This window comes from Ehrlichia minasensis (genome assembly GCF_004181775.1).
GTDB lineage: Bacteria > Pseudomonadota > Alphaproteobacteria > Rickettsiales > Anaplasmataceae > Ehrlichia > Ehrlichia minasensis.
The window spans coordinates 1-51,571 of sequence record NZ_QOHL01000006.1; the positions used below are offsets into that span (position 1 = coordinate 1).

Annotated in this window: 48 protein-coding genes, 2 tRNA genes and 1 other RNA gene; 20 read left to right on the forward strand and 31 right to left on the reverse strand. The window is 28.8% G+C overall.

All coding sequences use genetic code 11. From position 1 onward, the window contains the following. Window positions 1-583: hypothetical protein (locus tag DRF75_RS01770; RefSeq protein ID WP_129992557.1), on the reverse strand; the 583-nt coding region annotated here is incomplete at its 3' end. 263 nt (window positions 584-846) lie between these two features. Here DRF75_RS01770 and DRF75_RS01775 point away from each other — a divergent pair. Then, the gene (locus DRF75_RS01775) at window positions 847-1,224 is read left to right on the forward strand and encodes a ferredoxin family protein (RefSeq protein WP_045171222.1); all 378 of its coding nucleotides are present in this window, start codon (window positions 847-849) and stop codon (window positions 1,222-1,224) included. A gap of 218 nt (window positions 1,225-1,442) precedes the next feature. On the opposite strand, the gene nadA is transcribed toward DRF75_RS01775, so the two are convergent. After that, entirely contained in the window at window positions 1,443-2,384 is a 942-nt protein-coding gene (gene nadA, locus DRF75_RS01780; RefSeq protein WP_045171220.1) for a quinolinate synthase NadA, read from the reverse strand. A gap of 21 nt (window positions 2,385-2,405) precedes the next feature. Then, window positions 2,406-3,167: a methyltransferase domain-containing protein gene (locus DRF75_RS01785; protein WP_045171219.1), complete on the reverse strand. Its 762-nt coding sequence runs from the start codon at window positions 3,165-3,167 to the stop codon at window positions 2,406-2,408. Window positions 3,168-3,421: 254 nt separating this feature from the next. Between DRF75_RS01785 and DRF75_RS01790 the strand changes: the two genes are divergently transcribed. Both DRF75_RS01790 and DRF75_RS01795 read left to right on the forward strand, forming a co-directional pair. Further along, window positions 3,422-4,603, forward strand: coding sequence for a phage portal protein (locus DRF75_RS01790; protein WP_045171218.1), 1,182 nt, complete (start codon window positions 3,422-3,424; stop codon window positions 4,601-4,603). Window positions 4,604-4,712: 109 nt separating this feature from the next. Then, window positions 4,713-5,246, forward strand: coding sequence for an HK97 family phage prohead protease (locus DRF75_RS01795; protein WP_045171217.1), 534 nt, complete (start codon window positions 4,713-4,715; stop codon window positions 5,244-5,246). Here the strand turns inward: DRF75_RS01795 and DRF75_RS01800 are convergent. Further along, the gene (locus DRF75_RS01800; RefSeq protein ID WP_200887587.1) at window positions 5,229-6,116 is read right to left on the reverse strand and encodes a hemolysin family protein; all 888 of its coding nucleotides are present in this window, start codon (window positions 6,114-6,116) and stop codon (window positions 5,229-5,231) included. The genes DRF75_RS01795 and DRF75_RS01800 overlap by 18 nt on opposite strands. A 426-nt stretch (window positions 6,117-6,542) precedes the next feature. Between DRF75_RS01800 and hemE the strand changes: the two genes are divergently transcribed. From hemE to ruvC, 3 genes are all read left to right on the forward strand, one after another. Beyond that, window positions 6,543-7,547, forward strand: a complete 1,005-nt coding sequence (gene hemE / locus DRF75_RS01805) for a uroporphyrinogen decarboxylase (RefSeq protein ID WP_129992558.1) — start codon at window positions 6,543-6,545, stop codon at window positions 7,545-7,547. A 97-nt stretch (window positions 7,548-7,644) separates the two neighbouring features. Further along, window positions 7,645-8,469 (forward strand): cytochrome c oxidase subunit 3, encoded by an 825-nt coding sequence (locus DRF75_RS01810; protein WP_045171215.1) that lies wholly within the window; start codon window positions 7,645-7,647, stop codon window positions 8,467-8,469. 1 nt (window position 8,470) lies between these two features. Then, a complete protein-coding gene (gene ruvC / locus DRF75_RS01815; RefSeq protein WP_045171214.1) occupies window positions 8,471-8,941 on the forward strand; it encodes a crossover junction endodeoxyribonuclease RuvC in 471 nt (156 codons plus the stop codon). A gap of 4 nt (window positions 8,942-8,945) precedes the next feature. On the opposite strand, the gene plsY is transcribed toward ruvC, so the two are convergent. Next, on the reverse strand, window positions 8,946-9,530 hold the full coding sequence (plsY, locus tag DRF75_RS01820) for a glycerol-3-phosphate 1-O-acyltransferase PlsY (RefSeq protein WP_045171213.1): 585 nt from the start codon (window positions 9,528-9,530) through the stop codon (window positions 8,946-8,948). A 91-nt stretch (window positions 9,531-9,621) separates the two neighbouring features. Between plsY and nadC the strand changes: the two genes are divergently transcribed. Continuing rightward, window positions 9,622-10,446, forward strand: coding sequence for a carboxylating nicotinate-nucleotide diphosphorylase (gene nadC / locus DRF75_RS01825; RefSeq protein WP_045171212.1), 825 nt, complete (start codon window positions 9,622-9,624; stop codon window positions 10,444-10,446). A gap of 928 nt (window positions 10,447-11,374) precedes the next feature. Here nadC and dnaJ read toward each other — a convergent pair. From dnaJ to DRF75_RS01840, 3 genes are all read right to left on the reverse strand, one after another. Continuing rightward, on the reverse strand, window positions 11,375-12,520 hold the full coding sequence (gene dnaJ, locus DRF75_RS01830; protein WP_045171211.1) for a molecular chaperone DnaJ: 1,146 nt from the start codon (window positions 12,518-12,520) through the stop codon (window positions 11,375-11,377). A 61-nt stretch (window positions 12,521-12,581) separates the two neighbouring features. Beyond that, on the reverse strand, window positions 12,582-14,693 hold the full coding sequence (glyS, locus tag DRF75_RS01835) for a glycine--tRNA ligase subunit beta (protein ID WP_045171210.1): 2,112 nt from the start codon (window positions 14,691-14,693) through the stop codon (window positions 12,582-12,584). Window positions 14,694-14,708: 15 nt separating this feature from the next. Then, window positions 14,709-15,551 (reverse strand): glycine--tRNA ligase subunit alpha, encoded by an 843-nt coding sequence (locus tag DRF75_RS01840; protein ID WP_082020005.1) that lies wholly within the window; start codon window positions 15,549-15,551, stop codon window positions 14,709-14,711. A 278-nt stretch (window positions 15,552-15,829) separates the two neighbouring features. Between DRF75_RS01840 and DRF75_RS01845 the strand changes: the two genes are divergently transcribed. Further along, window positions 15,830-15,905, forward strand: a tRNA-Gln gene (locus DRF75_RS01845). Between the two features lie 30 nt (window positions 15,906-15,935). Next, window positions 15,936-16,496 (forward strand): hypothetical protein, encoded by a 561-nt coding sequence (locus DRF75_RS01850; protein WP_045171209.1) that lies wholly within the window; start codon window positions 15,936-15,938, stop codon window positions 16,494-16,496. Here DRF75_RS01850 and DRF75_RS01855 read toward each other — a convergent pair. Both DRF75_RS01855 and DRF75_RS01860 read right to left on the reverse strand, forming a co-directional pair. Continuing rightward, window positions 16,493-17,665, reverse strand: coding sequence for an FAD-dependent monooxygenase (locus DRF75_RS01855; RefSeq protein WP_045171208.1), 1,173 nt, complete (start codon window positions 17,663-17,665; stop codon window positions 16,493-16,495). The genes DRF75_RS01850 and DRF75_RS01855 overlap by 4 nt on opposite strands. Window positions 17,666-17,724: 59 nt before the next feature. Then, window positions 17,725-17,802, reverse strand: a tRNA-Arg gene (locus DRF75_RS01860). A 592-nt stretch (window positions 17,803-18,394) separates the two neighbouring features. Here DRF75_RS01860 and metK point away from each other — a divergent pair. Continuing rightward, the gene (gene metK / locus DRF75_RS01865; RefSeq protein WP_129992559.1) at window positions 18,395-19,579 is read left to right on the forward strand and encodes a methionine adenosyltransferase; all 1,185 of its coding nucleotides are present in this window, start codon (window positions 18,395-18,397) and stop codon (window positions 19,577-19,579) included. A 713-nt stretch (window positions 19,580-20,292) separates the two neighbouring features. On the opposite strand, the gene DRF75_RS01870 is transcribed toward metK, so the two are convergent. From DRF75_RS01870 to DRF75_RS01890, 5 genes are all read right to left on the reverse strand, one after another. Beyond that, a complete protein-coding gene (locus DRF75_RS01870) occupies window positions 20,293-21,303 on the reverse strand; it encodes an aspartate-semialdehyde dehydrogenase (RefSeq protein ID WP_045171206.1) in 1,011 nt (336 codons plus the stop codon). A 6-nt stretch (window positions 21,304-21,309) separates the two neighbouring features. Then, window positions 21,310-21,615: a YbaB/EbfC family nucleoid-associated protein gene (locus DRF75_RS01875; protein ID WP_045171205.1), complete on the reverse strand. Its 306-nt coding sequence runs from the start codon at window positions 21,613-21,615 to the stop codon at window positions 21,310-21,312. Between the two features lie 10 nt (window positions 21,616-21,625). Beyond that, complete coding sequence (gene dnaX / locus DRF75_RS01880; RefSeq protein WP_045171204.1) at window positions 21,626-23,104, reverse strand: DNA polymerase III subunit gamma/tau; 1,479 nt, start codon at window positions 23,102-23,104, stop codon at window positions 21,626-21,628. 17 nt (window positions 23,105-23,121) lie between these two features. After that, window positions 23,122-23,214: signal recognition particle sRNA small type (gene ffs, locus DRF75_RS01885), an RNA gene on the reverse strand. 73 nt (window positions 23,215-23,287) lie between these two features. Next, window positions 23,288-24,100: a pyrroline-5-carboxylate reductase family protein gene (locus tag DRF75_RS01890; RefSeq protein ID WP_129992560.1), complete on the reverse strand. Its 813-nt coding sequence runs from the start codon at window positions 24,098-24,100 to the stop codon at window positions 23,288-23,290. Between the two features lie 119 nt (window positions 24,101-24,219). On the opposite strand from DRF75_RS01890, the gene elbB reads away from it, so the two are divergent. Continuing rightward, window positions 24,220-24,879 (forward strand): isoprenoid biosynthesis glyoxalase ElbB, encoded by a 660-nt coding sequence (elbB, locus tag DRF75_RS01895; RefSeq protein ID WP_129992561.1) that lies wholly within the window; start codon window positions 24,220-24,222, stop codon window positions 24,877-24,879. A gap of 191 nt (window positions 24,880-25,070) precedes the next feature. On the opposite strand, the gene gap is transcribed toward elbB, so the two are convergent. Continuing rightward, complete coding sequence (gap, locus tag DRF75_RS01900) at window positions 25,071-26,066, reverse strand: type I glyceraldehyde-3-phosphate dehydrogenase (RefSeq protein WP_045171201.1); 996 nt, start codon at window positions 26,064-26,066, stop codon at window positions 25,071-25,073. Between the two features lie 206 nt (window positions 26,067-26,272). Between gap and DRF75_RS01905 the strand changes: the two genes are divergently transcribed. The 3 genes from DRF75_RS01905 to tsaE all read left to right on the forward strand — a co-directional run bounded on the left by DRF75_RS01905 (window position 26,273) and on the right by tsaE (window position 28,526). Beyond that, window positions 26,273-27,268, forward strand: a complete 996-nt coding sequence (locus tag DRF75_RS01905) for a hypothetical protein (RefSeq protein ID WP_045171200.1) — start codon at window positions 26,273-26,275, stop codon at window positions 27,266-27,268. Between the two features lie 73 nt (window positions 27,269-27,341). Continuing rightward, entirely contained in the window at window positions 27,342-28,046 is a 705-nt protein-coding gene (locus DRF75_RS01910) for a Bax inhibitor-1/YccA family protein (protein ID WP_045171199.1), read from the forward strand. A 24-nt stretch (window positions 28,047-28,070) separates the two neighbouring features. Continuing rightward, a complete protein-coding gene (tsaE, locus tag DRF75_RS01915) occupies window positions 28,071-28,526 on the forward strand; it encodes a tRNA (adenosine(37)-N6)-threonylcarbamoyltransferase complex ATPase subunit type 1 TsaE (RefSeq protein WP_045171198.1) in 456 nt (151 codons plus the stop codon). Window positions 28,527-30,215: 1,689 nt separating this feature from the next. Here the strand turns inward: tsaE and infC are convergent. Then, complete coding sequence (gene infC, locus DRF75_RS01920; RefSeq protein ID WP_082020004.1) at window positions 30,216-30,737, reverse strand: translation initiation factor IF-3; 522 nt, start codon at window positions 30,735-30,737, stop codon at window positions 30,216-30,218. A 25-nt stretch (window positions 30,738-30,762) separates the two neighbouring features. Then, window positions 30,763-32,664 carry a threonine--tRNA ligase gene (thrS, locus tag DRF75_RS01925; protein WP_045171196.1) on the reverse strand — a complete coding sequence of 634 codons (1,902 nt, stop codon included), beginning with the start codon at window positions 32,662-32,664 and terminating at the stop codon, window positions 30,763-30,765. A 351-nt stretch (window positions 32,665-33,015) separates the two neighbouring features. On the opposite strand from thrS, the gene DRF75_RS01930 reads away from it, so the two are divergent. Then, window positions 33,016-33,498 carry a CinA family protein gene (locus DRF75_RS01930; protein WP_129992562.1) on the forward strand — a complete coding sequence of 161 codons (483 nt, stop codon included), beginning with the start codon at window positions 33,016-33,018 and terminating at the stop codon, window positions 33,496-33,498. A gap of 257 nt (window positions 33,499-33,755) precedes the next feature. On the opposite strand, the gene rplS is transcribed toward DRF75_RS01930, so the two are convergent. The 8 genes from rplS to ftsZ all read right to left on the reverse strand — a co-directional run bounded on the left by rplS (window position 33,756) and on the right by ftsZ (window position 39,828). Further along, entirely contained in the window at window positions 33,756-34,127 is a 372-nt protein-coding gene (rplS, locus tag DRF75_RS01935) for a 50S ribosomal protein L19 (RefSeq protein WP_045171194.1), read from the reverse strand. Next, window positions 34,120-34,827 (reverse strand): tRNA (guanosine(37)-N1)-methyltransferase TrmD, encoded by a 708-nt coding sequence (gene trmD, locus DRF75_RS01940; protein WP_082020002.1) that lies wholly within the window; start codon window positions 34,825-34,827, stop codon window positions 34,120-34,122. The genes rplS and trmD overlap by 8 nt, the downstream gene beginning before the upstream one ends. Next, a complete protein-coding gene (gene rimM / locus DRF75_RS01945) occupies window positions 34,817-35,338 on the reverse strand; it encodes a ribosome maturation factor RimM (RefSeq protein WP_045171193.1) in 522 nt (173 codons plus the stop codon). Before rimM ends, trmD begins: the two co-directional genes overlap by 11 nt. A 112-nt stretch (window positions 35,339-35,450) precedes the next feature. Beyond that, complete coding sequence (locus DRF75_RS01950) at window positions 35,451-36,299, reverse strand: ParB/RepB/Spo0J family partition protein (protein ID WP_045171192.1); 849 nt, start codon at window positions 36,297-36,299, stop codon at window positions 35,451-35,453. A 12-nt stretch (window positions 36,300-36,311) separates the two neighbouring features. Continuing rightward, window positions 36,312-37,079 carry a ParA family protein gene (locus tag DRF75_RS01955; RefSeq protein WP_045171191.1) on the reverse strand — a complete coding sequence of 256 codons (768 nt, stop codon included), beginning with the start codon at window positions 37,077-37,079 and terminating at the stop codon, window positions 36,312-36,314. Between the two features lie 611 nt (window positions 37,080-37,690). Then, window positions 37,691-38,155: an rRNA maturation RNase YbeY gene (gene ybeY, locus DRF75_RS01960; protein ID WP_045171190.1), complete on the reverse strand. Its 465-nt coding sequence runs from the start codon at window positions 38,153-38,155 to the stop codon at window positions 37,691-37,693. After that, window positions 38,152-38,559 carry an EVE domain-containing protein gene (locus DRF75_RS01965; protein ID WP_045171189.1) on the reverse strand — a complete coding sequence of 136 codons (408 nt, stop codon included), beginning with the start codon at window positions 38,557-38,559 and terminating at the stop codon, window positions 38,152-38,154. Before DRF75_RS01965 ends, ybeY begins: the two co-directional genes overlap by 4 nt. A 6-nt stretch (window positions 38,560-38,565) precedes the next feature. Next, window positions 38,566-39,828, reverse strand: coding sequence for a cell division protein FtsZ (ftsZ, locus tag DRF75_RS01970; RefSeq protein WP_045171188.1), 1,263 nt, complete (start codon window positions 39,826-39,828; stop codon window positions 38,566-38,568). Between the two features lie 391 nt (window positions 39,829-40,219). On the opposite strand from ftsZ, the gene DRF75_RS01975 reads away from it, so the two are divergent. From DRF75_RS01975 to DRF75_RS01985, 3 genes are all read left to right on the forward strand, one after another. Then, entirely contained in the window at window positions 40,220-40,435 is a 216-nt protein-coding gene (locus DRF75_RS01975; protein ID WP_129992563.1) for a hypothetical protein, read from the forward strand. A 601-nt stretch (window positions 40,436-41,036) separates the two neighbouring features. Continuing rightward, window positions 41,037-41,615 carry a hypothetical protein gene (locus DRF75_RS01980; protein WP_129992564.1) on the forward strand — a complete coding sequence of 193 codons (579 nt, stop codon included), beginning with the start codon at window positions 41,037-41,039 and terminating at the stop codon, window positions 41,613-41,615. A 275-nt stretch (window positions 41,616-41,890) separates the two neighbouring features. Next, entirely contained in the window at window positions 41,891-42,295 is a 405-nt protein-coding gene (locus DRF75_RS01985) for a hypothetical protein (protein ID WP_052453679.1), read from the forward strand. 674 nt (window positions 42,296-42,969) lie between these two features. On the opposite strand, the gene secA is transcribed toward DRF75_RS01985, so the two are convergent. From secA to DRF75_RS02000, 3 genes are all read right to left on the reverse strand, one after another. Continuing rightward, window positions 42,970-45,558 (reverse strand): preprotein translocase subunit SecA, encoded by a 2,589-nt coding sequence (gene secA / locus DRF75_RS01990; RefSeq protein ID WP_045171184.1) that lies wholly within the window; start codon window positions 45,556-45,558, stop codon window positions 42,970-42,972. A 377-nt stretch (window positions 45,559-45,935) separates the two neighbouring features. Beyond that, entirely contained in the window at window positions 45,936-46,535 is a 600-nt protein-coding gene (locus tag DRF75_RS01995; protein ID WP_129992565.1) for a hypothetical protein, read from the reverse strand. A gap of 401 nt (window positions 46,536-46,936) precedes the next feature. Continuing rightward, entirely contained in the window at window positions 46,937-47,296 is a 360-nt protein-coding gene (locus DRF75_RS02000) for a hypothetical protein (RefSeq protein WP_129992566.1), read from the reverse strand. 1,389 nt (window positions 47,297-48,685) lie between these two features. Here DRF75_RS02000 and DRF75_RS02005 point away from each other — a divergent pair. Continuing rightward, window positions 48,686-49,504 (forward strand): P44/Msp2 family outer membrane protein, encoded by an 819-nt coding sequence (locus DRF75_RS02005; protein WP_240729878.1) that lies wholly within the window; start codon window positions 48,686-48,688, stop codon window positions 49,502-49,504. Window positions 49,505-50,132: 628 nt separating this feature from the next. Here DRF75_RS02005 and DRF75_RS02010 read toward each other — a convergent pair. Continuing rightward, window positions 50,133-50,996 carry a P44/Msp2 family outer membrane protein gene (locus DRF75_RS02010; protein ID WP_129992568.1) on the reverse strand — a complete coding sequence of 288 codons (864 nt, stop codon included), beginning with the start codon at window positions 50,994-50,996 and terminating at the stop codon, window positions 50,133-50,135. Window positions 50,997-51,145: 149 nt separating this feature from the next. On the opposite strand from DRF75_RS02010, the gene DRF75_RS05035 reads away from it, so the two are divergent. Then, window positions 51,146-51,325, forward strand: coding sequence for a hypothetical protein (locus DRF75_RS05035; protein WP_165375557.1), 180 nt, complete (start codon window positions 51,146-51,148; stop codon window positions 51,323-51,325). 18 nt (window positions 51,326-51,343) lie between these two features. Here the strand turns inward: DRF75_RS05035 and DRF75_RS02015 are convergent. Then, a partial coding sequence (locus DRF75_RS02015) for a P44/Msp2 family outer membrane protein (RefSeq protein WP_129992569.1) occupies window positions 51,344-51,571 on the reverse strand: 228 nt, incomplete at its 5' end.

Genomic DNA, 51,571 nt, shown 5'->3' on the forward strand with positions numbered 1-51,571 from the left:
GCAAATCTTCTGCTTTAACTTCAGTAGTACTTTCTTCTTTATTAGTTTCAGATAATTTCTCTTCAACTTCACTTGATAAATGTTCTACATTATCACCCATAGCAGGTTGCAAATCTTCTGCTTTAACTTCAGTAGTACTTTCTTCTTTATTAGTTTCAGATAATTTCTCTTCAACTTCACTTGATGATTTTCCTACATTGTCATCTACAGCAGGTTGTAAACTTTCTGCCTTAACTTCAGGAGTACTTTCTTCTTCATTAGTTTCAGACAATTTTTCTTCAACTTCACTTGATGAATGTTCTACATTATCATCCACAGCAGGTTGTAAATCTTCTGCTTCAACTTCAGGAATGCTTTCTTCTTCATTAGTTTCAGACAATTTTTCTTCAACTTCATTTGGTGAATGTTCTACATCATCATCTACATGAGATTGCAAATCTTCCACAAGAGTCTTAGCATCTTCACTGTTTACTTTCCCAGCTGAGTTGTTACCAAAATTTAATATACGCATAATTACTTCCATTAAACTACCATTTTTATCCTGCGTACTTGACGTAGTCACCTTATCGTTATCAATATCCATAAAAATCCCCTTAATTTAATACATTGCACAAATTCATTCTGTCAAAAAAATTAATTATTTATCATAAAATAACATTTATATAGAACCAATATCTCCTATATCTATTAGGATATAACCAACACTTATTAATCCATCTTATACTTACGGCATGCACAATTTAACTATAATCCACACTTATACCTTATGTAAACAATAAATTAATTGAACTCGGCAAGAAAAAACATTACAATAAAAATGGTTACTTTATTATTAATAACTCTGTAATGACACACTTCGTCACTGATAAGTGCATAAGATGTAAATATACTGATTGTGTTGAAGTATGCCCGGTAGACTGCTTCTATGAGGGAGCTAACATGTTAGTCATAGATCCTGACCAGTGTATAGACTGTGGAGTGTGTATTCCTGAGTGTCCTATTGATGCAATCGTACCAGATGATTCTATAAAAGACATATTAGAATGTAGTGACAGTGAATTAAATGAAGATCAGAAAAATATTAAAAAATCTTATGAAATAAACAAAAAATTTTCTAAAGAATGGAAAAATATAACTTCCGCTAAAACTGCTTATCCAGAAGCAGAATCTTATAAATACAAAAAAGATAAGTTTAAATATTTTGATGAAAATCTAAGTAAATAATTGCATTTCTTACATGATATTAAGCTACTATCAAACGGTTAATGTGAATTTTCACAAAGTAAAAAGCTAACGCAAATATGTAAAAAACTGATAAGAATGTTATCACTGACAACAGTACACAATACTACACCAAAATTTTAGTAGTAGACCACTTGCCGTAAACTACATATTTTTCTTTACTCATCCTCACACTACTAACTAAGAAAAATACAAAAAAATCAAGTCATTTTAAACATAGCATCCAAGGATCTTTTGGCCATATCACTAATCTCAGCATCAATAGTAACTTCAGGATAGCCATTTTTCAAACACAAACATAATTTTTCTAAAGTATTCAAACGCATATGTGGACATTTGCTACACGAAACACAACCACCATCTAAAGTATTAACTACATAAAAAGTACTTCCAGGAGATAATTTTTTCATCTGATGAATAATTCCCTCTTCAGTCAAAATGATAAACTCTGAATTAGGGTTCTCAGCAGAAAATTTTAATAACTGAGTTGTTGATCCAACAAAATGAGCATGTCTTAACAAATTACCAGGACACTCAGGATGAGCTAAAACATAGGCTTTATCATGTCTCACCATCATATCAATCAACTCGCGCTCAGAAAAACTTTCATGCACCATACAAGTACCAGGCCATAAAATCATTTTTCTATTTGTTTTCCTTTCTAAAAAATCACCAAGAAATTTATCTGGAGCAAATAGAATTTGTTTATCTTCCGGTATTTGTCTTATTATCCTTTCAGCACTTGAAGATGTACAAATTATATCAGAATAAGCTTTTACTTCTGCTGAAGAATTTATATATGTGATTGATATACAATCTTTATGCAATTCACGAAATTTTTTAAAACTTTTAGCATCACAAGAATCAGCTAAAGAACATCCCGCCTTCAAATCAGGCAACAAAACTTTTTTTGTAGGATTAATGATTTTTGCAACTTCAGCCATAAAGTACACGCCACAAAATACAATAACACTAGCTGTCGTTGTTGCTGCCTTTCGAGAAAGTTCTAATGAGTCACCAATAAAGTCAGCAATATCTTGTATTTCTGAATCTTGATAGTAATGAGCAAGAATTACAGCATTATTTTCCTTAGATAAATGACGTATTTCTTGTGACAGTTTTATAATATCAAGTTCTTTCATCTATTTATTATTACAAAAAAATTACTTTTTAACAATCAAATACATAATGTTCCATGAGCTAAATACACAATTCTGCGAAGAATATAATTTCTTATAAATCCTGCTTATGCTAAATATATCATACTGTTTATCATCAATTTTTTTTGCATATGTACCTGTTAATTTCATACTCAACAATAAAGAGAAAAATGATTTATGGTACTGACGATAGTTACAACAAAATATATACTGTATTTCAACATCTAAGGAATTTAGAATACTGGTCAATTCATCCATTTGATAAAATTTGCTAAAAGATTTTCCTATTTTTTCAATTACACTATTTAATTCAATTAAAGTTCCAAATATTGGAATTGCTATATACAACATACCATTTGGTTTCATTACCCTTAGCAACTCCAATAAAGAAAGATTAATATCGCAAGACCATTGCAAAACCATAGAAGCAATAACTATATCAAACAAATTTTCACAAAATGGCATCATATCCATATTGCAATTTACTGATAGCACATTGTTTTTCTCTTTAGCTACGACACACATTTCTCTAGATAGATCTACTTGAATAAAGTTATGATTTGTGACATCTAAGAATTTACTTATATTACCAGTACCACAACCCACATCCAGTATGTTCTTTTTATCACAATTCTCTAACTGAACAGTACTACACAATTCACGCAAAATTGCATCCTGTATATAAGAGAATTCATCATATGAATTCGCTGCACCACTGAACGCTTTCTGTATTTTTTGAGTATAAGATTCACATTGTATAACCATAACAACAAAAACACCTCTATGCTAGAGAACTACTAACAATGTAAAATGCATCAAAAAGCAAAGGCATATTATAAAAATAGCTTCCATATCTATCAATATATGATGTATTATCTAAATCTAGGTATACAACAACAATGTTGCCATAACACCACACACAAACTGCATTACCAAGTAAATTGGTAAACCACATGTAGCTAGTATATTACCAAATAAATTTAACTCAATTTAAAAATTGTACACAAAGAGTTTCACTTATGCATTTCTTTAAAAAAAAGTCAATACAAGATTGTTCTTATACTTTTTCAATACCTATACAATTATTCACAGAAGCTGTATGGAAAAATAGAAGTTACGCAAATTTTGCAGAAAATGGTTACATAAAAAACGTAATTGCATTTAGATCTATTCACATGATAGCATCAGCAGCAGCATCTGTTCCTTTAATATTAAGCAAAACCGTAAGAAATAACATATTTCAAATAAAAAACCATCCTTTATTAAAATTAATATCTAGACCAAATAATACGACTTCTAAATCAGAATTCATTGAAGGAATTCTTACCTATAAACTGATTAGTGGAAATGCCTATATTTTGATGATAGAAAACCACAATATGATTCCAAAAGAACTACATTTGCTACGTCCAGATAGAGTTGAAATTATTTCAGGTAAAGATAATAGACCTTACTCTTACCGCTATTCAATAAATAACTGCAATTATGACTATAAGATTAGTAAATTAACAAATTACTCACAAATACTACATATAAAAAATTTTCATCCATTAAATGATTATTATGGATTATCTCCCATAGAAGCAGCTTCATACAGCATAGACCAACATAACCAGGCTGGATCTTGGAACCAGGCAATGTTACAAAATGGAGCAAGGCCAAGTGGAGCATTAATTGTGAACACAAAAGGAAATAACAATGGAAGTTTAACACAAGAACAATACAAACGGTTAAAATCACAGATAGATGAATTCTATTCTGGCCCAAGAAATGCTGGAAGACCAATATTACTTGAAGGAGGATTAGAATGGAAGGAAATGAGCCTATCTCCTAAAGATATGGACTTTATTGAATCAAAACATAGCTCAGCACGTGATATTGCATTAGCATTCGGCGTGCCACCTCAATTACTTGGCATTCCAGGAGATAACACATACAGTAACCTCATTGAAGCGAGATTATCACTATGGGAACAAACAATATTACCTCATTTAGATAACATTATTTCACACCTTAACAATTGGCTAACGCCTAAATTTGGGAACAATATATTTCTATCATATGATAAAGATTCCATATCTGTACTCACAGAAAAAAGAAAACAACTATGGCAATACGTAGAGCATGCAACTTTTATGACTATAAATGAAAAAAGGGCAGCTTTTGGATTACCTCCAATAGAGAATGGAAACACTTTATAACACACTTATAAAAACACTAAACAGTACCGGCAGCCTTATCACGGAATATTATGAGATCTGTAAGATCCTGTAATCAAATTAATCAATAACAACTACAAAAGTTCTTTTTATGCAACAAAAAACATGTAATTTATTTTTATCGAAAAAAAATATAAAACAATCTGGCACTTTCTCTGGATATGCAAGTGTATTTAATGTTATAGATAGACAAAAACATGTGATATTACCAGGAGCATTCAGCAATACTATAAAAAATTTTAACAAAGTAAAACTACTATGGCAGCATAACTCAGCAGAACCCATAGGTAATATCACAAACATGACTGAAAATACTATAGGACTTCACATAACAGCAAATTTACTGCTGGACATACAAAAAGGAAAGGAAGCCTACTTGATGCTTAAAAATGACATAATTAACGCGTTGTCAATAGGCTACAGCGTTATAGAGGATTATATGGACGTAAAAACAGGTGTTAGAGTACTCAAGAAAATATCTTTATGGGAAATCAGTTTAGTTACATTCCCTGCGAATATGCATTCAAAAGTTACTGATGTTAAAAGCATAAATGCAGATTTAGCGACATCCTTTATAAGGGCTAAATCCGCACTCGATAAATTGAGTTCAATGGTCAACTTTTAAGTCAATTTTCTTTACATTGCTTAAATCAATAATGATCTTATAAATACATCTGTCATCAACTTCTTTTATAGAAAATATAGCACCACTTTTGTGTTCAAAAACTTCATTTACTACAGGCACTCTACCTATCATAGATAAAATGAGACCGCCTATTGTTACGTAATCATCTTCTTTACAGTCTCTGAGATCAATATTGAAAGTTTCTTCTAAATCCTTGACTAGCACTCTAGCATTTACTTCAACCTTATCGTCGGAAATATTCACAATACTTGGTACAGTAGGCACATCATGCTCATCACCTATATCACCAACTACTTCTTCAATAAGATCAGCCATAGTAACTAATCCCTCTGTACCACCATACTCGTCTATTACTATAGCTACATGTATGTGAGAAGACTGCATTTTTATAAATAGATTGACTGCTTTCATTGATGGAGGAATGTACATAACCTCACGTATGATATTTCTTGCATTAAACTCATTGTAGAAATTTGAGATTATGTCCTTAATGTGAATGAATCCTATTATGTTATCCAAATTATTTTCGTATGCTGGAATCCTTGTATATTGTCCCTTTACTACCTTGTCTATCAAGTTCTTGCTATCAGGTACATCCGTAATGTCTATAGCGTAGATTTCAGTCCTAGGAATCATTACATCTCTTACCAAGCAGTCATTGAATTTTATAAGATTGTAGAACATGCGAGAATTGGTGAAACATTCATTATCACTGATCAAATTGTTTTCAATCATCTTTTTCAGTTTTGGAATTCTTTTTAACATAAAAGAAACCAGCTTCACACTTAGTGATTCGCTCAAGGAAAATCTATCATCACTATCACTATTATCAGAAAGTTTATCACTCATATACAATCTGTAATTCTTTATTATCACTTAAGTATACTATCCAAAACTTTATTTTCTATATAAAGTTTGTGTTAACAAGCCTGTTAATAACCTGACATGAAACATGTAGGTAAAAGTTTTCCATATTTTGTCATGTAGTTATCCACAGAGTTATTAGGAACATGAGGTGCGCAATAATTGTTGTGCAAAACACTGGTTAAAGCCACAGTTATCAACACAATTCACATATTATTTATACACACATATTGTAGTAGAAAATCAGTATGATATGTACTTTATTAACAGAGTTATTCACAAAAAATGCATCGGTGAGTTTTCAACATATATTTTACAAAAACAGGTTTTATTCACATAATTCACAGGGATCAACTATAAGAACTATCTATAAGGATATAATATTTATATAATTTCTGTGGGGTGAAGGACATGTTAAAAACTATAGCAAGTAAGGCCAGGCAGCAGGGAATACCAGTGTGGTTCATGAGGCAGGCTGGAAGGTATCTACCAGAGTACCATGAGGTGGCAAAAAAGGCTGCAGGTTTTCTAGAGCTGTGCTATACGCCAGGTCTAGTAAAGGAAATTACAATGCAGCCGGTAAGGAGGTTCGGCTTGGACGCGGCGATAATATTCTCAGATATACTAGTGATCCCAGACGCACTAGGGTGCAAAGTAGAATTTACTAAGGAAGCCGGCCCAAGCTTGCAACCAATTTCAAGTTATAAAGAAATAGATGTTCCAGAAAAAGCAGTACTAGGTCACCTAAAGAATGTTTTTGAAGGTATAAAAGAAGTTAGAAAATCCCTGCAAAAAAGCAAGCCATTAATAGGATTTGCAGGTGCACCCTGGACTGTAGCTTCTTACATGATAGGACGGGACAAGAATTTTTCAAAAATTAGAGAAATGTCTTACCTACAAGATGCAGAGTTGGAAAAGATCATAAATAAAATCACAAAAGTAACAATCTCATATTTAATAAAACAAATAGAAAGTGGTGTAGACATAATACAAATCTTCGATAGCAACGCAGGAATTGTACCAGCAAACGAATTCAGAAAGTGGATAATAAACCCTGCAAAAGAAATAGTATCATCTATACGTAAATCCTACCCAGAATTCCCAATAATAGGTTTCCCAAAAGGTGCAGGAATAATGTATAAACAGTTTTCAGAGGAAACTGGTGTATCAGTTACAAGCATTGATTACAATGTACCAATATCTTGGGCAAAGGATAATATTTCATCCATACTGCAAGGAAACATAGACCCATACCTAGTAGCGTATGATAAAAACAAAGCTATATCTCAGACAAAAGATTTAATTAACATGATGGAAGATAGACCATTTATATTCAACTTAGGACATGGAATCATTCCAAGCACTCCCATAGCTAACATTGAAGCACTTATAGAAACAGTAAGATCAAATTTTTAACATAATGTTAAGCATTATATACTAAAATATAATCTTGACAACATATTGCTTTAATTATAGAAACTTAATAAATAAACAATCTTTTAGGGATACAGTGATGAAAGGGAAGCTACATGACCATCATTTAGTAAACCCTAGTCCATGGCCATTATTGTTTTCAATTACAGTGTTAATAACAGCACTAGGTGCAGTTGGAACCATACACGGTACACATACTGGTAAAGTCATGCTTGGACTTGGTTTTCCCTCACTCAGTATAGTTCTTTACAAATGGTGGAAAGATATAGTCACAGAAGCAATAAGGGACAATTGTCATACAGAAATTGTTAAAAAAGGACTTAGGCTAGCTATGGCTGGTCTTATTCTTTCAGAAACAATGTTTTTTTTTGGCTTTTTTTGGTCGTTTTTTAAAGCATGGTTATTTCCTGTATACACTTTCGATAATTTAATACCAGGTAAATTTTTAAATTGGCCTCCAAGTGACATTCCTAAACTTAATCCTTGGTCTATACCCTTATTGAATACTGTAATACTGCTGTTATCTGGCTGTACACTAACATGGTCCCACTATTCTCTAATAAACAACGATAATAAAAACACAATAAAAATGTTGTGTGCAACTATAGTACTTGGTATTATATTCTCTACATTTCAAGCAATAGAATATATGCACACAGGTTTCTCTTTCCATGAGACTGGTGAAAAAGCTATTTACTCATCTAACTTCTACATGATAACTGGGTTTCATGGGTTACACGTAATAGTTGGAACTTTGTTTTTAATTATATGTTTAATTAGAGCAAGAAAAAATCAATTATCTCCAGAAAACCATATAGGATTTGAATGTGCTGCATGGTACTGGCATTTTGTTGATGTTATATGGTTATTGCTTTTTGTTTTTCTATACTGGATAAGCTCATAAAATGAATGTAATAGGCCTGGATCCTGGCTTAAATTATACGGGTTGGGGTATATTGTCTATTGAAAAAGATATAAAGTTGATAAATAATGGTGTTATCAAAACTAACAGTAATGAAACTTTCGGTCAAAGGCTGAATAAAATACATAAAGAACTTATAAATATACTCAATTCATACAAAGTAGACAGCGCATCCATGGAGGAAGTATTTATAAATAAGAATCCTAAGTCTTCAATATCTTTATGTTACGCTAGAGGTGTTTTACTATTGACCTTAAATACTATGAATATACAAGCCTTTGAGTATTCATCAAATTATGTAAAGAAATCTATTACAGGAAACGGACATGCAAAAAAAGAGCAAGTCCACTTTATGGTAGAAAAAATTTTAAATGTTGAGTTTAAAGGTACATATGATATATCTGATGCAATAGCTGTTGCACTTTGTCATGCTTACTCAAAAAAGAACTTTTGAATGTTTAAAATATCTTATTTTCTTTTCCTTTTATAATGCGCATTATGTTTTCAATATGTTGTACTACTACTAGTAAGGATATTACTAGAAAAATGATGCTTTCATTTGCTGAGAAATGTGCATAAACTAATAACATAACTGAAATTGTTGATGTAATAGATGATAGCGATGAATATCTGAAAATTATAAAAACTATTATCCAAAGGAGCGTAAAACACATAACAAATTTATACTCAATAAACATAACTGAACCTAAAAAAGTAGCTACTCCTTTACCACCTTTAAATGATAACCACACAGGAAACATATGACCTATTATAGAAAATAACGCAGATATAAAGACAAATGTTTGATCTGGGTTAAAATTTTTAGCTAACATAGCGGATGCAAATCCTTTTGAAGAGTCCAGTATCAGAGTCACAATAGCTAACTTCTTACTTTTTCTGAAAACATTGGTAGCTCCTATATTTCCTGATCCTGTTTTTCTGATATCACCTAGTCCACCTACGTAAGACAGTATTAATCCAAATGGAATTGATCCTATTAAGTAAGACAGTATAAGTACGAAAGTACAAACGTAAATATTCATATTATTTTATGATAAATTGTATTTGAATAATATAAGATTTTTACATTACTTCAATGTTGTTGTAATATAAAACATAAAAAGTGTTAATAATATGAAAGTCTCATTCTCAGAAATTATAAATAATGCACTAAAGGAAGATTTAGGAGAAAATGGTGATATAACTACTAATAGTATATTACTAGATGAGAAAGTAAATTTTTCTATAAATGCAAGGGAAGATTTGGTAGTTTGTGGAATTCCTATACTAGAAGAAATCTTCAATAAAAAAAAAGAATATATAAAGTACAAAGTTCATAAAAATGATGGAAGTATTGCAGGAAAAAATAATACTTTGGTAAGTGGAGAAGCGTTGGCAATACACTTAATGCCTATTGAGAGGGTGATTTTAAACTTTATACAACATGCTTCTGGTATAGCGTCAATCACTAGGCAATTTGTTAATGAAGTTTCTGGAACGAGGGCTAAAATTCGTAGTACAAGGAAAACTACTCCTGGACTGAGAATGTTAGACAAATATTCCGTATGTATTGGAGGTGGAGAAAGTTACAGAAATAGTTTGTATGATGGTGTACTCATAAAGGATAATCATATATCTAGTTGTGGAAGTGTCACTTTGGCTATACAAAGGCTTAGAATGAATTTGAAAGACGTATATGTTGCAATTGAATGCGATAACATATCTCAAGTTGAAGAGTCGTTATTTAACAATGTAGATATGATTTTATTAGACAACATGAGTATTGGTGAAATAAAGCAGGCAGTGGAAATAGTCAATGGAAAATCAGTTCTAGAAGTTTCTGGATGTGTTAATATAAGAAATGTAAGGAACATAGCACTAACAGGAGTAGATTACATATCTATTGGATGTATAACTAATTCTTTCAAAAATAAAGATATAGGACTTGATATAGAATGATAAAAAAACAAAAACATGTTGAAATGTTTTTTTACAATTTCAGCAATAATGTAGAATACTTATATAGAATGTGAAATTGTTTTATAATGATTTCAATATAAGAGATATAGAAACATTGCATTGAAATGAGTACATGAATGCCTACATTAACATTAAAATTTATATATGATAAGTTGATGTACTAAAAATATAATGTGGAATTTATATTCCACAGCATTTTAATGATTTTATAGATAATGTTAGCATTAATGAGTGACTTAGAAATTAAATTTTTTACATAATGTCTGTAAATTTATAATGTAATGGATTTCAAAAAAACTGTATTGAAGTAAGTTTATACATATATATGTTTTTAATTTCTGTTGAATGTAGGATTTAATTCAATGTGCTAGATACAAGAAAAATCTTTTCTTCTATAGCATTTTCTATCTACAATTTTTACACTAATTAATCAAATTAGATATAGAGTTTTTCAGGTTTGTAATGTGAGAAATACTGTACTAAATTAATTTTCAAATAGTTGTACAGATATATTCTTTTAGAAAAGAAATTATAAATACAGTATACTAATAAATAAATGATGATATATAAAATCTTTTTGCTAATTTTAGCACTAAAGTTTACTAAACTTCCAGTAAAAAATCAGTTATATACATTTGGTTAATATGTCAATATTAGAGACGCCACTAAAATGTTGCTAATTTTTTTAAGTAAAGGTATATGGACTTCTATAGTATCCTAAAAACAATTCTAAATAGTAAATATTTTATTGATACTTTAGTACTATTGAATTGTTTAGTATTCATTAAATGAAAAGTCTCCGTATTTATAACGTTAAGAATATATTGTAGAAATTATATTTGTGTTGTATGGTTGAGCAATTGATGTACATATTAAAATACTAAAGTAAAAAAGTGTTTGATGTATTTTAATTTGATCTAATATCTTTCCAGAAACTTTTCACTTTTTGGAAAAAACCTGTAGATTGAGGGTTACAGTCCACATTAGGTTCATCATCAAACTTTTGTAACAGCTCTTTTTGTTTTTTTGTTAATTTTACCGGAGTTTCTACAGTTATTTGTATATACATATCTCCCCTTTTCGATGAATTTATAACTGGCATTCCTTTTTCTTTTAACCTCAATTTATCTCCACTTTGTGACCCCTCTGGAACTTTTACTTTTGTCCACGTACCATCTATCGATGGCATTTCTATATGCCCACCTAATGCAGCAAGTGTCATTTTTATAGGTACAGTACAGTATAGATCAGATCCGCTACGTGTGAAAAATTTATGTTTTTGTATATTTGAGTAAACATACAAGTCTCCACTCCTTGCTCCTCTATATCCTGCTTCTCCTTTCCCATTTAATCTAATTTTATTACCACTTTCTATTCCCTTTGGAATTGTAACAAGTAAATTTACTTCATCTCTGACGCGACCACTTCCTGAGCATTTTTTGCATTTGTTTTGGATGATTTCACCTTCTCCATTACACACATGGCAAGTTCTTTCTATTGTAAAAAATCCTTGTTGTGTTCTAACACTACCTGCACCGTGACACGTATTACATTGTACAGACTTTGCTGATCCCTCACTCCCTGAACCGCTACAACTAGAGCACTTTACATAAGTTACGTAACTTATAGGTACTTTTTTACCATTAAAAGAGTCTTCTAAAGTTATTTCTATATCAAATCTTAAGTCTGAACCTACTGCACCTTCGCTTCTTCTTGATGAACTTCTTCCTCCTTTACTAAAACCTCCACCAAAAAGATCATTGAATATATCAGAAAAATCACCAGAAAAACCACTATTAAAATCAAAACCACCCCTTCCAGCACCACCATCAAAAGCACTATGTCCATATTTATCGTAAGCTGCTCTTTTATCTTGATCTATAAGAACGTCATATGCTTCTGACAACTCTTTAAACTTTTCTTCTGCTTCTTTATTACCAGGGTTTGTATCAGGGTGGTACTTTAGTGCCATTTTTCTATAAGCTTTTTTTATTTCTTCTGGTGTTGCATTTTTGCTTACACCTAACAGTTCATAATAGTCGCTTTTGCTCATAACAATTCTTCTTTACAAGTATGGTAAAATATTTATATACGGTTTACAAAAAATTCAAGGTTTACTTGTGTGTATTTTTAATCTTACTGAAATCTGTAACTAAGTCAAAAACATAAAATGCACTTTTGACAAGAGAAATTCTATTTTTATATAACTCTTTATTCATCTTATCATTTACTCTTACATTATCCATGAATTTGTTTACACAGCGACTAAAGCTGTAAAGATTGTCCAATGAATCTTTAAATTTGTTTTCCTTTATCAACTTTTTTATATTATTTTTTTGGTAACTTATCTCTTTGTATAAATCACATTCATCATTTGTTTTAAATAACTTCTTGTTAGGTTTTTGTTTTGTTATGACGTTAATATTATCATCTGTTTCACTGATATTGCTTAATCTTTTGTATGCTTTTATTATTTCTATTCCATTATAAGTAAAAACATATTCATTAAGTAAATTAGCCTCTTTCTTTATTAACAATAAATTATTGAATTTTCTACTTTCAATAACAGCATTTATTATATCTTCTTTAATTCCTTCTTCTTTTAGCATTATTTTAAATCTGTTTGAACAAAACTCTAATACATAAGAAACAATATCTTTTCTTCTGTTTTTTCTTGATATTACATCTTTGATTTTGTTGATGGCGTTTTTTTCTGTTATTGCATATGAATATAGTGATACAGATTTTTCTAATAAAAGTTTTATTGGTATATTAAGATTATTTTCAATAATTATTCTGATAACTGATATAGCCATTCTTCTTATTGAAAAAGGATCACGAGAACCTGTAACTTGTTCTCCTGCAACTATCATTCCAACTAAGCTATCTATTTTATCAGCTATTGATACAGCTATTGTTATAGGTGAAGAAGGACATTCTTTTTTTGAGCTTGTTGGTTCATAATGATTGACTATGGATTCTGATATTTCTAATTCTTCATTAAAATATGAAGCGTAATATCCTCCAATGATTCCCTGTAGTTCAGGGAATTCTTTTACAGCTAATGTTGATAAATCAAATTTAGATAACTGTGATGCCCTTTCTACCTTTATTAGTGAAGAATGCGGTATCCACATAGAAATATATTTTGATAAAGCTACGATCCGATTTACTTTTTCAAAAACAGATCCAAGTTTTGCATGGAATACTATATTTTTTAGCTTTTCTACATAATAATCTATACTGTATTCTTTATCTTTATTTATTAAAAAACTTGCGTCTACTAACCTTGCATTTAGTACATTATTGTGACCGCTTATTATAGTGTCACTTGATATTGTTGATACTGTAATAAAGTTAGTAATTTTATCACCTGTGAAAACAGCTAAATATTTTTGGTGATTATGCATTACACTTAATATTAATTCTTTTGGTAAATCATGAAATTTTTTATCTACTGATCCCATTATAACAATTGGGTATTCCAAGATACCGTTTAACTCATTGATTAAATTCTGATTATTTTCACAGACTAAATTGTTTTTTTCAGTGATACTTTGTATTTGTTGAAGTATTGAATTCATTCTTTCTTCTTTGCATAAAATTACATTATTCTTTTTTAGCTGCGAAATGTAAGAATTGAAGTCTTTTACCTCAAAGAATTCCCTATTTGTAAATCTGTTTCCACATGATTTGTTATTTGTTTCTATATCAGCAAACTTTATTGGTAATACTTTTCTGTCAAGTATACACATTATGTTTAGTATAGGTCTGATCCAATATGTATTTCCAGATCCCCATCTCATTTTTTTATCCCATGGAAAATTGGTTAACATATTTTCTATAATTGAAGAAATTATATTTTCTGTGTTTGTTTCTATGTTGTTACTGATTTCAGCATAATAAAATTCATCATTGCCAACTCTACAGATTGTTAAGTCGCTTATCTTCTTATTAACTTTCTTTAGAAAACCCTCTATTGCGATTTTATCTGCTGATACTTTTGGACCTTTTCTTTTTAATGTATTGTTTGATGAACTGTTTACTATGTTATTTACATATAAAGTTAATCTATTTGGAGTTACGAATACCTTTATTGTTTCAAAATTTATGTTGTAACGATCTAGTTCTTTTTTTATATAGGAATTTGTATATAAGCATGCACTACTCTGCATCTCAGGTGGTATTTCTTCTGATAAGCATTCAAATAACAGTTCTAAAGGCATGTCGTTTTACTTATTTTAATGACATTGAGTATATAAGCTACAACATAAGTTTGCAAGTTTACGTACGCGTAATATGTAAGATGCACGTTCATTTACTCCTATTACTCCGCGTGATTCAAGTAAATTAAGAATATGACTTGCTTTTGTACAAATGTCATATGCTGCTAATGGGAGTTTTTTTTCTATTAAAGAAACACACACTTGTTCTGCTTCATTAAACTGCTTAAAAAGTATATCTACATCATAATAGTCTAAAGCTAATTTAGAAAACTCATATTCACGCTGTTTAAATACATCACCATAAGTTGTTCCGTTGTCGTCCCATAGTATTTTGTATACGTTATCAACTTTTTGAATTATCATTGCTATTCTTTCTAGCCCATAAGCAATTTCTCCAGGTACTAAAGAGCATTCTACACCTCCTACTTGTTGCATATAAGTAAATTGTGTTATCTCCATGCCGTTACAGGTTACTTCCCATCCAAGGCCCCAAGCACCAATGCTTGGATTTTCCCAATCATCTTCTATAAATTTTATATCATGAGTTTCAATGGATATTCCTATTTTTTCTAGGCTTTTTAAGTAATTTGATTGTAAATCTGTACTGGATGGTTTTATTAATACTTGATACTGATGATGTTGATATAAACGGTTTGGATTATCACCGTATCTTCCATCACAAGGTCTAATAACAGGTTGTACATAAGCTAGCTTTGACGGTTTTTTTGATATGGCTATCATTGAAGTTGCTGGATGAAGGGTTGCTGCACCTAACTCAGAAGTATATGGCTGGAATATCGTGCACCCATAATCTTCCCAGTAATTCTGTAAGTTCTTTATTATACTTTGAAAATTCACAAAAAATATAACCAATTCTAACTTCTGTTATTATATAGATAATAATATGAAATTATACAAGGTTTATTTTTTCATATGTTATTAATTCTTTTTATTAGATACATGATTTATTAAAAAAAAGTGATATCAAAATTTGTTTGTTAGGTATGTGAAACTACATATAATATATTTGTATTTAATACTTTGATTTTTTCTTGCATTTTTTTTTGATCTATATAATCTTTGTTAATCATGAAGTAAGGTTTGCTAATTACTATATTAGTTTGCTGTTTTGTAGATGGGATGTAGCCAAGTGGTAAGGCAGCGGTTTTTGATACCGTCATTTCGGAGGTTCGAACCCTTCCATCCCAGCCATGTTTTTGTTAGCTTTAATGTAGTAACCCTATGCTTTTTTACAGGTACATGTTATTCTTCTTTTTATTAAAGAATATAAAGAATCTTATTATTAGAGTATTTTTTATTTTAGTGTTTCTTTATTTTTCTTCCTTTATTTTTATTGCTATGAAAGAAGGAATTAAATTTGCATTTGCATATAAGGATCCTAAAAATGTTGCTATTTACATTTATAAGTACTCAAAATGGTGTTATTACAACTATGATTCACTAACTTATTCTATATTTTTTAAAGCCGGAGTATCATTAATTATACCTTTTTGGTTTTACTTAAAAGTTTCTAAAATTAACTGGAATGAATTCTTCAGATGTTTATTTGAATATGTATGTTCTATTTTTAAAAAAGATAGTCATAGTAAGGAAAACTTAGAATTTAACAATTATAATGACTTTAACTTTATAGATACTAATCATATTGAAGAAATTGATAAAATAAAAAAGAATGCAATTGCAGAAATAGAAGAATCAATAAATAAGATGGTTTCAAATATTTTATGTGTGAAAAATAAAAAGAATAATCAAAATTATGATAATGTAATTGATAGAGATTAATTAAGTTTTCCTATCCCCATAGCATGTTTTATCATATAGTTTTTTATACTTTTTGAATTTTGAATTATATATAATCCAGCTCTTCTTGCAGCTTTTACAATACAAGATTTTCTAGAAAATACATCATCTATAAGTGTAGTAAAGACTGCCATAGAAAAATTATCGAAATATCTATCATAAGAAAAGTTTTTTAAAACGTAGTTACTGCCTATATCTATACCATACTGTTTTGCTGATTTTATATTATCTACTAGTTTATCTATGTCTCTTATACCTAAATTTAATCCTTGGCCTGCTATTGGATGTATAGAATGTGCTGCATCACCTATTAATGCCAATCTGTTTTTATGCATATGTTTAGCAAATGTTAAATGCAAAGGAAAACACTTGATTTCACTGTCTAACTTTATATCATTTAAATATGGAGAACATTTTTTTTCTAATTCAGTAATAAAATCTTGTTTGCTTAATTTCATTAGTGTCTCACTAATATGTTTTTTGTTTGTCCAAACTACGGAAGACCTATATCCATTATACATTGGTAATATTGCAAGTGGTCCTACTGAAGAAAAATGCTCAACCGCTAAGTTTTTATGATGATTCGTATGTTTTACATTGCAAATAATACTGCTTTGAAAATAATCATAATTAATGTATTTTATATCAAATATTTGTCTTAGTCTTGAGTTTTTACCTTCAGCGGATATTAGTAGTGATGTTAGTAGTGTTGTATTGTCTGTTAATTCTATTTTTACTATGTCATTTGAGATGCTTACTGATTTATATGTGCATTCTGAGTAAAGGTTTAGTTTTTTTATGTGTTTTTTAAAAGCATCACATAGAAATTTACTTTCTACAATATATCCCATTGGTTTATCACTTATGGATTTATGATCATAATGTGCAAATATTGTACTGTCTTCATCTTTTATTAAAATGTCTAACATAGGGCAATGTTCTTTAATGTTGTTCCATATGTTGAACTTATCTAATATTTCATGAGACCTCCTTGATAAAGCAAATACTCTATCTTTTGGCATTGATGATAGGATTTTGTTTTTATCTATTAGTGCTGTAGAAATAGAAAGCTGATTTAAGGCTATTGCTGTAATTATTCCATTCACTCCTGCGCCTGAAATAACTACATCATAGTATTTGCTATTGTTCATGCGGAAAATTACAAAATGATATACAAAAATTTACTAACAATTAAAGTTAGTTAATGTTATGGTGTGCCCGAAGGGATTTGAACCCCTGACCAACAGCTTAGAAGGCTGATGCTCTATCCAGGCTGAGCTACAGGCACATTTTAACTATAAAATGGTACTTTAATTAATATATTTGTCAAGTTTATCGATTTTTTTGAATATGGACTTGTATATGTTTTTATATTTAGAAATAGTTTTTGACTGATATTGAATTACAGATATATAAGTGAGAAATTCAAAGTGGATTTATGTTCAGCATTTTGTTTTGCATTGTAAAGATTAAAATTATGCAGTACTGAATACATTACAAATATCAGTAATACAAATGATTACATAATAGTAAAATTTTCTAATAGTTTAAAAAGTTAATTATCAAGTGCAATACAAACAATGAAAATTACAATAAACTGTTATTTAATAGAAAAATACAGAGAAACATATATTCTTAACAGTAAGTGATAGTTTAAACTATTGTCATTACTAAAATCTATGATATTTTGTATTCTTAATGCTTTGATATGCTTATTACTTTTTACTTGGTAATTGAAATGATAACTCAAAGTGTTGGTAAGTTGTATTGTTTGTATATAATTTTATAAAAATGTTAATTTTTTAAAAGTCTGGATATTATATATTGTTTAGTTATTTCATATTTGATACTATAAAAATCTTTGTGTTTACGTTTTTAACATGTTTCATTATCAAAATTGTTCATCTGAGTACATTATAACTAGTGAGTCTGTTTCTAGTGGACATCCTGATAAAATTGCTGATCAAATATCTGATGCTATACTTGACTATTATATATCATTGAATCCTATTGTTCATGCTGCTATAGAAACTTTAGTAACTAAAAATAAGGTAATAGTTAGTGGTGAAATTTGTGGTGTTAATGTTAATAACTCTGATATAGAATATATAACTCGTCAAGTTATAAAAGATATAGGTTATGAACAGGATGGATTTCATTGGGAGCATGTTGTTATTGAAATTTTAATACATGAGCAGTCGCAAGATATTTTTGTTGGAGTTAATTTTGGTAAGAATCAAGGTGCTGGTGATCAAGGTATAGTGTATGGGTATGCAATAAATGAAACTGAAGCTTTTATGCCTGCATCAATTTTTTATTCTCATTTGATTTTGAAAAATGTTATTTCTGCAGTAAAAAACTTTAAGATACCAAATCTTGGGCCGGATGCAAAAACTCAAGTTACATTATTATATGAAAATAATGTACCTGTTAAAGCATATAATATTGTACTTTCAATACAACATTCTGAAGATCTGTCACAAAGTCAAATAAGAGATATTGTATATCCATATGTTAAGAACTCTTTGCCAGATGGGTGGATGTGTTCTGATAGTGATTTTTTAGTTAATCCAGCAGGTAGGTTTGTTATAGGTGGCCCAGTTGGTGATTGTGGTTTGACTGGTCGTAAGATTATGATAGATACATATGGGGGACACATACCTCATGGTGGTGGAGCTTTTTCTGGAAAAGATCCAAGTAAAGTAGATAGATCTGCTGCTTATATGGCTCGTTACTTAGCAAAAAATGTTGTTTCTGCTAAATTAGCAAGTCAATGTTTAGTTCAATTATCTTATGCTATTGGAATTTCTCGTCCTATTTCATTTTATGTGAATACTTTTGGTACTGGAGTTGTAAGTGATAATGTTATAAAAAGTTTTATACAAAATAATATAGATTTGTCTCCTTATGGAATTTGTAAACATTTAATGTTACTTAATCCTATTTATAAAATTACATCTTGTTATGGTCATTTTGGAAGAATTCCTGATGAAAATGGCAGTTTCTCTTGGGAAAAGGAAGATTTTGCTTTAAAATTAAGAAATGAATTTTATTTAAACTCATAACTTGTATTCTATTTTGTAAAGATATATACGACATTTGTGTATCATTGTTGTGATGATTTATTTAATTTTACATAGTGCTTTTGTTTTATAATTTATTGATAATTATTTGTTACTGTGGAATTACATACCTGTTATGTTTTATTATTTTGTATATTTTTAGTATTTGTGTTGTGTGTTAATATAAGTACTATCCCATTTTTTTTAATTACAACTTACTAATAAGAATTTATTTATTGGATTTGTTTTTTTTAATAGTAATTTATATAAGTTTGTATTGTACTACATTGATGGAATATCGTGCTTTTTTACTTATATTAACTGAGAATATTTTAGTGAGGATTGTTAGTATTTTATAAGTAATGTACTAGTTTAATAATACTTTTGTTGTTTGTATTTTTAATTTTGAACTATTTATGAATTGCTGTACTTGATAAATTTCGTATTTCAATATGTGTAATTGTTGGTATTATTTTTACTTGACCTATTACTACACAATTTTTTAATTATAGCTTACTGCTTGAATTACTACATTGAATTTATTTTATAGATAATAATTTCTATTATTTGTACTGCATTTAATGTTTTATTTTTTCTTCATATGTTACTAAATAATTTACATTTTTTACTACAATATAATTATTTTATTTTGAATATATGACAATTTTTTACTATTTGTACTGTCATTGATTTTAATTGTAGTGATTGTTGATTTTCTATAAATAGTCTTTAATGAGTATTTCTGCTATTTGTACTGCATTTAACGCTGCACCTTTTCTTAAATTGTCACTTACTAACCACATATTAAGACCATGTTTTACTGTGTTGTCTTTTCTTAGCCTTGATACGTAAACTTCATCTTCATGTACACAATCTAATGGTGTTGCATATCCTCCGTCTTCTCTTCTGTCAAGTATTAAAATTCCTGGAGCATTTTCTAATGCTTCATAAGCTTCTTTTTCTGAAATCTCAGAGAAAAATTCAACATTTACTGATTCAGAATGTGATACAAATACTGGTACTCTGACACATGTTGCGCTTACTTCTATATTGCTGTCTAATATTTTTTTCGTTTCTACAGCCATTTTCCATTCTTCTTTTGTTGATCCATCTTTCATAAAAATATCTATGTGTGGAATACAATTGAAAGCAATTCTTTTTGTAAATTGTTTTGGTGCAATACTTTGATTCATAAATGTACCTTTAGTTTGTGAATAAAGCTCATCCATTGAAGACTTTCCTGCACCAGAAACTGATTGGTATGTTGATACAACAATTCTTTTTATTTTTGATATTTTATGTAGTGGGTTTAAAGCTAAAAGCATTTGTATAGTAGAACAATTTGGATTAGCAATTATATTATGTTTATCATATTCAGATATGTCCTCTGGATTTATTTCTGGTATTACTAACGGTATCTCATCTTCCATACGAAATAAAGAAGTGTTATCTATAACTATACATCCTCTGTTTGCTGCTGTTCGCGCATATTTCTGTGATATTGAAGATCCAGCTGAAAAAATTGCTATATCTGTATCAGAAAAATCGTAACTATCTAAATCTTGAGATTCTAGTATTTTATCTCCGTAACTTAACTTTTTTCCTACAGATTTTTTTGATGCTAATGCTATAACTTCTTTTGCTGGGAATGATCTACTTGATAAAACGTTTAAAATAACTCTACCTACGTTTCCTGTAGCTCCTACTACTGCTATCTTATAATTCATAGTTTTTTATATTCCAAACGGTAGTAAAGAACTTATAAGATTTTTGTTATAGTCAGATGACTTTTTTAGTGCATCGTTAAATGCAGCTCTAATTAAATCTTCTATTAGAATTGCTTTTTCTTGTAGTAATGATGGATCTAATTTTACTTCAGTTACCTGATAACTTACCATATTAGATACATTGATTTTTACAGATACTTTTCCTCCAAGTGATGAACCTTCAAAAACTTGAGGTTTTTGTTGTTCTTGAAATTCAGAGAATTTCTTTTTTAAAAGTTCTTGTAAGCTGGATAGTTGATCACTAGAATACATACATTACTCCTTAGTTATTGTTCTTTTTTATATTTTCTATGTTTACAACTTTTGCACCATCAAATTCTTGTAATATGTTGCAAATAGTTGAGTTAAAGCTTTTATTGTAGCATGTATTGCTATTTTTACTTATATTAAAATTTTGTTCAATTGATATATTCCATTTTTTATTTGTTGAGCTATTAAGAAAATTTAATAGATCGTCATGTAAGTCTTTAGATAATGTATTATTGCATTTTATATTTAGTATTCCGTCATTGTAATTTGTTATTTCTAAGTCGGATTCATATATTTGATTATATAAGTCTTGCATGTTATTGATTTTTAATAATTCAAGTAATTCTTTTTTATAATTATCAGGTTTATTATTTGTTTTTATATTGTCCTGGATTTTATCTATTATTTGTTTTGGAGATGGCAGTGGTGATAGGTAACATAATCTGATGATTAGCATATTAGCAGCATGCTTTGTACAATTAGATGATTTTACTTCTTGTATTCCTTTAAAAAGCATCTGCCATAATCTTGATAAAAATGTTGTGGATAAAATCTTATCATTTTTTATGTGTGTTATAATGTTATTGTCAGATAAAGATTCATTGTTTTTTGTTATAGAAAAATAGCATATTTCATAAATAATCTGCAACATGTTATCTAATATTATAACAGGACTATATGAGTTGCATGATTCTTCAAATTTCTTTAGTGCTTCTAAAGTATTTCCTGTGACTAATGGTTCTATTATTTCTAGTAGTGTATGTCTACTAACATACCCTAGCATTTCTTTTGTGCTTTTTTCAGATAGAACTTTATTACTATATATAGCAGCTTGTTCTAATATGGATAGTGCATTACGTATTGATCCATCAGCATTATCTGCTATTAGTTTAATACTTTCTTCATCAGATGTTATATTTTCTTTTTCTGATATTGCTTTTAAATGTTTTATAAGTTTGTCTGTAGATATTTTTTGAAAATCAAATCTTTGGCATCTAGATATGATTGTTACAGGTATTTTCTTTACTTCAGTTGTTGCTAAAATAAATTTTACATAAGGTGCAGGTTCTTCTAACACTTTTAGTAGTGCATTAAATGCACTGTTAGATAACATATGAACTTCATCTATTATGTATACTTTAAATTTTGAACTAATTGGCATGTAGCGTGAGTTTTCTAAAATCACTTTTACATCCTCTATACTTGTGTTGCTTGCTGCATCTATTTCTATTACATCTGGATGATTGAAATTTTTGATGGATATACAATTTTGACATGTATTGCATGGATCAGATGTTGGTCCAAAAGCACAATTTAAGCACATTGATATTATTCTTGCAGCGGTTGTTTTCCCGACACCACTAGTACCTGTTAAAAGTATTGACTCTGGTATCTTATCTAAGTGAAATGCATTATGTAAAACGCGAACTAAAACTTCCTGTCCTATAAGATCCTTAAAATTGCTAGGCCTATATTTTAATGCGAAACTCATTTTAAAGTGATAAAATAAAAAATGGGCAATACAACCCAAAGAAGCAATGCTACGGCTGCTTTATTCCTAACCTGACCGACTTCACAAAGCCTTTGCTCATATTACCCTTTGCATTATAATTTAACTGAAAGAAATATCAAATAAAAATTTGTTTTTCTATATGTTTATTATATACAATATGCATTATTGATTATTTCTATGCATATCTTTTAAGTACAATAACCTTTCCATTGCTGCTTTTAAACATGAACTGATTGTTTTAGGTAAATCTGAGTTTAGTACTTGCAGTGCAGCTTGTGTTATTCCACCACGACTTGTTATTGATGATATAAGATTGCTAATAGTAGTTTTTCTTGTTTCTAGTAGTTTAGCACTTCCTGTAAATGTTTGAGATACTAATTTGATAGCATCTTCTTCATTGATTCCTGCTTCTACAGTGTGCCTTACTAATTCTTCTGCAAGAGAAAAAAAGAATGCAGGACCAGAACCAGTAATAGGAGATAATTTATCAAAAATATCTTCTTTTTGTATCCAATATATAAGTCCTGTGTCGTTAAAAACAGTTGATACTTTTTGTTTTTCATTAGGTAATCCTTCTGCCATATAAGAAAGATTTACACTTTCACTCAGTGACATTGCAATATTAGGCATCACTCTTATTATTATTGCTGTATTTCCTAAACATTCTTTTAAGAAATTAACATCAATCCCAGCGCATAAAGAAATGAAAGATGCAGATTTACTATAAATTCTATAATTTGGCATTACATAAAAAATTTGTTGAGGTTTTATTGCTATCACAACAACTTGTGGAACAAAATCTCTGCTTATTTCTTCGTGACACTTTACAAATGTGACTTTAGTGATACTGTTAAATGCATCTTTTTTTGATAAGCTTGGTTGAACTACAATAATTTTTGATATTTGGTCATTATATGACCATTTGTTTAGTAATATGCTTCCTAAATTACCACATCCTATTAATAATATATTCATTGTTTATTATGTAAGTGATCATTATGATATAAATTTATAGCACATATAGTACTCAAATAAATTTGTAAATTACAAATTGTTTTTATAAAATTAGCATTTAGTTTAATAAAGGGTATTTTATGACGTTGAATTCTGCTGTTATTTTATCTGGTTGTGGTCATATGGATGGATCGGAAATCAGAGAAGCTGTTTTAGTTATGCTTGAGCTTGATAGAAATAATGTGAGTTTTAAGTGTTTTGCACCAAATAAAAATCAGAAACAAGTTATAGATCATAAAAAGAAAGAATCTGTAGAGGAAGTTAGAAACATTTTGGTTGAATCTGCAAGAATAGCAAGAGGGTCCATATATGATATAGAGCAAATAAATGTTGAAGAATTTGATATGTTAGTAATTCCTGGTGGATATGGTGTGGCAAAAAATTTTTCTAATTTGTTTGATGAGGATAAACAAGGTGAGAGTATATTGCCTGAATTCAAGAATGCTGTATATAAATTTTATAATGCTAAAAAACCTATAGGAGCAGTTTGTATATCACCTGCAGTACTAGTTGAAATATTAAAAGATGTTGCGAAAATTAAAGTAACAATAGGGGAAGATTCTAATAATTTAATAGATAAATTAGGAGGAATTCATGTTGATTGTCCTACTATTAAATCTGTTAAAGATGATGTGAATAAAATATTTTCTTGTTCTGCATACATGAGGAATGATAGCCTTTATAATATATACCTTGGAATACAAGATATGATATCATCTATGGTAAATTCTCTAAAGTAGTTGGTTTGAGTATTACATGTTGATATGTGAGTATTAAATATTACTATGTGGAAAATATGTTTTAGTTGTATGTTTGTATATTAATGGTAAGCATTTTATTATAATATATTTAATTTTTAATTTATTTTGTAAATAAAAACGCCTTGCTTACATTAAAAGTTAGTACGGTCATATAAATTTGCTAATCTATTTTATATTAATTCTGATAATAATGATACTATATCTAACATTCTCATAGCAAAAGCCCATTCATTGTCATACCAAGCTGCTATACGGCATAAGTTGTTATCAGTAACACATGTTTCATTTGCGTCTACTATTGAGCTATATGTACTGTGGCAAAAGTCTATAGATACTAATTTTTTGTCTGTTATGCTTATGACTTTAGAGTTTTGTGACGAATTTTTTATTATATCATTTATTTCATTAGCGTTGGTTGATTTAACAGAGTTAAATACTAAATCTATCATAGATACATTTGGTGTTGGTACGCGTATAGCTGTTCCATTAAGTTTTCCTTTTAGTTCTGGTATTATTAAATCAATAGTTTTTGTTGCTCCTGTTGTTGTGGGAATAATAGACATCATGCATGCTCTTGCTCTTCTTAAGTCTTTATGGTTATTATCAACTAAATTTTGATCGTTTGTGTATGAGTGTACTGTTGTCATGAACCCGTTTTTTATTCCTATTGTATCATTCATTATCTTTAGAATAGGTGCTATACAGTTTGTAGTACATGATCCAGCTGAAATTACATTGTGTTCTTTTTTTAACATTTCATTATTTACACCATATACGATTGTTATGTCAGAATCTTGTACTGGTGCTGATACTATAACTTTTTTTACTGTTGAGTTAATATGTTGTGTTGCTAAAGATTTTTTATTAAACTTCCCTGTACTTTCTAATACAATATCTACATTGTGTTTTTCCCAGAAGATGTTTTTTGGTTCTTTTTCAGTTGATAGTGGAATTTTTTTATCGTTTATTATTATATAACCTTCTTCTGATTCTACATTATATGGAAATTTTCCATGTACAGAATCGTATTGAATAAGATGTGCATGTGTTTCTGGTGATGTAGATCCATTTAATGCAGATAATTCTATTGATGATTGTGCATTTTCATATATTGCCCTTATTAAACATCTTCCTATACGTCCTAGCCCGTTTATTCCTATTTTCATAAATTTAACCTTTATTTTTTATATAATTATAGACATATTTTTACATACTGTTACTTTTTTAGTATACAATTATATAATTAATGAAGCTAAAAAAGTTAATAGCTTTTTGTTTTTTCTGATTTATAATATAACCTGTATTGCCATATCTTAATGTTAAGATTTAAGTGTGTATTTTTTAATAATTAGTGAGGTGAAATTGATATATTATGTTAGGTGATAATGGTGAAAAAGCTAAAAAAGCTAGTGGCCTAAGTAAAGAACAAAGAAAGGCACAGCTTGAGTTTAGTTTATACAAATTGAATAGTCAAGACTTGGCTAGAAAAAAAATAGTCATGGCTGTATGTGTTCTTTATGCGTTAGTTTTTGCTTCAGGTGCTATTTTGCAGTCAGGGGTTATGGGATTAAGTAAGGATAAAACATTATTCTTAGGTTGTCTTGCTGAATTTGTGGCTTTACTTTTATGTATATCTTTTCTTGTTACAGGTTTATATAATGTTTTATATATAGAAAAAGAGAGAGCAAGATTACAAGCACAGTTAAAAAAGTGTGAAGAAAAAGAAGATGAAATAGTATCTTTTAGCGATGATGTTGCCGGATTTTGTGAAACTCATGCAAATAAATTTGATTTAACTGGTGGGTTCCTTACTACTATTATGCAAGCAATTGCTGTATTTAGTTTAATGGTTCCATCAATTTTTAATGTAAGTAATATTCCTGTTAATACTGCATTTAATTTGCAGGGGATTGTGGATACTGTAGGAAATATATTTTTCTTAATAGCAGCAAGTATGTTTTTACTTTCTTATATAATTAGATGTAAGAATAGTAAAGATAGGGATGGTAAATCTTCAGGTAGTCCTGCTCAATCATTTATTTTTGGTAGTATATTTTTTGGTACTTTTTTAATTTTGGCTGGTAAGGTACTACTTTCTTTTGAATGTAGATCCGGTGCAATGTATACAGGTAATCTTGGTCCTTTTGGTATGGATTCATTACCGTTAGGATTTATTACACGTGCTATTGGTATGGCGATATTTTGTATAGGATATGCATTAATGTTGTATTATAGTGTTAAAGCTAATGAAGAATTAGAAAAAAAAGTACAAGGAAATGATTTACAACAAGTTTCTACTGGTATGCAGGAAATATATTTTGTTGAAAGTATGCATAAAGATACAGATCCAATCTTACATGGTTCATGATAAATTGGTATTGATATTTTTATATTTTTTGTTATAATTAAGTGGCTTAAATTTTTTCTAAAGTGGAGTATTTATGGATAATTACAGTAATGTACGTTTTGAGAGTGCTTACTATAGTGTTGGTCTAAGGAATTATCTAGTAAAAGTATATAACTATATGGCTATGGCTTTAGGGTTAACTGGTATAGTGGCATTTTTTGTGTCTTCATCTTCTGCTCTTATGTCTGTGATATATAATACTCCTTTACATTGGGTAATTATGTTTGCTCCTGTAGGGTTGGTTTTTTTAATGTCTTATAAATTGAATGTTTTCAGCTTTCAAGCTGTACTGACGGTATTTTTTAGCTTTGCAGCCTTGATGGGTGTTTCCATTTCTTATATATTTCTAGTGTATACTTCAGCAAGTATTGCAAAGGTGTTTTTTATATCATCTTCTATGTTTGGTATCATGGCCTGGTATGGTAATGTTACCAAGAAGGATTTATCTCAATTTGGAACGTTTTTGTTTATGGGTCTTGTCGGAATAGTTCTTGCCTCTTTAGTTAATTTATTTTTGCATAGTAGCCCATTACATTTTGCTATATCAATTGTTGCAGTAGTTTTATTTACTGGTATGACTGCATATGATGCTCAAAGAATTAAAGATGTATACTATAAATTTAATGATGGAACTGATGTTTCTGTCAATAAAATGGCTATATTAGGTGCAACTACTTTGTACTTTAATTATGTTAATATATTTTTAAGCTTGTTGAATCTACAAGGTGAACGCAGATAATTTATTTCAGTTGTGAGTGTATAGTTGCAATTTAAGTATAGTTTTGTTGATTTGTTTTTTTTAGAAAAGCTAGCGTGTTTTGTTGCTTTAAATTTAAAAAAGTGTGATTCTATATCTTTAGTTGGTGATTTGGGTGTTGGTAAAACTACTTTTGTTAGGTTTTTAGTTAATGCATTGATTCCATCTGAAGATGTAAGTAGTCCTACTTTCAGTATTATTAATGAATATCATTCTAGTGAATTTATAATATATCATGTTGACCTTTATAGGGTTAGTTGTTTACGTGAAGTATATGACTTAGGCTTAGATTGTATTTGTGATAACGGCGTTTGTATTGTAGAGTGGCCTAACTTATTAGATGGTATATTAAATTTTAATTTAAAGGTAAATATAAACTCTTCTATAAGAGAAAATCTTAGGGATATTGAGATTATTGCTAATGATGGTGATTGGTGTAATGCTTTAAAAAAATTTAAATAATTGGAAATAGCAATGTATTGGTACTCTTTTATTCAGTTAAAAACAGTAATCAATTAATATAAATTGAATGATTATATATAAGTTGTTTCAAGGAAATTAGTATAAAATTCTAACTGAGTGTATATAATGTCATTATAATGTTGAGGATATGAGATTATAAAATGCAAGTAGGTGATGTATAAAATTTTATGCATTATTTTATATATAACCGATGTTAATATGGTGAATGATTTTGTTACTGCATTTGTGAACTATATAACTTCTAGCTTTACGTTTTAGTAAATAGTAATTGTTTAGAGATGATTAAGAGATACTATATATTGTTGCACTTCGTGGTACTCAAAGCTACAAATAATGTATAATGGGAAAATTTTTATATTTTCAAACTAGTATATTATTTATTGTGAAAAAAATCAAATGATATTGAAAAAATAAGTATAATGAATGTCATGATTGTTGTTATCAAATTCAAGTGTTAAGAACATGCTTAGGTATATTAAAAAGTGTATACTATTAATAATTCTTTAGAAATTGAATATTGTGCTATACTAGTAATAAAATTTTTTGGATAAAAATGTGCTTATAGAGTTAAGAATGTAAAATGCTTACATATAAGTGATAATGTAAGAATATTGTGTTTTATTAACATTTCAAAAAATATTCCATGTTATGGATTTTTGACTTTAGAAATTACTGTGAAATATAAGATTTATTGAAAATGTATTACATTAGCTAAAATATTTTACAGAAATGATGTGTTGTTTATAAATGCTAAATACTGATATTTCAGTTATGTAGTAACTAATATAGATTATTAAACTTATTTATTGGCAATATTATTTGGTGTAATTTATAACTGTTTGTTGTGAAGTGCATGGTGTTAACTCAAGATGTATTGTTTGTAAATACTAATTTAGTGACATAATAACTAAGTTGATTTTAAAATTACTGAGGATGTTTGCTTTATATGCTGTGTAATTTACTATGAAGATACATAATATTAATCAAATGTTCGCAATGATTATAAATGCTGAAATTTATTGATATTTGAAGTTATATGTTTTTAACACTGTAACTTACTGTTAGTTAGTGGAATTTGTGACAGATTGTCATATGCATGTGTAGTGTTAAACTCTATGTTTACAAAAAAGTGTGTTTTATAAAGTTGATTTGTATTTTAAACATTGCTAAATTATTGTTTTTAACTTTTTTTTGTGAATAAAACAATATTTATATAAGAGTAATGTTGTATGATAACATGGTTATACATTATTTTACTTTTTATGTATCTTGAGAATGTAAAGCAGGTTATGTGTACTAAATAACGGTAAGTACAGTTATCATTACTTCAATATTTCATTAAGATATTCATGCAGTATTTGTAGCAGTAAATCTTTTACTCAGATAATGAACAGTTTTTTTAGTATTTTTCTTTCAATGACAAACTATATATAGATAATACTGACTATCAAGTAAGAATTTTTATCATGTTCTACTGTATAACCAACACAAAAAACACAGTGTACTGTATAATGAATGAAATTTTTATAAAAATGCTACCATCTAAATTGAAGAATTTGAGATTATTAAACAGTATAACAAATGTGTTTGTCATTTCTATTTTAACTGTGGGTTTATAGAATGGAATTAGAATACTATAACTTATGTTATAGTATTCTTGTACAGTATTTATTTGGCAGTTAATACCATATTAATCAAATTCCCTTCCTTTTTTGGTAAATTTTCTGGCTTTGCGATGTCAGAGGTGTCTTTGATTAGTCTTTCTATAATCTCCATTCCAACTTCTGGATGGAGTATTTCTCTTCCTATAAATCTGAGTGATATTTTTACTTTATCTCCTCTTTCTATAAAACTACGTAACATGTTTAGCTTTACATTATAGTCATTATCCCCAATATTAAGTTTGAACTTAAGTTCCTTTACTATGATGGTTTTTTGCTTCTTTTTTGAATCGCTTATCTTCTTTTTATGGCTATATCTGTATTTACTATAGTCGAATATTTTACATAGAGGATATTCATCATCATGTACTATTTCAACTAAATCTAAATTAACAGCTTTAGCTCTAGATAAAGCGTCTTCAATATCTACAACTCCAATCATAACACTATTTTGATCAACGAGTTTTACTTTTTTTTCTGTAATCATTTCGTTGATCCTGTTTTTATTAGAGAATTTGTTTTTTTTCAAATCTTACACTCCTGACTAAAAATTATTAGATGCTAGCACAAGTTAATAATGTTTTCAACGCTTTATCAACAGACATAGTATGCTGTGTATTTGATTCTAAATAGCGTATAGATACAGAATTTTCATTTACTTCTTTTTTACCTACTACCCAAAATACAGGTGTTTTCTTGTGAATGTGATTCCGTATCTTGTAATTTATTTTTTCACTTGTGACATCAAGCTCAACCCTTATATTATGTTCTTCAGCTTTTGTTTTTAGAGAATTAGCATACTCAATTGAGTCTTCACTTATAGTTAATATTGATAATTGTGTAGGAGCTAGCCATATTGGAAATTTACCTGAGTGATGTTCAATTAGTATTCCTATAAACCTTTCAAACGTACCTAAAATTGCACGATGTAGCATTACTGGATGATGTTTTTTTCCATCATTGCCTATATAGTAGGCGCCTAATCTTTCTGGTAGTACAAAATCCATTTGTAAAGTTCCACATTGCCATTCTCTACCAATAGCATCTTTGAGTACAAATTCTAATTTTGGTCCATAAAATGCTCCATCTCCAGGATTTAGAATATAATTTAAATTGGCAGATTCAACTGATTTTTTTAATGCTAGTTCAGCTTTATCCCATGTTTCATCGCTACCAGCTCTATTTTCTGGACGATCTGAAAATTTTACTAATATGTCAGTGAATCCAAAATCTTTATATATTTCCATTAATAGTTTACAAAATTTTAATGCTTCAGAGGTAACTTGACTTTCTGTACAAAAGATATGTGCATCATCTTGAGTAAAGCCACGTACTCTCATTAATCCATGTAGTGCTCCTGATGCTTCATATCTATGACATGTTCCGAATTCTGCCATGCGTATTGGTAAATCACGGTAACTTCTAATTTTTGAGTTAAAAATTTGTATATGACATGGACAATTCATTGGTTTTATTGCTAAAACTTTATCTTCTGCCTCACTTAAAAACATATTTCCACGAAACTTATCCCAATGTCCTGACTTTTCCCAGAGCTCTTTGTTTAGAAGCATAGGAGTTTTTACTTCTATATAGCCATTGGTTTCTAGTTTCTTTCTTATGTAGTTTTCTATTATTCGGTAAATAGTCCAGCCTTTTTTGTGCCAAAATACTTGACCACATGCTTCATTTTGAATATGGAATAATTCTAGTTCTTTTCCAATTTTCCTATGGTCTCTCTTTTCTATTTCTATTAAGTTATTCAAATATGATTTTAATTCTTCTTCATTTCGCCATGCTGTACCATAAATTCTTTGCAACTTTTCATTATTTGAATTACCTTGCCAATAAGATCCGGATACTTTTGTTAATTTAAAAGATCTTGATGTTTTTGTTGAAGGTGCATGTGGACCACGACATAAGTCAATAAAATTTCCTTGTTTGTAAACAGTGATATTTTCATTGTTTGGAATGTTGGATATTATTTTAACTTTGTAATTCTCTCCTATACTAGAAAAAAATTTTATAGCTTCTTCTCTAGTCCATACTTCACGTATAAAGATTTCGTTTTTGTTTATAATTTCTATCATTTTTTTTTCTATTATCTCTAGGTCATTACTAGAAAAGTTATGTTCTGTTGCGAAATCATAATAAAAACCATCTTTAATGGTTGGACCAATTGTTATTTGAGTATCTGGAAAGATTTCTTTTACTGCTTGTGCCATGATATGTGCGGTATCATGACGTATAATTTCAAGACCTTCTTCGCTATTTGTTGTTATGACTTCAAAAGTACAGTTTTCTGTAATTTCTCTTGATAAATCGTAAGATTCCCCATTTACTTTTACAGCTATTGCTTTATTTTTTAATTCTGGAAATAAATCAGCTACTACATCGTATCCTTTGATTCCACGATGAAATTGCTTACATAGATTGTTATTAAAATAAATATTTATCATCTTACATTAACCATAATTAAACATATAATTTTAAAGTACATAACCGATGTTTTGTTATTATATCTTATTTGTTTATGTATTACATTATAAACTTGTATAATAATTTAAGAATTTTTTTATTCTACTAAATGTCTTTTTAATATTATATCTTCGCAATTTTATATAGTTATTGTATAAGTTAAAAGATTTTTATAGTTTTATAAAATATAAGTATAATTTCTAATACTAGTAGTATATTTATGTATATTTAGTTAGCAGTTGTATAACACAATTTGTTGATTTTGCTTTTAATTGTTTCACTTATTTGTTAAGTGAATATAAGTTTGTTTGTGATTTATATAATGTTGTTACGTGATAATAAAACAAGAAATATTAGAAAAAGCTAAAGTATGTGTTTTAAAGCTAGTAGAAAATAATTCTAAAATAGTAATAGCTGAGTCATGTACAGCAGGATTGATGTCTTTTTTGTTATCTTGTATTCCAGGAGCATCAAAAGTATTAGATTGTAGTTTTGTTGTATATTCGAATGAAACTAAAGCTAGGCTTTTAAATATTGATAAAGGACTTATTGATAAGCATGGAGCTGTGAGTCCAGAAGTATCTATTTTAATGTCAGTTGGTGCTTTAAAAAATTCAAAAGCTAATATATCTATTTCAATTACTGGATTTGCTGGTCCTGATGGTGAGCAAGTGGGGTTAGTTTATATAGGTTATGCTTCAAATATTGATAGTGATTATAAAAAGTGCTATTTTAGTGATAATATGAGTAGAAATGAAATACAAATGCTATCTGTAAATGCAGCTATGGACTTTCTATTGTACAAAATAAGGTAGAAGTTTTTTTATTGAAAACTTAGTGTATGTGGATAATGTACCATAGGAAATATGTTCTCTTTACTATAAAGAAGATATATAATGGTTAAAAATACTTCTTGATAAAAACATAAATCTTTAATTTATTACAATGCAAAATTACAGGTAAAATACTGTGAAGAATGAAATTTATAGAAATAACACACTACTATAAGGCTTTTTTACTGCAATAAAAAGACATCATGGAATAAAATGCTATAAGATTTGCAAAATTAAGATTAATGTTTTGCAACATTACTGCGTTCTTTTATTCTTGCAGATTTACCAAATAAGCTCAGCATATAATAAAGTTTTGCTCTGCGGACTTTACCAAATTTTACTACTTCTATGGACTCTACTGTAGGAGAGTATAAAAATACTTGCAATTGTATACTTTCATTGTAGCTTATTTTTCTTAAAGTGAAAGAAGAGTGTAGACCATTGTTTCTTCTTTTTATGCATACGCCTTCGAATACTTGTATACGTTCACTTACTCCATCAAAGATTTTCATACTTACTCTTACTGTATCACCTGAGCTAAACTTTGGTATTTTTTTATTGGACAACAATTTTATCTGTTGTTCATTGAACTCCTTAAGCAAATTACTCATATGTATCTCCATTTATTGTACCAGTTAATTCAGGACGCCTTTGTTTGGTTATACAATAAGATTGATTAGCTTTCCAAAGATTAATCTTTTTGTGATTTCCAGAGAGTAAGATATCAGGAACAGCTAATCCTCTCCATTTTGCTGGACGTGTGTACTGAGGGTACTCTAATTGATTATTTAAAGCAAAGCTCTCATCACATATACTTTGTGTATTATTGACTACTCCAGGTATAAGCCTAACGCAAGTTTCTATGAGAACCATACAAGCAATTTCTCCACCTGATAATATATAGTCTCCAATACTTATTTCGTGAAAATCATAAAAATCTAAAATTCTCTTATCTATTCCTTCAAAGCGACCACATAGTACAGTTATATTAGAAAAATGTGTTAATTGTCCAGAAATATCTTGATTTAATTTTACTCCACTAGGAGACATGTATATTAGTTTTGTATTTTTGTTTTTACTCAATACTTCGTCTATTGCTGAACCTATAACATCTGCTTTCATTATCATACCAGGTCCTCCGCCATAAGGTTTATCATCTACTGTTTTATGTTTATCTTTTGCGAATAACCTTATATCAATAACATTTAGATTCCAGATACCTTTATTTAAAGCCCTTCCTATTACTGAATAACTTAATGGACCTGGAAACATTTCTGGAAATATAGTTAGAACGTTAACATTAAGTGTCACTGCTATTTCCTATAATTTCTGGTAAATTTACTATTATATATTTTTCTTTAATGTTTATATGAGGGAATATGTTTTTTGTAAAAGGTAACATAGTACTTTGTTTAGAATAGGAAAGACATATTTCTATAATGTCACAAGATCCAAAATTATGAATTTTCTTTACATTTCCATAGACTTTATTGTCTTCCAATATAACATTCAACCCTATTAAATCATTGTGGTAGAATTCATCATTATTTGTAAGGTTTGGTAATTTGTCTTTTTCTATGAAAAGCTTTTTATTTCTTAGTAAGTCTGCATCATTTCTTGACACTATATTTTTGATTTTTGCAATTATTGTATTTTGTGATGTGACAGATACTATACTTATTTTATATGTATTTGTTCCATCAGTTAACATTCCATAAGATGTAAAATCTTCTGGATTTTCTGTGAAAGTTCTTATCTTTACATTTCCACTAATTCCATGAGATGATGTGATCACACCAAGGCATATCAATTCGTTTCTCATTTATATATATGTAGTATAATTCAATATTATAATATAGTATATGAAATTATTTCAGTTGTAAATTTTTAGAGTCATTTTTGATTTTAGTGAATGTGTCTTAAATTAAAAAACTTTATATTGATTTTTTTAATTTATCTAGTATTGAATTAAATTGTTGTTGGTTATTGTATTTTATAACTATATTTCCCTTGTGATTTAATCCTTTTATTTTAATTTTTAGCTTTAATATTTCAGATAATGAATTCTCTAATTCTGTAAAGTTTTCTGAGGTTTTATTTCTGTTTGGTTTTTGTAAATTTTTGATTAATAGTTCAGTTTGTCTTACATTTAAGTTTAAAGAAATAATTTTTTGTGCTATTTCTTCCGGGTTTTCTATATTTATTAAAGCTCTAGCATGTCCAAATGATATAAGTTTATCATTTACCATTGATTTTATAGAAGGTGGTAAAGATAGTATTCTTATCATATTTGTAATATGACTTCTACTTTTACCTAAAATAGAAGCTAAATCTTCATGTGTATAAGAAAAAGTATTTATTAAATTAGAATATGCTTCTGCTTCTTCTATAGGTGTTAAATCTTGTCTTTGTATGTTTTCTATAATTGATAGTTCTAAACACTGATTATCACTTATTTCTCTTACAATTACAGGTACTGATTTTAATTTTGCTAGAATGCTAGCTCTCCATCTTCTTTCTCCTGCTATTATTTCATAACCTTTTTTATGTGGATTTTTCCTGATAATTATTGGTTGTATTATGCCATGTTTAGAAATGGATTCTGCTAATTCTTTAAGTGATGCTTGATCGAAAGTTTTTCTTGGTTGTGATGTACTAGGGTTTAATAAGTTTATTGGCATTGTTAAGTGATTGGTAGTATTGATGTTATTACTGTTGTTGTTGATTTCTAAATTGTTATTTCCTATTAACTCAAAAATGCCTTTTCCTAGTCTTTTTGTCATTTTGAATACCTATTATTTTTTTTGTTTTTTTAGGATTTCTTTTGCTAGATATATATATGCTTGTGAACCTGCACATTTAAAATCATATATAATGGCAGGTTTTCCATGAGATGGAGCTTCAGATAATCTAACATTTCTAGGGATGACTGTTTTATATACAGATTCTTTTAAATATTTTCTAATATCTTCTTCTACTTGTTCACTTAGCTTATTTCTTTTATCATACATAGTTAAAATAATTCCTTCTATTGATAAGAGTGGGTTGAGATGTTTCTTGATTATTTCTATGGTTTTTATTAAATGGCTAAGTCCTTCCAGAGCGAAAAATTCGCATTGTAATGGAATCATAATAGAGTCTGCAGCTATTAATGCATTTACTGTTAGTAATCCCAAAGAAGGTGGACAATCGATAAAGATATAGTCATATGAGTTTCTTACTTCAGACAAAGATTTTTTTAAAATAAATTCTCTTTGTTGTACTTGTGTTAATTCAACTTCTGCTGCAGATAGATCTACTGTTGATGGTAATAAATGTAAGTTTGGTATTTCAGTTGTGACAACAGCTGATGATATAGATAGGTTATTGATTAATACTTCATATACTGTATTTATCCTTTGTTCATATGTTATTCCGAAACCAGTACTGCTATTACCTTGAGGATCTAAATCTATAAGTAAGGTCTTTTTATTTACTATAGAAAAAGCTGTTGATAAGTTTATACTAGTTGTTGTTTTTCCAACACCGCCTTTTTGATTTACTATTGCAAAAACTTTGCTCATACAGATAATTTACATTTTTTTTAATTATATATTAGATGAGACTACTGTCACTGAATTTTTTATTATTAAGTATTGTATATTACAATATGATACAAAATTTATATGATAGATAGTTTTTATTGAATATTTTATGTGCAGCATAAGATTTTTTTGTTACTAATTTATATAATCATCTATTAATGTATTGACCTAATGATTCTTTGTGTTTGCAAATGAAGTATGTTATGAAACGGTGAATTAGTAGTATCGTTTTTTATCGATTGTAAATCTTTTGTTTGAATGTTTATGTTTCACGTGGAACATGAATTTTTTTTATTACTAATTTATTTAGTAACTCAATTTAGTATATTTCTTATATGTTGATATAATGATTTTTTATGCTTGTGAATGAAATGTTTAATAATCTATGAAATGGTAAGTTAATAGTATAAATTTTATTGTGATTAAAATTTCACTATTTTGTTTAGGTATTTATATTTTACATAAAACATAATGTTTTTTTTATGCCTAGTTTGTATAGTAATTTAATTTAACGTATTTTGTTATATTTATATATTGAACTAATGATGCTTAGTGATAATAATTGAGAGTGCATTATTTTGTTTAAACGTTTATGTTTCACGTGAAACATAAGGGTTTTTTATTCCTAGTTTGTCTAATAACTTAATTTCAATAGACTCCATTATATATTGATCTAGTGGTTCTTCATGATCGTAGTCTAAAATGTGTAATAGTCCGTGAATCAACATATGAGAAGTATGGTGTTCTATTGGTATATTAAGATCAATCGATTCGTTCATAAGGACATCTAATGAAATAAAAATTTCTCCTAAGTAGCAGTTTTTTTCTAATTTATTGTATGGAAATGATAAAACATTTGTTGGTTTGTTTTTTTTTCTGTATTCATAGTTTAATTGCTGTAATAATTTGTCGTTTGCTAATACTATAGAAATGATAGGTTTGTACTCATGAATGTTTAGATCTGTTAGAGAAGTATTGATGATATTTTTAACAAAACTTTTTGGTTTACTTATTACATTATACCACTTTTTATAGTAAACATTAATTTCAATCACAGTGTAGTTTCTCCTAGCTGTAAAATACAATGCCACTCTTGTTCTGTTATTGGAGAAACTGATAGTCGTGGTTGTTTTAAAATAAGCATATTTTTTAGTGTAGAAATTGATTTAATGTCTTTCAAAAATACTGTTTTATTTAATTTTTTATTTATCTTTACTTCAACTACACCAAACCTATTGTTCATGTTAGGGAGATAGAATTCTTTATATATATCTACTATTCCTATTATTCCTTTGTCTTTCCCAGAATGATAAAAAAATGCAAAGTCACCACACTTCATTACTTTTAAATAATTTTGTGCTTGATAGTTTAATACATTATCCCATACAGTAACTTTATCATACAGCATATTATCCCAAGAAAAATCTTGAGGTTCTGTTTTTAAAAGCCAATAAGACACTGCACCTTATTTTTTTCTTAAAAAAGTTGGAATATTAAGTGATTCTTCGTCCCAATACTCATTTTTATTGAATTGTGCTTTATAAGCTGATTCATGTATTTTGTTGTTAGATGATTGATTGTCTATGTTGTCTTGTTTCCTAGTGTGATTTATTGAATTAATCATATCTTGCCCTGGATCGCTAGGTTTATAATAAGCAATTTCATTATCTGATGGGTTAAAATGTTTATTTGATATTTCAGATAACTTGTTATCATAAGTTTCTTTGTTTTTAATTGTGCTTTTGTTTTGTATTACTACTTCTTCATTATCTATTCCAGTTGCTAAAACAGATACTCTAATCTTTCCTTCGCTTTCTTTGTTAAATGTTGATCCAAATATTATATTAGCATGGCTATCTACTTCTTCTCTAATACGATTTGCAGCAGCATCAACTTCAAATAGTGTCATATCCAATCCACCAGTTATGTTGATTAATATTCCTTTTGCTCCTTTCATTGAAATATTGTCTAATAGGGGATTAGATATAGCTGCTTCAGCTGCTAATATAGCTCTATTTTCTCCTTCTGCTTCTCCTGTACCCATCATTGCTTTACCCATTTCGCTCATTATTGCTCGAATATCAGCAAAATCTAGGTTGATAAGCCCTGGCATTACCATTAAATCAGTTATACCACGAACACCTGTATGCAGCACAGTGTCTGCAAGCTTAAATGCATCTGCAAATGTTGTTTTATCGTTAGCAATCCTAAATAGATTTTGATTAGGAATTACTATCAAGGTATCAACGTATCTTTGCAGCTCTTCTAAGCCAAGTTCTGCTGTTCTCATACGATGTGCACCTTCAAAATGAAAAGGTTTAGTGACAACTCCTATGGTTAAAATCTTGTTTTCCTTTGCGACTTTAGCAATTACAGGTGCTGCACCTGTTCCTGTACCACCACCCATTCCAGCCGTTATGAATAACATATTGCTGTCTGCAATTTCTTCAATAATTTCATTTATTGATTCTTCTGCGGCTCCTCTACCTACTTCTGGTAGTGATCCTGCTCCTAACCCTTTTGTTAATCCAATGCCTAGTTGAATTTTCTTTTCAGACAAAGAAAGCTCTAATGCTTGTGCATCTGTATTTGCTACTACAAAGTTAACACCATGTAGATTAGACTGTATCATGTTATTAACAGCATTACCGCCAGCACCACCTACACCAAAAACTGTAATTCTGGGTCTTAATAGTGATTGATCTGGTAAACAAATATTTAAAGACATACTGAACACATAATAACGATAACTTAATATACTACGTCAATTAAATAATGCAAATAATTTGATAGATATAAAATAAATTAAGTATGTATATTTAACTAATAATAAATTTATATAAATATATAATTGTTTCTGTTGGTAATTTGTGGCGTAGTAGTTACTTAGTAAAAATATTGAAATTGGTTTAAACTAGAAGTATATGTAGCAGAATTAAGGTGAATATTTATATATGAATTTAGTGTACTACTATTGCAATGCTAACATTGTGTAAAGTAATAGAGTGTAAATATGTAAAAGTTGTGGTACTTAATACATTATATAATACCTATGTATATTTATTAACATGTTGTAGGTTTTGTTATAGATACTGATTATAATGTACATCAGTGACTTTTTGATTCAAAAAAGTGATAGTCCTAATACTGATTTTTATCATGGTACTTTGCATTTTAATGATGAAGATAGCAATTACGGTACTACTGGGGAAATCATTAATGATTTGACAGGAGGTAAAGGTACGTACTTAGACAAGAAGGCGGTATGTATTATTATGACTAATATATTGCTAAATGTAATTTGGAAATTTTGCTTGAGCATTATGATCCTGTGAAATCTATTAATGAAACTACGTCAATTAATAATACTTTTATGCCTACTTATTTTTTGGTGTTTAGATCAGTTGCTTGTTGATCATCATAATTTATTACTTATGGCCATCTAAAGTGGATGCTAATGAACATGCTGTTACTATGCTTGTACATAATGGTGTAAATTCTCAAAATTTAAAGGTATTACTATCCTATTACCTGGTGGAGCAAATATTACAGTACAACAATCTGCGACAGTTTGGACTAGAAGTTGGAAACAGGTTTAACTTTTAGTAATGATTAAAGATACTTTCTTTGGTGTGAATAATGAAGGTAATAAAGAGTAGTGTGTATATGTTGTATTATTAGAACTATAAGTGTGAATAATAAATAAGTTATTGTTTTGTGTGTAAGTTATGTATGTAACTAGATGTTTTGAATTGTTTAATAATTTAAACTCTAGTGTTGTTCTGTTTAAGTGTACACTTGCATACTAATAATTATGTGTTGCAGGTTTTTCGTTCTGTCTCATTAGATGTAAGTTATGTGTAATAAATATCTAGTATTTTTAATTAAAAAGTATATAATTAACATGTTAATATATTTTCTTAATAGAGCTTTGCTATGGTTTTAGATTTTAATGAGTATCAGAATGAGTATCAGAATGAGTCTCAAAATGATTGTCAGATTGATTTTTTAATTCAACAAAATTGTCATTCTAATGTTGATATTTATCATGGTACATTACATATCAACGGTGATGAAGGTAAATATTATGCTAGTGCATCTATTGTTAATGATTTGACAGGTGATAAAGGTACGGTAAATATATTAAATCATGGTACAAAAGGTATTTATGGTAATGTAAGTTCTAAATGTGATTTAGAAATTACTCTTGAACATTATGATCCTACTAGTTCTAGTAATACTATTACTTCAATTAATAAAAGTTTTATTGTTTCTATATTGGGTAACTTACAAGATTGTTTGTTAATTGACTCACATAATCCATTGCTAATGGATCCATTAAAAGTAGAACAAATTAATAAAGAACCTATTATTACCGTGCTTGTGCACGATGGTATAAATACTAAAGAGATAAGAGATTCTTTCTTTAATGAAAAATATGAAAATAAAGAACATAAAGCAGGTGGGTGTACTTATATTTATTCTCGTGGCAAAGTAGAAACTAAATGTGAGTAATAAGTAATTTTTTTATAGAAATGTAGTAAGTTATTGATTGTCTAAATTTGTATTGATACATTAATATTTATTGAGTTACTCTTTTCTATTTTTTAGGTTTATTACTTTTTGTAGTGTTAATTTATTTAAATATGGTACTATATATTTGTAGAAAGAGTTTTTCTTTTTGTGTCTTAAGTGCAGATCAAGTGATTTGTACTGTGGATGTTATATATAAATAGGGATTTATTATATTAGTTTTTTAGCTAATAATTTAATTTATAGAAGGTATTGCTATGAGTATAGATTACGATTCATGTCAAATTGACTTTTCAATTCAGAGAAGTGGTCATCCTGGTGTTGATGTTTATCATGGTGTTGTGCATGTTAATGAAGAAGGGAGTAATTACTATGCTAGTGGACATATTGTTAATGATTCAGGAGATAAAGGGATAGTCAATCTAATTAAATACTGTACTGGAATTGATAATGATAAGAAGCATTGTACTGAGTGTGATTTAGAGGTGATTCTTAATGATTCTAATAGCAGTAGGTATGTGTTTTCTATGTTAAGTGAAAATGACACTTGTTTAATGTGTGATGAAAGTAATGTATTGTTGATGATGAAACCTTTTAGAAAAGTAGAAATTCAAGGTGATGCTGTTGTTGCTTTAGATATATATGGTTGTGTAAATACTTAAAATAATTAAGTTTTAATGATAAATGTACACAAGTAATAGTCAATTAGTATCTATTTTTGTTCAATATAATTACATGTAAATTGGTTATGTATTGTTATATAAATTGTTTTGCTATATGTGTGAAGTTAGCAATTAATTATGTGTATGATTAAAAATTTTTTAATTTATTATAAATCAATATTATTAAATATTGTTGTTTTATAAGTTGTTGTAGCAGTAGCTTATACTGTGTGCTCATAAGGTTTATATAATGTTGATACTTTCTAGTAAAATATAGTTATGGTATGTATTTAAACATTATACTATTAAGCAGTTTACTATTAAATATTGATAAGTATATTAGTTGTATAATTGTTTCAGTTCTCATAATTCAGTAATTCTTAGTATGTTATTCTTGAGTAATGACTAGAATATGTTTTTCATTAGTAGTTGTTATTGTGAACCAAGATTGATTTGCATATGATTCAATTTTTTGAATACTAAAAATTCAAAAGTGCTTGGTATGTTATTCTTACACTTGATAATAGTATTAAGATTTTCTTTGGAATGAAACAATTGTTGTTATTTTGTTAGATTTTTATATTCTAAATTTGTTGTTATTAGTGTATAGCCCTCAATAGGCAGTGACTTATACTTTTGTTCCTCACTGATAGTAGGTTGTTATTATCTTATGCTTACATACCATGACAATGTTTGAATTTTTTTCCTGATCCGCATGGGCATTTTTCATTGCGTGAAATTTTAGTGTGATTAATGTTATATTCTGGTATTTGTGTTTCACTTAATTCTATATCAAATCTTAAATGGGATAATCTTTGTATTATTAATTCATAGAACTTATTCATCATGTTTTCAAGCATAGAAAATGCTTCAGCTTTAAACTCATTTAGTGGATCTTTTTGTGCTATGGATCTTAAATTTATTCCGCATTTTAGACTATCTAATGCGGCAAGATGGTCTCTCCATAAATAATCTAATGACATAATCATGACTTTTTTTACTGCATGATCCCATAGTGTTTGATCTCTAGATTTAAATTCTTCTATCTTTTGTGTAAAGTGTTCATCAGCAATTTTGTTGAGGTGTTCTATAACTTTTTCCTTACTTTCTAATTCACTGATGATGTTGTAATCCAAGGTAATAGCGTATATTCTTGTAAACTCAGATGATAATATTTTATATGTTTCATCGTCTAAGTTATAGTATTTATCATGTATTATGCCATTGACTATTTCATTGTTAAGGTCTCTATATATAATGGAAATGTCATAAGAATCATTATCTAAAATATGGTTTCTTTGGTCAAAGACAACTTTTCTTTGTTCATTTATTACGTTGTCAAATTTTAATAAAGATTTTCTAATGTCATAGTTTCTTAATTCTACCTTATGTTGTGCTTTTTCAATAGACCTGCTTATCCACGTGTGTTGAATTGCTTCATCTTTTTTCATTCCTAGTTTTTTTAGCACACCTTTTATTTTATCTGATCCAAATATTCTTAATAAATCATCTTCTAATGATAAGAAAAACTTAGATAACCCAGGATCTCCTTGTCTACCTGACCTTCCTCTTAATTGGTTGTCAATTCTTCTGCTTTCATGACGTTCTGTTCCAATTACACATAACCCGCCAGCTTGTATTGCTATTTCTTTATCTTTTTTTACTTTTTCTGCAAGTTGCTTATATTTTATTTCTATTGCTTCTTTGTCTGTAATATTGGCAAGTGTTGTTTTTGCTAGCATTTTTAAGTTACCACCAAGCTGTATGTCTGTACCTCTACCAGCCATATTTGTAGCAATAGTAATTGTTCCAGGTATGCCAGCTTGTGCTATTATATATGCTTCTTGTTCGTGATAACGTGCGTTGAGCACTGAATGTTTTAGTTTATTTTGTGTTAATAATTTAGATAACATTTCTGATTTTTCAATACTCACTGTACCTACTAATACAGGCTGCAGTTTTTGATGGCATTCTGAGATGAATTTGATGACAGCACTAAATTTTTCTTCTTCTGTACAATATATATCATCATTTAAGTCTATTCTTTGAACTGGTATATTTGTTGGAATTTGTACAACTTGTAGATTATATGTACCTAAGAATTCTTCAGATTCAGTTTCTGCTGTGCCAGTCATTCCAGAAAGTTTTGTGTACATTCTAAAGTAGTTTTGAAATGTAGTAGAAGCTAGTGTTTGGTTTTCACTATTGATGTTTAGTTTTTCTTTTGCTTCAAGTGCTTGGTGTAGTCCGTCTGAATATCTCCTTCCATCCATCATACGCCCTGTAAACTCGTCTATGATTACTATATTGCCATTTTTGATTATGTAATCCTTGTCTAAAGAAAAAATTTTATGTGCGCGTAATGCTTGAGTAATGTAGTGCATGATTATGATATTATCTATATCATATAAGGAAGTGTTGTAAGGAATAAGATTATGTTTAGTTAATAAATTTTCAATTTTTGTCGTTCCAGCTTCTGTTAGGAAAATATTCCTACTTTTTTCTTCTAATTCGTAATCTTCCTCTACTAATTCGTAAATCAGATTATCTATTTTTTTGTACATTTTGATATCTTGATCTACTTGCCCGGAAATTATAAGAGGGGTTCTTGCTTCATCTATTAGTATTGAATCTACCTCATCAACTATTGCATAGTTAAAACCTCTTTGTACCATTTCGCTTCTGGAAAATTTCATGTTGTCACGTAAGTAATCAAAACCTAAGTTATTATTTGTTGAATATAATATGTCACATTGATATGCATTTTTTCTTTCTAAATCATTTGTGTCAGTTAATATGCATCCTACAGTAATGCCTAATGCATCATACAATTCTCCCATCCATTCAGCATCACGCTTTGCCAAATAATCATTTACTGTGACTATATGAACTCCTTTTCCTTCTAATGCATTTAGATATGCAGCTAATGTTGCTACTAGAGTTTTTCCTTCTCCTGTCTTCATTTCAGATATCATTCCTTTATGTAAGACCATTCCACCTATAAGTTGTACATCGAAATGCCTCATGTTAAGTACTCTTTTTGAAGCTTCTCTTACTACAGCGAAAGCTGAGACTAATATATCGTCTAATGTCTTTCCATTTTTAAGTGCTTCCTTAAATTCTATGGTTTTATTTTTTAATGCCTCATTAGAAAGAAGTTGTAATTCGTTCTCTATTGCATTTATGTGCTGAACCACTTTATAAAATGATTTAATTATTCTGCTGTTTGCTGAGCCAAAGATTTTATGTGCAATACTAAGCATAATTAAATTAATATTTAATTTATTAGTTTGTGAATTATATGATTAAATAAGATAAAAGTACAACAAAATTAGCAACAGTCTATGTAAATGTTTTCGGTATTTCATGTACTGTAGAAATTATGGATAGTACAATGATGTTTAGGATTTTCAGCTTATACAAATAGATGCAAGCATTATTTGAAAACATTGTAAAGCTGTATAAGAATTATATTCAAATTACTGTACAACATGTTAGCTATAAAGCAGCTATTCGTAAAATCGAACAACTGCTTTACAAATATTACAGTTTATTAACTATGATAAAAAACTACATTGTATGGTGTTAAGCTAAATTGTTATTTATGCTTTGTTAGGTTGAGATAGTCCACTTTTTTTGGTCATTCTTTGGCAGCAGCAGGTGATGATACCTCTTTTTCTTGAGCATCAGCGGCAGGTTGTGGTGCTTCTTGTGCTTGATTTTCTTTTATTGTATCAGTAGCAGGTTGTGATACTTCTTGTGCTTGATTTTCTTTTGTTGTATCAGTAGCAGGTTGTGATACTTCTTGTGCTTGATTTTCTTGTGCTGTATCAGTAGCAGGTTGTAATACTTCTTGTGTTTGACTTTCTTTTACATCAGATACAGATTGAACTATTTCTGAATCTGATAATATAATTTTAATATTATCATTACTGTTATCAAAAGCAATTTTATGAGGTGAAGCTTCCTCAGTGGATGACACTATTTGTCCATTAAATGAGTGTAGAACAGGTAATGTTGGATAAACTATACGTTGTTCAAATATATACTCAAGAATATAGCTTTCTTTTGTTTCATTATTTTGAGATATATTCCCAGAAAGATGACCTAGAGTTCCTACACCATCTGCCAAGCTAAGGCTAGTATCAAAATTTCCATTGTTGTCTATAATAACTTTTCCTTCGTATATTGTTCCATTTACATTAACAATAGCGTTAAGTTCATTGCTGAAAATATCCATTGTAGCTTACCTGAATTTATTAATGGTTACATTATATCTTGTTAAAGTAATAAAACAACATGTTTTATTTGATACAAAAAATAAATTGTAAAAAATTATAAGCTTTTTTTATATATCATAAATATTTACGTTAAAAACTAGATTAACTGCTTAAATTTACTTTAATTCAAAAACAAGTGTACTATATATCATTTGTTAGGACAAAAATACCTAGTATAACGACACTAACATTTATAGTAAATTTTCATTAGCATGCCAGAGTTTAATATTTGAAAGTTAAAGCCTATTTAACTAAAACTTTGAATTCATGATATATTTTAATACAGGAAAAACTAAAGAAGACCTAATACTCACATTAATGAGAACATAGGTCCTCTTTACTGTTTCTAAAGATCAGTAGCTTAAATATTTGTTATATTATTATTAATTAACTTTATGCAACTTAAGCATGAACTTAACATATCTTCGTCTAATACAACAGATATGTCATCTTTGGTTAGGTATAACTTATGATCTATATGATCAAAGTGAGCATCAAATCTTATTGTCTCGTTATCCACAAGATCGTATGGTTGTTGTGCTTCATATCTTTTATATGAAAAAACAACAGAATATATATCATCATTAATGTCTGCGCTATTGTTAACTACAGATGCAGGAAGTACTGTGACTGTGAACTTGTAAATAGAGTCTTGATTGATAAAATTAGAAACATGGAGTGTGTCACTTTCTATATTATCAAATACGTTAATCATATCCATTATCTTACCTAAATGCTAATAAATATATGTAACCTATATCAAATACTACAAAAAAGCAACATATTAAATCATGTACTATTTATTTCTTAAAGAAAAGTATGGATAGCTTATTATAGACATTAAAAAGGATTTAAATTTAGCACTGTTGACTGTTAATTAACTTTATGCCTATTATGTTATGTTACTAATATTGTGGCTTTTGTACACCAAAGTTGTAACAATACTGTATGTTTATACAATACTTTGGTTTACATATGTTTAATAGTATAAATTTAATGAGAAATGTTTTACTTTAAAAATAATCATTTGTATTTTGGTTGTGTAATCAGTTTATACTTATACCTAAAAAAGTGTATCAATAGACAAACAATACTTCAATAAATTTACTTTTTTATCATGTTAAATGTTGAAAGTGTAGCACACTTATTAGTATATTTTTATATGATCTTAATTAATTATGGTTTTGTTTGTAGATTAGTTAATGTTTTGAATATTTGTCTTAAATCTTTTTGTTAGATAAATTAGATGATGAAGTATAAGGTTGTAAAACTTTAATGATAGTCTTAGGATTATTAGTACCTAGTTTATCAGTTTCATTGAATGTTTCATGTACGTTATACAGTAGGTACAAACATTAGTTATTTTTACAAAATTTTGTATGCTTTTTTTTTTTTTAATATTTGTTGGAAGCAGGATACGGTAGTAATGTTCTTATGCTACCACTTACATTTGGATATTTACTTTATGAAGATTTAACAGTAGAACTTGAAGAATTTTATGAAAAGGTTTGATGCTGTAAGACAATAAGAAACATTTAATGTCTAACAATTGAAGATATTTTGCCTTTACAAACTGTGTTGGATAAGTTGTTTTTATAAATCACAGTATAAGTCTTGAGTATTTGTCATAGCTGTGTAAAGTATAATACTATGTGTTATTCCTTTTTCTCTTAGATATCTGGAAAAAATTATTAAAACTCAATAGGTTAAATCCTACATTTCTATTAATAATGTTAGGATTAATTTTCACTTAGGATGTATTTTTTTATTAATGGATATCAACCATAGGGGTAATTGGTAACTATAGTACTGTGTAGTGTACTGTAATGTAATGCTATTCACCTCTGTTAGTACTTCAGCATTAGCCGAATTTTGGTATTGAGATTAGTGTTAAGGTGTTTGTATAGTAGATTAGTTAGTATGTTTTCATTATTTTTTGTTGTTATAGTAAAAAGTGATGTTTGTATATATTGCTAATAGTTAATGAGTGTTTTTTGTGTACTTTGGGTGTGTTTATTGATAGCAGATAGAATTATTTACAATTACTTGACTTGGCATAGTTTGTTGTAGTAAATTATCATGATTTACCTTGTTATTAATGGTTATTAAGATGAATTACAAAAGGTTTGTTGTAGGTGTTACGCTTAGTGCGTTTGTTTGTTTCCTCTCTGGTAGTGCTTTTTCTGATGATGTAAACTTTTCTGAAGGGAGGAGAGGGCTTTATATAGGTAGTCAGTATAAAGTTGGTGTTCCTAATTTTAGTAATTTTTCAGCTGAAGAAACAATCCCTGGTATTACAAAAAAGATTTTTGCGATGGATCTTGATAAATCTAAAATATCTGAGCATGGTAGCTTTACACGGCAATATGATCCTACTTATGCAAGCAGTTTTGCAGGGTTTAGTGGTATTATTGGGTATTATGTTAATGACTTTAGAGTAGAATTTGAAGGTTCTTATGAGAATTTTGAACCTGAAAGACAATGGTATCCTGAAAACAGCCAAAGTTACAAATTTTTTTCTTTGTCTCGTGAAAGCAGTTGTGCAGCTAATAAGTTTATAGTGCTAGAGAATAATGGTGTTGTTGATAAATCAATTAATGTGAGTGTTTGTTACGATGTTGCTGGTGGTAATATTCCTTTAGCACCTTATATGTGTGCTGGTGTTGGTGCAGATTATATAAAATTTTTAGGTATATCGTTACCTAAGTTTTCTTGTCAAGTTAAGTTCGGTGTTAATTATCCTCTAAATGTTAATACTATGTTATTTGGTGGGGGTTATTACCATAAAGTTGTAGGTAATAAGTATGAGAGAGTAGAAATAGCTTACCATCCCAGTACATTAAGTGAAGTTCCTAAAACTACTTCAGCTTCTGCTACTTTGAATACTGATTATTTTGGCTGGGAAGTTGGATTTAGATTTACGCTATAGAGTTTACTGTAGTTGAAGTTGAGTGATTATTTTCCAAGTATAGGTTTGTATTGTAGTTCACTCTAATATTGTTGGTTACAGTCATCTTGAGAATAATGTGTTTTTTGTATTATGATTGTACTGTTGTATATCTATTAAGATGAATTCTTAGGCTTTTTTTTGTAATAAGTTGCTTTAATCACTTGTTCGTTGTTTGTGTAAGTGGCGGTATAAGGTTTAGTAGTTTTGCATTTATGTAGATCCTTATTGTTATTTTGTAAGGTTTTGCGTATTATTCTATTTATTGTTGGGACCGTTATTTTTGATGTCTTATGTTGTACATGCAGTTTATTGTATTCTGAGTTCTGTTAACTTGATAATTTTTTCGCATTTGATGTGTAAAAACTGATTATAAAACTTAAATTTATATGGTGCGTTAGTATCCAAAATTTGATTGTACAAAGTAAGATATACAATATAAATTTCAATTTATGTCCTAATGCATCACTTAATTAGCTAACAATTACAATGTGTGTATAGAAAACTAGGTTTAAAAATAATATAATTGTTAGCTACTTTATCATTAATACAATTTAGCTTTTATATGCAGTAAAGTTTTTGGTGAAAGTTATACGCATGTTGAGCTAAATTAGAAAGTGAATCTGCCTCCAAGTTCTAATCCAAAGTGGCATACGTTTAGTGTTACTATTGCAAACTGTGTACCTTTAATTTCTGTTGCTCCAGCAGGAGTTATTGCAGGAATGTCTCTAAACTCATTACCTATAACTCTGTGAAAGTGTCCACCGACAAAAACAGAAGCTTCTGGACTTATAGAGTAACTTAAACCTAATTTTCCTTGATAAGAAATTTTAGGATTTGTAATTTCAAACATAGAAACTAAGTCAGTACCAATGCCTGCACATATATATGGAGAGAATGGCATATTTTCAATTGTTATGTCATAACATGCGTTTATCATAAGTGATACATCAAGTAATCCTTCATTTTTTAAGAAGACAAATTTATTCTTATCAGTGTCGCCTGCTGGCATGCCGTTATCTTTCCTTGATAAAGCGCAATATTTGTGAGCATCGTTCTTATAACTGTTACCCTGGTTTTTTACATCAAATATTTCGTAGGACACTTCAAACTCTATTCTTGGACCACCCATTGAGTAGCCAATAGCTCCTGCAAATCCTAAAAATGGGTTGTTTTCATATTTAAATGAATAATTTGGAATGGTAAATACTGTATTTGCTTGTAGTGTGTTACTAGCATCACTTATTGTTCCTCCACCCCAATCTTGTTTTAACCCAAAAACTCCAGTTGTTGTGTTTTTATCTTCTTTAACTGAGAATGCACCAAAGTGAGAAGCACTTGGCATGTATTTTGCACTAATGTAAAAGTTACCGTTTATGTTGTCTTCATGTATTGATTCAGAGAAAGATATGCTAGGTAAAAAAGACATTAGTGATATCAATGCACTTGCTATGAGAACTCTTTTGCAATTCATATTATTATAACCTAATAGTGACAAATATGTTAAAAATAGTAGAAGTGCAGGAGAAAAGCAAGTCAGAATATATATTTTGGTATAAAATACTAGTGATTTTTGTAAGAGAAATTTAATATATTATATAAAGTTGGTAATAAATAAAATATTTGAAGATACACTTTCCATGGGAATGCTATCTTCTGATATCTGAATGTAAGTTAGAGAGAAAAAATGTTGGAAGCATAGAAGATAAATTGGTCCCCCCCCCCCTCTTATTGCTACATTTTTTTGCCACTATTTTCTTTTTATATGTAGCAATAATAAAAATAAGTTTAGATCATTTTTAACATGTGGCAACAATAAAATTAGAAGTTAAATCTTCCTCCAAATTCTATTCCAAAATGACATACGCTTAGCGTTACTGTTGCTGCACCTGGTGTTGCTGCATTACTAGCAAGAGCTTTCAATGTAGGAATATCCTTAAACTTATCACCTATAACTCTATGGAAATGTCCGCCAATAAAAACAGATGCTTCTGGGTTGATAGGATAACTTAGTCCTAATTTTCCTTGATAAGAAATCTTAGGGTTTAT

Bases quoted from the DNA above. Each gene is read 5' to 3' on its own strand.
- DRF75_RS01775 (WP_045171222.1), top strand. From the start codon at position 847: ATGACACACTTCGTCACTGATAAGTGCATAAGATGTAAATATACTGAT.
- nadA (WP_045171220.1), bottom strand. From the start codon at position 2,384: ATGAAAGAACTTGATATTATAAAACTGTCACAAGAAATACGTCATTTA.
- DRF75_RS01785 (WP_045171219.1), bottom strand. From the start codon at position 3,167: ATGGTTATACAATGTGAATCTTATACTCAAAAAATACAGAAAGCGTTC.
- DRF75_RS01790 (WP_045171218.1), top strand. From the start codon at position 3,422: ATGCATTTCTTTAAAAAAAAGTCAATACAAGATTGTTCTTATACTTTT.
- DRF75_RS01795 (WP_045171217.1), top strand. From the start codon at position 4,713: ATGCAACAAAAAACATGTAATTTATTTTTATCGAAAAAAAATATAAAA.
- DRF75_RS01800 (WP_200887587.1), bottom strand. From the start codon at position 6,116: ATGAGTGATAAACTTTCTGATAATAGTGATAGTGATGATAGATTTTCC.
- hemE (WP_129992558.1), top strand. From the start codon at position 6,543: ATGTTAAAAACTATAGCAAGTAAGGCCAGGCAGCAGGGAATACCAGTG.
- DRF75_RS01810 (WP_045171215.1), top strand. From the start codon at position 7,645: ATGAAAGGGAAGCTACATGACCATCATTTAGTAAACCCTAGTCCATGG.
- ruvC (WP_045171214.1), top strand. From the start codon at position 8,471: ATGAATGTAATAGGCCTGGATCCTGGCTTAAATTATACGGGTTGGGGT.
- plsY (WP_045171213.1), bottom strand. From the start codon at position 9,530: ATGAATATTTACGTTTGTACTTTCGTACTTATACTGTCTTACTTAATA.
- nadC (WP_045171212.1), top strand. From the start codon at position 9,622: ATGAAAGTCTCATTCTCAGAAATTATAAATAATGCACTAAAGGAAGAT.
- dnaJ (WP_045171211.1), bottom strand. From the start codon at position 12,520: ATGAGCAAAAGCGACTATTATGAACTGTTAGGTGTAAGCAAAAATGCA.
- glyS (WP_045171210.1), bottom strand. From the start codon at position 14,693: ATGCCTTTAGAACTGTTATTTGAATGCTTATCAGAAGAAATACCACCT.
- DRF75_RS01850 (WP_045171209.1), top strand. From the start codon at position 15,936: ATGCTTTTTTACAGGTACATGTTATTCTTCTTTTTATTAAAGAATATA.
- DRF75_RS01855 (WP_045171208.1), bottom strand. From the start codon at position 17,665: ATGAACAATAGCAAATACTATGATGTAGTTATTTCAGGCGCAGGAGTG.
- metK (WP_129992559.1), top strand. From the start codon at position 18,395: ATGTTTCATTATCAAAATTGTTCATCTGAGTACATTATAACTAGTGAG.
- DRF75_RS01870 (WP_045171206.1), bottom strand. From the start codon at position 21,303: ATGAATTATAAGATAGCAGTAGTAGGAGCTACAGGAAACGTAGGTAGA.
- DRF75_RS01875 (WP_045171205.1), bottom strand. From the start codon at position 21,615: ATGTATTCTAGTGATCAACTATCCAGCTTACAAGAACTTTTAAAAAAG.
- dnaX (WP_045171204.1), bottom strand. From the start codon at position 23,104: ATGAGTTTCGCATTAAAATATAGGCCTAGCAATTTTAAGGATCTTATA.
- DRF75_RS01890 (WP_129992560.1), bottom strand. From the start codon at position 24,100: ATGAATATATTATTAATAGGATGTGGTAATTTAGGAAGCATATTACTA.
- elbB (WP_129992561.1), top strand. From the start codon at position 24,220: ATGACGTTGAATTCTGCTGTTATTTTATCTGGTTGTGGTCATATGGAT.
- gap (WP_045171201.1), bottom strand. From the start codon at position 26,066: ATGAAAATAGGAATAAACGGGCTAGGACGTATAGGAAGATGTTTAATA.
- DRF75_RS01905 (WP_045171200.1), top strand. From the start codon at position 26,273: ATGTTAGGTGATAATGGTGAAAAAGCTAAAAAAGCTAGTGGCCTAAGT.
- DRF75_RS01910 (WP_045171199.1), top strand. From the start codon at position 27,342: ATGGATAATTACAGTAATGTACGTTTTGAGAGTGCTTACTATAGTGTT.
- thrS (WP_045171196.1), bottom strand. From the start codon at position 32,664: ATGATAAATATTTATTTTAATAACAATCTATGTAAGCAATTTCATCGT.
- rplS (WP_045171194.1), bottom strand. From the start codon at position 34,127: ATGAGTAATTTGCTTAAGGAGTTCAATGAACAACAGATAAAATTGTTG.
- rimM (WP_045171193.1), bottom strand. From the start codon at position 35,338: ATGAGAAACGAATTGATATGCCTTGGTGTGATCACATCATCTCATGGA.
- DRF75_RS01950 (WP_045171192.1), bottom strand. From the start codon at position 36,299: ATGACAAAAAGACTAGGAAAAGGCATTTTTGAGTTAATAGGAAATAAC.
- DRF75_RS01955 (WP_045171191.1), bottom strand. From the start codon at position 37,079: ATGAGCAAAGTTTTTGCAATAGTAAATCAAAAAGGCGGTGTTGGAAAA.
- ftsZ (WP_045171188.1), bottom strand. From the start codon at position 39,828: ATGTCTTTAAATATTTGTTTACCAGATCAATCACTATTAAGACCCAGA.
- DRF75_RS01980 (WP_129992564.1), top strand. From the start codon at position 41,037: ATGGTTTTAGATTTTAATGAGTATCAGAATGAGTATCAGAATGAGTCT.
- DRF75_RS01985 (WP_052453679.1), top strand. From the start codon at position 41,891: ATGAGTATAGATTACGATTCATGTCAAATTGACTTTTCAATTCAGAGA.
- secA (WP_045171184.1), bottom strand. From the start codon at position 45,558: ATGCTTAGTATTGCACATAAAATCTTTGGCTCAGCAAACAGCAGAATA.
- DRF75_RS01995 (WP_129992565.1), bottom strand. From the start codon at position 46,535: ATGGATATTTTCAGCAATGAACTTAACGCTATTGTTAATGTAAATGGA.
- DRF75_RS02000 (WP_129992566.1), bottom strand. From the start codon at position 47,296: ATGGATATGATTAACGTATTTGATAATATAGAAAGTGACACACTCCAT.
- DRF75_RS02005 (WP_240729878.1), top strand. From the start codon at position 48,686: ATGAATTACAAAAGGTTTGTTGTAGGTGTTACGCTTAGTGCGTTTGTT.
- DRF75_RS02010 (WP_129992568.1), bottom strand. From the start codon at position 50,996: ATGAATTGCAAAAGAGTTCTCATAGCAAGTGCATTGATATCACTAATG.